The sequence below is a fragment of the Massilia sp. BGA-UO-ETr-WB1 genome (assembly GCF_059567845.1).
This window is the reverse complement of the sequence record NZ_JCAQOT010000026.1, coordinates 56,767-114,437: the sequence shown is the minus strand read 5'-3', so window position 1 is coordinate 114,437 and position 57,671 is coordinate 56,767. Positions and strand designations below refer to the sequence as shown.

General features: G+C 66.9%; 48 protein-coding genes and 1 tRNA gene (2 of these 49 only partly in view). 44 read left to right on the top strand and 5 right to left on the bottom strand.

All coding sequences use genetic code 11. From position 1 onward, the window contains the following. The 5 genes from AC56DV_RS22910 to AC56DV_RS22890 all read left to right on the top strand — a co-directional run. Nucleotides 1-791, top strand: partial view of a patatin-like phospholipase family protein gene (locus AC56DV_RS22910; RefSeq protein ID WP_496316533.1) — the 3' portion only. Its footprint begins 379 nt before the window's first position; the window shows 791 of its 1,170 coding nt (coding positions 380-1,170); its start codon lies beyond the left edge, outside the window; its stop codon occupies nucleotides 789-791. 39 nt (nucleotides 792-830) lie between these two features. Beyond that, entirely contained in the window at nucleotides 831-5,828 is a 4,998-nt protein-coding gene (locus tag AC56DV_RS22905) for a two-component regulator propeller domain-containing protein (RefSeq protein ID WP_496316532.1), read from the top strand. Between the two features lie 104 nt (nucleotides 5,829-5,932). After that, entirely contained in the window at nucleotides 5,933-6,655 is a 723-nt protein-coding gene (locus AC56DV_RS22900; RefSeq protein ID WP_496316531.1) for a response regulator, read from the top strand. Nucleotides 6,656-6,744: 89 nt separating this feature from the next. Then, on the top strand, nucleotides 6,745-8,430 hold the full coding sequence (locus tag AC56DV_RS22895) for an AMP-binding protein (RefSeq protein WP_496316530.1): 1,686 nt from the start codon (nucleotides 6,745-6,747) through the stop codon (nucleotides 8,428-8,430). A gap of 23 nt (nucleotides 8,431-8,453) precedes the next feature. Beyond that, nucleotides 8,454-8,951 (top strand): MarR family winged helix-turn-helix transcriptional regulator, encoded by a 498-nt coding sequence (locus AC56DV_RS22890; RefSeq protein ID WP_496316529.1) that lies wholly within the window; start codon nucleotides 8,454-8,456, stop codon nucleotides 8,949-8,951. Nucleotides 8,952-8,973: 22 nt separating this feature from the next. Here the strand turns inward: AC56DV_RS22890 and AC56DV_RS22885 are convergent, their stop codons facing one another. Beyond that, complete coding sequence (locus tag AC56DV_RS22885) at nucleotides 8,974-9,849, bottom strand: heparin lyase I family protein (RefSeq protein ID WP_496316528.1); 876 nt, start codon at nucleotides 9,847-9,849, stop codon at nucleotides 8,974-8,976. Nucleotides 9,850-9,957: 108 nt separating this feature from the next. Between AC56DV_RS22885 and AC56DV_RS22880 the strand changes: the two genes are divergently transcribed. Then, complete coding sequence (locus AC56DV_RS22880) at nucleotides 9,958-10,659, top strand: PEP_CTERM-anchored TLD domain-containing protein (protein ID WP_496316527.1); 702 nt, start codon at nucleotides 9,958-9,960, stop codon at nucleotides 10,657-10,659. Nucleotides 10,660-10,745: 86 nt separating this feature from the next. Further along, nucleotides 10,746-11,198: a hypothetical protein gene (locus tag AC56DV_RS22875; RefSeq protein WP_496316526.1), complete on the top strand. Its 453-nt coding sequence runs from the start codon at nucleotides 10,746-10,748 to the stop codon at nucleotides 11,196-11,198. Nucleotides 11,199-11,222: 24 nt separating this feature from the next. On the opposite strand, the gene AC56DV_RS22870 is transcribed toward AC56DV_RS22875, so the two are convergent. From AC56DV_RS22870 to AC56DV_RS22860, 3 genes are all read right to left on the bottom strand, one after another. Next, nucleotides 11,223-12,692: an aldehyde dehydrogenase family protein gene (locus tag AC56DV_RS22870; protein WP_496316525.1), complete on the bottom strand. Its 1,470-nt coding sequence runs from the start codon at nucleotides 12,690-12,692 to the stop codon at nucleotides 11,223-11,225. A gap of 92 nt (nucleotides 12,693-12,784) precedes the next feature. Beyond that, nucleotides 12,785-13,201, bottom strand: coding sequence for a hypothetical protein (locus AC56DV_RS22865; RefSeq protein WP_496316524.1), 417 nt, complete (start codon nucleotides 13,199-13,201; stop codon nucleotides 12,785-12,787). 107 nt (nucleotides 13,202-13,308) lie between these two features. After that, a tRNA-Arg gene (locus AC56DV_RS22860) sits at nucleotides 13,309-13,383 on the bottom strand. A 132-nt stretch (nucleotides 13,384-13,515) separates the two neighbouring features. Here AC56DV_RS22860 and AC56DV_RS22855 point away from each other — a divergent pair. From AC56DV_RS22855 to AC56DV_RS22790, 14 genes are all read left to right on the top strand, one after another. Then, complete coding sequence (locus tag AC56DV_RS22855; RefSeq protein WP_496316523.1) at nucleotides 13,516-15,429, top strand: ATP-binding cassette domain-containing protein; 1,914 nt, start codon at nucleotides 13,516-13,518, stop codon at nucleotides 15,427-15,429. Nucleotides 15,430-15,554: 125 nt separating this feature from the next. Further along, complete coding sequence (locus tag AC56DV_RS22850) at nucleotides 15,555-16,250, top strand: CAAX prenyl protease-related protein (RefSeq protein WP_496316522.1); 696 nt, start codon at nucleotides 15,555-15,557, stop codon at nucleotides 16,248-16,250. Between the two features lie 6 nt (nucleotides 16,251-16,256). Beyond that, a complete protein-coding gene (epsL, locus tag AC56DV_RS22845) occupies nucleotides 16,257-17,456 on the top strand; it encodes an XrtB/PEP-CTERM-associated polysaccharide biosynthesis outer membrane protein EpsL (protein ID WP_496316521.1) in 1,200 nt (399 codons plus the stop codon). A gap of 8 nt (nucleotides 17,457-17,464) precedes the next feature. Further along, on the top strand, nucleotides 17,465-18,847 hold the full coding sequence (locus tag AC56DV_RS22840; RefSeq protein ID WP_496316520.1) for an undecaprenyl-phosphate glucose phosphotransferase: 1,383 nt from the start codon (nucleotides 17,465-17,467) through the stop codon (nucleotides 18,845-18,847). A 124-nt stretch (nucleotides 18,848-18,971) separates the two neighbouring features. Beyond that, entirely contained in the window at nucleotides 18,972-19,982 is a 1,011-nt protein-coding gene (locus AC56DV_RS22835; protein WP_496316519.1) for an EpsD family peptidyl-prolyl cis-trans isomerase, read from the top strand. Between the two features lie 39 nt (nucleotides 19,983-20,021). Then, complete coding sequence (epsE, locus tag AC56DV_RS22830) at nucleotides 20,022-20,819, top strand: polysaccharide export protein EpsE (protein ID WP_496316518.1); 798 nt, start codon at nucleotides 20,022-20,024, stop codon at nucleotides 20,817-20,819. A 9-nt stretch (nucleotides 20,820-20,828) separates the two neighbouring features. Then, nucleotides 20,829-22,232 carry a chain length determinant protein EpsF gene (gene epsF, locus AC56DV_RS22825; RefSeq protein WP_496316517.1) on the top strand — a complete coding sequence of 468 codons (1,404 nt, stop codon included), beginning with the start codon at nucleotides 20,829-20,831 and terminating at the stop codon, nucleotides 22,230-22,232. A gap of 28 nt (nucleotides 22,233-22,260) precedes the next feature. Continuing rightward, nucleotides 22,261-23,142 carry a chain length determinant protein tyrosine kinase EpsG gene (gene epsG, locus AC56DV_RS22820; protein ID WP_496317273.1) on the top strand — a complete coding sequence of 294 codons (882 nt, stop codon included), beginning with the start codon at nucleotides 22,261-22,263 and terminating at the stop codon, nucleotides 23,140-23,142. After that, the gene (gene xrtB / locus AC56DV_RS22815; protein ID WP_496316516.1) at nucleotides 23,143-24,057 is read left to right on the top strand and encodes an exosortase B; all 915 of its coding nucleotides are present in this window, start codon (nucleotides 23,143-23,145) and stop codon (nucleotides 24,055-24,057) included. Further along, nucleotides 24,054-24,746, top strand: coding sequence for an exosortase-associated protein EpsI, B-type (gene epsI, locus AC56DV_RS22810; protein ID WP_496316515.1), 693 nt, complete (start codon nucleotides 24,054-24,056; stop codon nucleotides 24,744-24,746). Before xrtB ends, epsI begins: the two co-directional genes overlap by 4 nt. A gap of 9 nt (nucleotides 24,747-24,755) precedes the next feature. Continuing rightward, nucleotides 24,756-26,330: an oligosaccharide flippase family protein gene (locus AC56DV_RS22805; RefSeq protein WP_496316514.1), complete on the top strand. Its 1,575-nt coding sequence runs from the start codon at nucleotides 24,756-24,758 to the stop codon at nucleotides 26,328-26,330. A gap of 228 nt (nucleotides 26,331-26,558) precedes the next feature. Further along, on the top strand, nucleotides 26,559-27,359 hold the full coding sequence (locus tag AC56DV_RS22800; RefSeq protein WP_496316513.1) for a heparin lyase I family protein: 801 nt from the start codon (nucleotides 26,559-26,561) through the stop codon (nucleotides 27,357-27,359). Between the two features lie 20 nt (nucleotides 27,360-27,379). Next, the gene (locus AC56DV_RS22795) at nucleotides 27,380-28,255 is read left to right on the top strand and encodes a polysaccharide lyase family 20 protein (protein ID WP_496316512.1); all 876 of its coding nucleotides are present in this window, start codon (nucleotides 27,380-27,382) and stop codon (nucleotides 28,253-28,255) included. A 93-nt stretch (nucleotides 28,256-28,348) separates the two neighbouring features. Continuing rightward, nucleotides 28,349-29,941, top strand: coding sequence for a hypothetical protein (locus tag AC56DV_RS22790; RefSeq protein ID WP_496316511.1), 1,593 nt, complete (start codon nucleotides 28,349-28,351; stop codon nucleotides 29,939-29,941). 121 nt (nucleotides 29,942-30,062) lie between these two features. Here AC56DV_RS22790 and AC56DV_RS22785 read toward each other — a convergent pair whose 3' ends face one another. After that, on the bottom strand, nucleotides 30,063-30,986 hold the full coding sequence (locus AC56DV_RS22785) for a glycosyltransferase family 2 protein (RefSeq protein WP_496316510.1): 924 nt from the start codon (nucleotides 30,984-30,986) through the stop codon (nucleotides 30,063-30,065). A 136-nt stretch (nucleotides 30,987-31,122) separates the two neighbouring features. On the opposite strand from AC56DV_RS22785, the gene AC56DV_RS22780 reads away from it, so the two are divergent. The 23 genes from AC56DV_RS22780 to AC56DV_RS22670 all read left to right on the top strand — a co-directional run. Then, on the top strand, nucleotides 31,123-32,265 hold the full coding sequence (locus AC56DV_RS22780) for a glycosyltransferase family 4 protein (protein ID WP_496316509.1): 1,143 nt from the start codon (nucleotides 31,123-31,125) through the stop codon (nucleotides 32,263-32,265). A 76-nt stretch (nucleotides 32,266-32,341) separates the two neighbouring features. Further along, entirely contained in the window at nucleotides 32,342-33,460 is a 1,119-nt protein-coding gene (wecB, locus tag AC56DV_RS22775) for a non-hydrolyzing UDP-N-acetylglucosamine 2-epimerase (protein ID WP_496316508.1), read from the top strand. Continuing rightward, nucleotides 33,457-34,203: a WecB/TagA/CpsF family glycosyltransferase gene (locus AC56DV_RS22770; RefSeq protein WP_496316507.1), complete on the top strand. Its 747-nt coding sequence runs from the start codon at nucleotides 33,457-33,459 to the stop codon at nucleotides 34,201-34,203. Before wecB ends, AC56DV_RS22770 begins: the two co-directional genes overlap by 4 nt. A gap of 30 nt (nucleotides 34,204-34,233) precedes the next feature. Further along, on the top strand, nucleotides 34,234-35,514 hold the full coding sequence (locus AC56DV_RS22765; protein WP_496316506.1) for a nucleotide sugar dehydrogenase: 1,281 nt from the start codon (nucleotides 34,234-34,236) through the stop codon (nucleotides 35,512-35,514). A 49-nt stretch (nucleotides 35,515-35,563) separates the two neighbouring features. Continuing rightward, nucleotides 35,564-36,706, top strand: coding sequence for a nucleotidyltransferase family protein (locus tag AC56DV_RS22760; protein ID WP_496316505.1), 1,143 nt, complete (start codon nucleotides 35,564-35,566; stop codon nucleotides 36,704-36,706). A 28-nt stretch (nucleotides 36,707-36,734) separates the two neighbouring features. Further along, nucleotides 36,735-38,162 (top strand): mannose-1-phosphate guanylyltransferase/mannose-6-phosphate isomerase, encoded by a 1,428-nt coding sequence (locus AC56DV_RS22755; protein WP_496316504.1) that lies wholly within the window; start codon nucleotides 36,735-36,737, stop codon nucleotides 38,160-38,162. A gap of 415 nt (nucleotides 38,163-38,577) precedes the next feature. Beyond that, nucleotides 38,578-39,120: an FxDxF family PEP-CTERM protein gene (locus AC56DV_RS22750; protein ID WP_496316503.1), complete on the top strand. Its 543-nt coding sequence runs from the start codon at nucleotides 38,578-38,580 to the stop codon at nucleotides 39,118-39,120. A gap of 106 nt (nucleotides 39,121-39,226) precedes the next feature. Further along, nucleotides 39,227-40,228: a TIGR03790 family protein gene (locus AC56DV_RS22745; protein WP_496316502.1), complete on the top strand. Its 1,002-nt coding sequence runs from the start codon at nucleotides 39,227-39,229 to the stop codon at nucleotides 40,226-40,228. A 142-nt stretch (nucleotides 40,229-40,370) separates the two neighbouring features. Then, nucleotides 40,371-43,361, top strand: a complete 2,991-nt coding sequence (locus AC56DV_RS22740) for an ExeM/NucH family extracellular endonuclease (RefSeq protein ID WP_496316501.1) — start codon at nucleotides 40,371-40,373, stop codon at nucleotides 43,359-43,361. Between the two features lie 12 nt (nucleotides 43,362-43,373). Further along, nucleotides 43,374-44,018 (top strand): NF038129 family PEP-CTERM protein, encoded by a 645-nt coding sequence (locus AC56DV_RS22735; protein ID WP_496316500.1) that lies wholly within the window; start codon nucleotides 43,374-43,376, stop codon nucleotides 44,016-44,018. Between the two features lie 174 nt (nucleotides 44,019-44,192). Then, entirely contained in the window at nucleotides 44,193-45,044 is an 852-nt protein-coding gene (locus AC56DV_RS22730; protein WP_496316499.1) for a winged helix-turn-helix domain-containing protein, read from the top strand. A 17-nt stretch (nucleotides 45,045-45,061) separates the two neighbouring features. Beyond that, nucleotides 45,062-45,862 carry a LuxR C-terminal-related transcriptional regulator gene (locus tag AC56DV_RS22725; RefSeq protein WP_496316498.1) on the top strand — a complete coding sequence of 267 codons (801 nt, stop codon included), beginning with the start codon at nucleotides 45,062-45,064 and terminating at the stop codon, nucleotides 45,860-45,862. Between the two features lie 64 nt (nucleotides 45,863-45,926). After that, nucleotides 45,927-46,355, top strand: a complete 429-nt coding sequence (locus tag AC56DV_RS22720) for a hypothetical protein (protein WP_496316497.1) — start codon at nucleotides 45,927-45,929, stop codon at nucleotides 46,353-46,355. A 283-nt stretch (nucleotides 46,356-46,638) separates the two neighbouring features. Beyond that, nucleotides 46,639-47,340 (top strand): NF038120 family PEP-CTERM protein, encoded by a 702-nt coding sequence (locus tag AC56DV_RS22715; RefSeq protein ID WP_496316496.1) that lies wholly within the window; start codon nucleotides 46,639-46,641, stop codon nucleotides 47,338-47,340. A gap of 52 nt (nucleotides 47,341-47,392) precedes the next feature. After that, nucleotides 47,393-50,572: a S8 family serine peptidase gene (locus AC56DV_RS22710; RefSeq protein WP_496316495.1), complete on the top strand. Its 3,180-nt coding sequence runs from the start codon at nucleotides 47,393-47,395 to the stop codon at nucleotides 50,570-50,572. A gap of 144 nt (nucleotides 50,573-50,716) precedes the next feature. Then, nucleotides 50,717-51,160, top strand: a complete 444-nt coding sequence (gene gspG, locus AC56DV_RS22705; RefSeq protein ID WP_496316494.1) for a type II secretion system major pseudopilin GspG — start codon at nucleotides 50,717-50,719, stop codon at nucleotides 51,158-51,160. Between the two features lie 51 nt (nucleotides 51,161-51,211). Continuing rightward, complete coding sequence (locus AC56DV_RS22700) at nucleotides 51,212-52,408, top strand: type II secretion system F family protein (RefSeq protein ID WP_496316493.1); 1,197 nt, start codon at nucleotides 51,212-51,214, stop codon at nucleotides 52,406-52,408. 77 nt (nucleotides 52,409-52,485) lie between these two features. Next, entirely contained in the window at nucleotides 52,486-54,144 is a 1,659-nt protein-coding gene (locus AC56DV_RS22695) for a GspE/PulE family protein (protein WP_496317272.1), read from the top strand. Next, a complete protein-coding gene (locus tag AC56DV_RS22690) occupies nucleotides 54,137-54,985 on the top strand; it encodes a hypothetical protein (RefSeq protein ID WP_496316492.1) in 849 nt (282 codons plus the stop codon). Before AC56DV_RS22695 ends, AC56DV_RS22690 begins: the two co-directional genes overlap by 8 nt. Beyond that, nucleotides 54,982-55,584, top strand: coding sequence for a hypothetical protein (locus AC56DV_RS22685; protein ID WP_496316491.1), 603 nt, complete (start codon nucleotides 54,982-54,984; stop codon nucleotides 55,582-55,584). Before AC56DV_RS22690 ends, AC56DV_RS22685 begins: the two co-directional genes overlap by 4 nt. Further along, complete coding sequence (locus AC56DV_RS22680) at nucleotides 55,581-56,159, top strand: hypothetical protein (RefSeq protein ID WP_496316490.1); 579 nt, start codon at nucleotides 55,581-55,583, stop codon at nucleotides 56,157-56,159. The genes AC56DV_RS22685 and AC56DV_RS22680 overlap by 4 nt, the downstream gene beginning before the upstream one ends. Beyond that, nucleotides 56,156-56,698, top strand: a complete 543-nt coding sequence (locus AC56DV_RS22675) for a hypothetical protein (RefSeq protein ID WP_496316489.1) — start codon at nucleotides 56,156-56,158, stop codon at nucleotides 56,696-56,698. The genes AC56DV_RS22680 and AC56DV_RS22675 overlap by 4 nt, the downstream gene beginning before the upstream one ends. Then, nucleotides 56,698-57,671, top strand: the start of a protein-coding gene (locus tag AC56DV_RS22670; RefSeq protein WP_496316488.1) for a secretin GspD/PilQ domain-containing protein. Its footprint extends 1,099 nt past the window's final position; 974 of the gene's 2,073 nt are visible here — the first part of the coding sequence; it begins with the start codon at nucleotides 56,698-56,700; its stop codon lies beyond the right edge, outside the window. The genes AC56DV_RS22675 and AC56DV_RS22670 overlap by 1 nt, the downstream gene beginning before the upstream one ends.

Genomic DNA, 57,671 nt, shown 5'->3' with positions numbered 1-57,671 from the left:
CGCTGGTCAGCCTGCTGCACCGCATGCTGGACCTGCCGCGCCTGGACATGGTGCTGCAGGAAGGCCTGCTGCACGCGCTGGCCGTCACCGCCTCGTCCTACACCGGCGGCCAGCACGTCACCTTTTTCCAGACCGCCGCCGAGATCGCGCCGTGGGTGCGCACCCAGCGCGTGGCCATGCAGGACCAGATCGGCGTCGAGCACCTGCTGGCGTCGTCCGCCATCCCCTTCATCTTCCCGGCCACGCCGCTGTACCTGGGCGGCCAGCACGAATACTGCGGCGACGGCTCCATGCGCCAGCTGGCGCCGATTTCGCCGGCCATCCACCTCGGCGCCGACAAGGTGCTGGTGATCGGCGCCGGGCGCCTGCACGAGCCGCCCGCGCAAAGGACCGAAACCGCGCGCTACCCCAGCCTGGCGCAGATCGCCGGCCACGCGCTGTCCTCGATTTTCCTCGACAGCCTGGCGGTCGACATCGAGCGCCTGGAGCGCATCAACAAGACGCTCTCGCTGCTGCCGCAGGAGTACCTGGCGCAAACGCCGCTCAAGCCGGTGCAGCTGCTGGTGATCGCGCCGTCCGAGCGGCTGGACGATATCGCCAGCCGCCACATCGGCAGTTTGCCGGCGCCGATACGCACCATGCTGTCCGGCATAGGCGCCACCGAAACGCGCGGTTCCTCGCTCGCTTCCTATCTGCTGTTCGAATCCACGTATACTAGCGAATTAATCCGGCTAGGCCAGCGCGACACGCATGCGCGCAAGGCCGATGTGCTGGCCTTCTTCAATAGCTAGGTCTGGTCCGTGCTGTCTTTTCGCCGTCTTCTCCGCCGAGTGCTCTGCCGGGCACTGCTTCCTGCCGCCGTGCTGGCCGGCGGCGTGCTGCCGCCCGTGCCGGCCGACGCGGCCGCGCCGCCGCGCACCCTGCGCTTCGAGCAGCTGGACGTGGAGGACGGCCTGGCGCAGGAATCGGTGCTGGCGGTGGCGCAGGACCAGCAGGGCTTCATGTGGTTCGGCAGCCAGGGCGGCTTGAGCCGCTACGACGGCGCCCGCATCGTCACCTACCGCAATTCCGCGTCCGACCCGCGCAGCCTGGCCGACAACTGGGTGCGCGTGCTGCACGTGGACCGCAGCGGCCGCATGTGGATCGGCACGGACGGCGGCCTGGAGCGCTACGAGCCGCTGACGCAGAGCTTCACGCACTTCCCGCCCAACGAGCCGGCCAAGCGCGGCAACGGCAACCGCCACGTGCGCGCCATCGTCGACGACGGCAAGGGCGGCCTGTGGATAGGCACGTCGGACGGCCTGCAGCATTTCGATCCGGCCACCGGCCGCTACACCTACTGGCACCACGACGCGGCCCTGCCGGGCAGCCTGGGCAGCGACCAGGTGAACGCGCTGGCGCGCGACGCCGGCGGCCGCCTGTGGGTGGGCACGGCGGCCGGGCTGGACCTGCTGGAGCCGGGCGCGCAATCGTTCCTCCACTTCAAGGTGGAAGCGGCGCCTGACACGCGCTTCGAGGCGGTGCTGTCGCTGTTCGCGGACCAGGACCACACGCTGTGGATCGGCACCATGGCCGGCATCGAGCAATGGAAGCTGGCGGCGGGCGCCGAAACGCCGCAGCGCCGCCGCCTGGGCGAAAAGGATGGCCTGAAGCCGGGCGTGGTGACCGTCATCTACCAGGACCGCGACGGCACGCTGTGGGCCGGCAGCCAGACCGAGGGCCTGTTCCGCTGGCGCCCGGCCGAGCGCCGCTTCGTGCAGTACCGGCACCAGGTGACGGACCCGCACAGCCTGGCCGACAACTACGTGTCGGCGCTGTTCCGCGACCGCCTGGGCACCATGTGGGTGGGCACCTGGTACAGCGGCGTGAGCCGGGTGGACCTGGGCAGCGGCGGTTTCGCGCGGCTGGTGCACGACGCCGAGCGCCCCCGTTCGCTGAGCGACAACAAGGTGCGCGCCATCGTCGACGCCGGCGGCGGCAAGCTCTGGCTGGGCAACAACGACGGCCTGACCCTGTACGATCCGATCGGCGCCGAGGGCCAGGTGTTCCGCGACCCGGCGCCCGATTTCGCCGACGTGCGCGACCCGCAGGTGATCTCGCTGTGGAAGGACAAGAACGGCAGCGCGCTGTGGGTGGGCGGACGCAACGGCCTGCGCCGCTTCGACACCGGCACGCACCGCTACCAGCGGGTGCGCGCCTGGCCCAGCGATCCGGATGGCGACAACGTGCGCAACATCGTCGGCGACCGCAGCGGGGTGCTGTGGGTGGCCACGCGCGGCGGCCTGCATAGCTACGACCCGAAAACCGGCGCCGCCAGGACTTACCGCCACGACCCGGCCGACAGCAGCAGCCTGGCCGACAACGTGGTGCGGCCGATCCTGGAGGACCGGCGCGGCGCGCTGTGGGTGGGCACCTTCAACGGCCTGGACCTGCTGGACCGGAAAACCGGCCGCTTCCGCCATTTCCACCACGACCCGAAAGACCCGGCCTCGCTCAGCCATGACGAGGTGCACTACCTGTACGAGGACAAGCAGGGCGTGATCTGGGTCGGCACGGCGGGCGGCTTGAACCGCATGGAGCTGGCCGCCGACGGCACGGTGCGCTTCAAGCGCTACCAGCGCAAGGACGGCATGGCCGACGACGCCGTGGCCGCCATCCTGGACGACGAGCAGGGCAACCTGTGGCTGAGCACCAACACCGGCATCACGCGCCTGACGGTGCAGACCGGCCAGGTGCGCAACTACGCCGGCGCCGACGGCACCATCGAGGGCGCCTACTTCGACGGCGCCGCGCTGCGCGCGCCGGACGGCACCATGTACTTCGGCGGCTTCAACGGCGTGACGGCGTTCGCGCCTTCCGAGATCCGCGAGAACAGCGTGGCGCCCACGGTGGCCATCACCGACTTCCAGATCTTCAACAAGTCCGTCAAGGCCGGGCAGGACGGCGAGGCCAGCGTGCTGAAAAGCGCAATCGAGCACACCGCCGCGCTGACCCTGCGCGAGGAGGATTCGGTGTTCTCGCTGGAGTTCGCGGCGCTGCACTACGCCGCGCCGCAGCGCAACCGCTACGCCTACCAGCTGCTCGGTTTCGACCACGACTGGGTGGTGACCGACGCGGCAAAGCGCTTCGCCACCTACACCAACCTCGATCCGGGCCGCTACGTGTTCCGCGTGAAGGCCGCCAACAAGGACGGCATCTGGAACGACAACGCCGCCACGCTGGAAATCACCATCCTGCCGCCGCCGTGGAAAACCTGGTGGTTCCGCGGCGGCGTGGCGCTGCTGCTGCTGGGCAGCGCCTACGGCGTGTACCGCGTGCGCATGCGCCAGCTGCGCGGCCAGAAGACGCGCCTGGAGCAGCAGGTGGGCTTGCGCACGGCCGAGGTGGAGCTGAAGAACCAGCTGCTGCAGCAGCAGAAGACCGAGCTGGAGCGGCGCCGCGTGGAGGCGGAGGCGCAGCGCGCCGAGGCCGAGCAGCGCCGCATGGACGCCGAGCGCCAGAAGCAGGAAGTGGAGTTGCAGAAGGAGGCGGTGGAGCAGGCGCACCGCAACATCTCGGTGCTGAGCGAGATCGGGCGCGAGATGAGCGCCACGCTGGACATCGAGAAAGCCATGCGCACCCTGTACCGCCACGTGCGCCACCTGATGGACACGCATATGTTCGGTGTCGGCTTCTACCGCGAGGACCAGGGCATCCTGGAATTCCCGTTCTCGATGGAGCGCGGCGTGCGCAGCCTGCCTTACAGTCGCAGCGTGAAGGACCCGGACCAGCTGGCCGTGTGGTGCTTGTACCACCGCCACGATATCTTCATCAACGACTTCTTCGCCGAATACAGCCGCTACATGGGACCGGCCGGCCTGGAGAAGCTCAAGCCGGTGCCGCTGGCCGACGGTACCGAGCCCGATTTCGCGCAGTCCATGCTGTACACGCCGCTGATCGTGAACGACCGCGTGGTGGGCGTGCTGTCGGTGCAGAGCAAGGAAAAGAACGCCTACCGCCAGGTGCACCTGGACATGCTGCAAACGCTGGCCGCGCACGCCGCCGTCTCGCTGGACAACGCGCTGGCCTACCAGCGGCTGGAGGAAACGCTGCAGGAGCTGCGCGAAACGCAGGGCGAGCTGATGCAGCAGCAGGCCAAGGTGCGGCTGCACACCGAGGAGCTGGCGCTGGCCAACCGCGCCTTGCAGGACAACGAGGAACGGCTGCGCTACGCCAAGCAGAAGGCGGAAGACGCCACGCGCCAGAAGTCCGAGTTCCTGGCCAACATGAGCCACGAGATGCGCACCCCGCTGGCCGGCGTGATCGGCATGCAGGGCTTCGCGCTGCGCGACGCCACCTTGCAGGACGCCACCCGCGAGCAGATCGAACGGGCGCAGGTGAACGCGCAGGCGCTGCTGGGCATCATCAACGACCTGCTGGACTTCTCCAAGATCGAGGCGGGCAAACTCACCATCGAGAACATCGACTTCGCGCTGGGCGGCATGGTGCAGAACGTGGCCGCGCTGTTCGGCGAGCAGGCCGCCGCCTACAGCGTGGGCTTCGAGGTGGAGCTGGACCCGGAGCTGCCGCTGTACGTGCTGGGCGATCCGACCCGCTTGCGCCAGGTGCTGGTGAACCTGGTGGGCAACGCCTTCAAGTTCACCCAGCGCGGCGAGGTGCGGCTGCGGGTGGAGCTGCTGCCCCAAGGCCCGGCCTCGGCCGCCGCCGGCGCCAACCTGATCCGCTTCACGGTGGAGGACACCGGCATCGGCATCCCGGCCGACGCCATGCCGCGCCTGTTCCAGAAGTTCGAACAGGCCGACACCACCACCACGCGGCGCTACGGCGGCACCGGCCTGGGGCTGGCGATCTGCCGCCAGCTGGTGGAGCTGATGGGCGGCGAGATCCGCGTGGCCAGCACGCCGGGCGTGGGCAGCGTGTTCACCTTCGAGCTGCCGCTGGCCGACGGCGTGGCGCCGCCGGTGGTGGTGCACGTGCCGCGCGAGCCGCACAGCCACCAGCTCAAGGTGCTGTGCGCGGAGGACTTCCCCACCAACCAGATCATCATCCGCATGATGCTGGAGGAGCTGGGCCACAAGGTGGACATCGCCGCCAACGGCCTGCTGGCGGTGGCCGCCTGCGCGCGCACCCGCTACGACCTGATCCTGATGGACGGCCGCATGCCGGAGATGGACGGCCCCACCGCCACGCGCCTGATACGCGAGGGCGGCCCGGACGGCGCGCCGGTGCGCGACCAGGAACTGATGATCATCGCGCTCACCGCCAACGCCAGCGAGGAAGACCGCAGCCGCTACCTGGCGGCCGGCATGGACGATTTCCTGACCAAGCCGATCGACGAGGCGGCGCTGCACTACCAGCTGAGCCGCGCCATCGAACGCCAGCTGCAGCGCGGCATTGCGCTGCCGCGCATGGCGCCGCGCGCGCCCAGCGTGGATGAACTGGACGCCATGTTCGGCGTGCCGGCGGCGCCGTCGGTGGCGGCCCTGCCGCTGCAGGGCGCGCCGCGCGGGCATGACGACGATCCGCTGAAAGCGCGCCTGCGCGCCGCCTTCCTGGCCGACCTGCCGGCGCGCCTGGTGGACCTGGACGACGCCATCGCCGCCGGCGACGCCGATTGCGCGGCGCGGCTGTTCCACGGCATGAAGGGCAGCGCGGCCTACCTGGACGAACCGGAACTGCGCGACTTGTGCGGCGAACTGGAACAATGCGCCGACCGTGCCGCGTGGGACGACGTGGGCCAGCGCATGCCGGCTTTGCGCGCGCTGCTGGCGGACCTGGCGGGCGGCAGCGGCGTGGCCGGCGTCGCCGGGCTGGCGCAGCCGGACTGACAGGGGCGGCCTTATCGGGTATATTGACGATAGTGCCACAGAACGGCCACAACTGACTGAAAGTCCGCATCGACACGGATGCGGCGGGGGCACTGGAGAGTTACATGAAAGTTTTGGTAGTGGACGACGACGTGGTGTCGCGCATGGTGCTGATGCACCTGATCGACAGCTGCGGGAAATTCGATATCGTGGAAGCGGAGGACGGCGCGGACGCCTGGCAGCAGCTGGAAGACGGGCTGCGGCCAGCTATCGTCTTTTGCGACCTGCGCATGCCGCGCCTGTCCGGCATGGAATTGCTGCAGCGCGTCAAAGGCGACCACGCGCTGACTTCCATGCCGTTCGTGCTGGTGTCCTCGGCCACCGACAAGGAAACCGTGCAGCAGGCCACCAAGGCCGGCGCGGCCGGCTACATCGTCAAGCCCTTCCAGGCCGACCAGGTGCGCATCCACCTCACCGCCTTCCTCGACCAGGCCGCCAGCGGCTACGAGCACCAGGCCGAAGCGCCGTCCGCCACCCAGCTGCGCCTGGGCATCAACGCCGACCGCCTGCTGGTCTACCTGACCGGCTTCCAGAACCAGCTCACCGTGGCGAGCGGCGAACTGGACGCGCTGTTCGCGCGCGGCGAGCAGCAGGAAGCGCAAGCCCGCATCGACCGCCTGCACGCCGGCTGCGTCACGCTCGGCCTGAGCGGGGCGGCGGCGGCGCTGAAAAGTTTCGCCCCCGGCTTCCTGTCCAGCGACGCGGTGCAGGCCGTGCTGTCGGACGTGATCCGCGCCGTCATTCACCAGTCGGCGCTGGTGCGCAAGTCCATCGGCGGCGGCAACTGAATCCTTTTGAATCCCCTTGTTGCCGTGATAGTTTAGGTTTAAAGTAAGCCTGCAGGCTGACTTGAACCGACCATCCATCCGGGGCGACCATGAACAGACCCAATGCCGCAAAGAGTGCTGGCCCAACCCTGCCAGGGCTGAGCGCCAGCGCACACGAAGACCCCTTCGCGCGCAACCATCTGCCGGCGCGGGAGCTGTGGCCCGAGCTGCGCTTCGACCTGCCCGAACTGAACTACCCCGAACGCCTCAATTGCGTGGCCGAACTGCTGGACCGCGCCGTCGCGGCCGGGGAGGGCGGGCGCACCGCGATCCGCTTCGCCGGCGGCAGCTGGAGTTACGCCCATCTGCTGGAGCAGGTGGACCGCATCGCCCACGTGCTGCGCGGCCCGATGGGCCTGAAGACCGGCAACCGGGTGCTGCTGCGCGGCGCGAATAATCCGATGATGGCGGCCGCCGTGCTGGCGGTGCTGAAGGCCGGGCTGGTGGCCGTGCCCACCATGCCGCTGCTGCGCGCGCGCGAGCTCGGCGCCATCATGGCCAAGGCCGCCGTCAACGCCGTGCTGTGCGCCGCCGGCCTGCGCGCCGAGCTGGAAGCGGCCGAAGGCCTGCCCGCCAACGTGGTGTGGTTCAATGCGGCGGCCAGTGCCGATGCGGATGCCGGCGCGGATGCCGGGCCCCCGCTGGAAGCGCTGATGGCGCGCCAGCCGGCCCGCTTCGAGGCCTGCGACACGGCTGCCGACGACATCTGCCTGATCAGCTTCACCTCCGGCACCACCGGCGTCCCTAAGGGCACCATGCACTTCCACCGCGACGTGCTGGCCATCTGCGATTGCTTCCCGCGTTCGGTGCTGCGCTCGCAGCGCGACGACACCTTCATCGGCACGCCGCCGCTGGCCTTTACTTTCGGCCTGGGCGGCCTGCTGCTGTTCCCGCTGCGCGTGGGCGCGGCCACGGTGCTGCTGGAGAAGCTCACGCCGGAAACGCTGCTGCGGGCGATCCAGGAATATCGCGCCACCGTGTGCTTCACCGCGCCCACCTTCTACCGCCAGATGGCGCCGCTGGCCGACCGCTACGACATCTCCAGCCTGAAGAAGTCCGTCTCGGCCGGCGAAGCGCTGCCGCTGGCCACGCGCGAAGCCTGGCAGCAGGCTACCGGCCTGCGCATGATAGACGGCATAGGCGCCACCGAGATGCTGCACATCTTCATCTCGGCGGCGGACGGCGACATCCGCCCCGGCGCCACCGGCAAGCCGGTGCCGGGCTACCAGGCCTGCATCCTGGACCGCGACGGCAACCCGGTCGGGCCGGGCGTGACCGGGCGGCTGGCCGTGAAAGGCCCGACCGGCTGCCGCTACCTGGCCGACCAACGCCAGCGCGACTATGTCCACAACGGCTGGAACCTCACCGGCGACGCCTACGAAATGGATGCGGACGGCTATTTCTTCTACCGCTCCCGCACCGACGACATGATCATCTCGGCCGGCTACAACATCGCGGGGCCGGAAGTGGAGGACGCGCTGCTGCGCCATCCGGCGGTGGCCGAATGCGGCGTGGTCGGCAAGCCGGACGAGGAGCGCGGCCAGATCGTGGAAGCGCACGTGGTGCTCAAGCCGGGCCACGAAGCGTCGCCGCAGCTGGCGGCCGAACTGCAGGAATTCGTGAAGGGACAGATCGCGCCGTACAAATATCCGCGCGCGATCCAGTTCCTGGCCGCCTTGCCGCGCACCGAAACCGGCAAGCTGCAGCGCTTCAAGCTGCGCGCCCAAACCGCGTAAGCGAAGATTATGTAAGGACACCTATGCCATTGTCGGACAATCACAAAGTGGATCAGGAGCTGGACCTGGCCAGCCGCCTGACGCAGGACCATCACCAGTCGCTCAAGCTATGGCTGCGCATGCTTTCGTGCACGGTCCGGATCGAAAACGAAATCCGCAGCCGCCTGCGGGCCAGCTTCGGCATCACCTTGCCGCGCTTCGATTTGATGGCGCAGTTGGAGCGCCATCCTGACGGCCTGCGCATGGGTGAGCTGTCCAAGCGCATGATGGTCACCGGCGGCAATATCACCGGCATCACCGACCAGCTGGAGCAGGAGAAGCTGGTGGTGCGCGTGCCCGATCCGAAAGACGGCCGCGCCTACAGCGTCAAGCTCACGCCGGAAGGGCGCAGCGCCTTCGCCACCATGGCGGCGGTGCACGAAGGCTGGGTGGTCGAACTGCTGCAGCCGATGCCGGCCGACGACAAGGGCCAGCTGATTGAATTGCTGTCGCAGATGAAGCGCCACCTGAACGCCCCGTGATGCCCCTTGGCGCCTTGCCGCGCTAGCCGCCGCACGGCGTGCGCGCATGCAGCTCCTCCATGGTGCTGTCGGCCGCGCCGATGTGGACGAAGTCCGCGTACAGGTGGCGCGAGGCGACGTGCATGGTGCCCGGCTGGTAGATGCCGGTCTTGGGGAAGTTGCCCAGCTCGTTGGCGTAGTGGCTGCTCAGATTGGCGGTGGCGTAGGCCGGCTCGCCATTCATCCACAGCTGCAGCGAGCCGTTGCCCAGCCGGTGCTGCCAGTCCGCGCGCACCACGAAGCAGTACCACTGTCCCAGCCGCAGCCTGTCCAGCACCACGGTCTTGACGGCGGCGTTGGCCCGGGTGGGCGCGGTGGCGTCGGTGGCGTTGCGGTGGTTGGCCATGGTGTGCAGCCGCAGCAGGCCGTCGCTGGCTTCCACCGCCATCGGCGGCGGGCCGGCGAACACGCCTTTGGCGCTGTTCAGCTGGAACACCACCACCGGCCGCCCGGGCTCGGTTTCCGTCACCCAATCCGTTGGAAAATACACACTGGCCGCGTACCAGCGCACGCCCTCGCGCATATACTCGTAGGTGGGCGAGACCTCGGTGCGCTTGGCGCCGGCACTGTCGGGGTCGCTATTCCGCAGCACCATGTGGAACACGTTGCGGCGGCCATTGGCCGGGTCCGGCGCCAGGGTCACGTTGGATGGCTGGCCGGCGTTGAGGGTGTAGAAGCGGTCGAAGCGGCGCAGGCTGGCTGAGGCGTTGCGGTTGATTTCGTCCAGCACGCCGCCTTTGGGCGGCAGCGGCAGCGGGGTGGCTTCCATGGTGTCGATCTCCCCGCCCACGCCCGCTACAAGCTGGGCGGATGCGGGCAGGGCGGCGCTGAGCAGCAGCGCAACGGCTATAAAACGCATGCGTCGGTTCTCCGTTCGGATGGGCCCGGCATGATATGCCAATCGTGGCGACAGGCGCGCACCGTTGTGATAACGTTAAATCTTTTGCAATAGGCGATGGAGGCTGGAATGTTGAACGCTGTGAGGACCGCCGTTCTGGCGGGACTGCTCTGGAGTCTGGGGGCGGTGCCGGCGCACGCCACGCCCATCATGACCCCGGAATTGAAGACCCAGCTGCTGGGCTGGCTGGGCAAGCCGAATTCGCGATTGGACCAGTTGTTTGTGCGCAAGGACGGCGACACCGCCAAGGATTTCCATGCGGCGGCGGACGGCAAGGGCGCCACGTTCACGCTGCTGATGGCGCGCGACAGTGCCGGCAACAGCTGGCTGATCGGCGGCTACAATCCGCAGAGCTGGAGCTCGACCGACGGCGACCACGTGACGCTGCCCGAATCGGAGCGCACCGCCTTCATCTTCAACGCCACCGTGGGCCATATGTACCGCCAGGTGCCCACGCCGCCGGACCAGGGCGTGCCGGACTACGGCTCGCACCAGACCTACAACTGCGCGCAGTGCGGACCGTCCTTCGGCAGCGGCGCCGACCTGCTGGTGAACGACGACCTGACCACCGGCGGCAGTTCGTATCTGACCTCGTACTACAGCTTCGAGCCGGGCGCCGAACCGTTCGGCGGCAGCCTGGCGGGCACCGGCCAATTTACTTATTCGGCGATGGAAGTCTATTCGGTGCACGAAGTACCCGAGCCCGCTACGCTGGCGCTGCTGGTGGCAGGGCTGGGCGTGATGGCGTATGCCTGCAGGAAAACGCACTGAATGCACACCGAAGAAAATTCCCGCGCCACGCACAGACCAGATGATATACTGCAAGTGTCATTGTCATTTGGAAATATATATTTCCCATGGGTAATATAAATAAAGACGAGATCCTGCTGATGCTTGAGCGGATGGAGGACGAGCTGATGCTCGCCGAAGAGGAGCGCATGGCAGGCATGGCCGAGGCCGGCGCAGTGCGCCAGAGCCTGGCGCGCCGCGCCGACGCCGCGTTGCGCAGCTGTAACGCCGTGATCGCTCGCGCGTTCGGCGGCAGCCTGGTTTGCCGGGCCAGCCGCAAGCTGTTCGACACGCACGCCGGCATGACGCTGGAAGTGCGGCCGCGCGGCGCGCTGGACAGCCTGCTGACCGTGAGCCTGCGCATTCCGCGCGACGGCGACGCCTCGCTGGTGGCCGAGCGTTCCAGCGGCGGCCTGCGCTACTTCAGCGGCAAGCTGGCGCTGGCCAACGGCGCCGAGCCGCAGCTGGCCGCCACGCTGTCGCTGGTGCTGGAGCGGGCCCTGCAGCCGGTGCCGGCCTGAGGCAGCCAAGTACGGGCGGTTGAGCTACAGCATCGGCAGGCGCAGCGCATCGACTATCCTGCGCATCAGGTAGGTGCGCCGCCTGGTGTAGGGCGGGAAGAACAGCTTGATGAGCATGAGCGGCGAAGCGCGCAGTACCGCGCGCTCGTGCGAGAACGCCTTGAAGCCGTACACGCCGTGCGCGCTGCCCATGCCTGAATTATTGACCCCGCCGAAAGGCAGGTTGCCGTGCGCGAAGTGCGCCACGCAATGGTTGACGCAAGCGCCGCCCGAGCTGGTTTGCGCCAGCACTTGCCGCACAGCGCGCCGGTCCGTGCTCCACACGTACAGCGCCAGCGGCTTGGGCGCCGCGTTGATGGCGCCAATCACCGCGTCCAGCTTCGTGTACTCGATGAGCGGCAGCAGCGGACCGAAAATCTCTTCCGACAGTATCGCCGCGCCGGCCGGAATCTGGTCCAGCAGCGTGGGCGCGACATAGCAGCGCTCCTCATCCACTTCGCCGCCCGCCAGCACGCGCGCGCCGCGCTGCCGCGCGTCGGCCAGCAAGGCCGCCAGGCGCTGCGTGTGGCGCCGGTTCACCACCCGCGCCAGGTCGGCATTGGCCTGCTGCGCCGCGGCGCCGGCGCCGTAGCGCTGCTGCAGCACCGAGCGGCAGGCATCCACGAAGGCCTCCTTCACGGCGGCGTGCACATACACATGGTCGGGCGCCACGCAGGTCTGGCCGTTGTTCAGGAACTTGCCCCACATCAGCGTTTCCGCCGCCAGCCTGATGTCGGCGCTGGCGTCCACGATGGCGGGCGACTTGCCGCCCAGCTCCAACGTCACGCTGGCCAGGTGCCTGGCGGCGGCCGCCATCACCTGCTTGCCGACGGCGGGCGAACCGGTAAAGAAGATATGGTCGAAGGGCAGGTCCAGCAGCACGCGCGCGGTCGGCTGGCTGCCCTCGAACAGCGCCACCTCGTTGGCCGGGAACACGCTGGCGACGATGCGGCCCATCAGCGCCGACACGGCGGGCGTCATCTCGGACGGCTTGATGATGACGGTATTGCCCGCCGCCAGCGCCGACACCAGCGGCCCGAAGCACAAGCTGAGCGGGTAGTTCCACGGCGCCACGATCAGCACCCGCCCGCGCGGCTGCGCCTGCACCGAAGCGCGCGTGCCCAGCATGGTGGTGGTGGGCCACACGGAGCGCGGCTTCATCCAGCGCTTCAGGCGGCCCAGCGCGTGGCGCACTTCCTCCATCACCGGCAGGAATTCCGACGCTTCCACTTCGGCCGCCGGCTTGCGGTAGTCCTGCGCGAAGGCCGCGTAGAACGCCTCGCGCTGGGCCAGCATGGCGTCGCGCAGGCGGCGGATGCGGCGCAGCCGCTCCCCGGCAGTCGACGTGCGCCAGGCCAGCGCGGTGGCCAGCTGCGCATCGAAGGCGGCTTGGATATCGATGGGATCGGATTCGCCCGGGGGCAGGGTGGGGATGGCGTGCAGGGCTTCGCTCATGGCGGCAAACGGTGGATGACGAGGCGGCCAGCGTAGCACGGCTCCGTTGCCGTTTTTTACATGAATACTCTAATGGCCAGGCAGGAGATGCGTTACTGCAGCATGGCGAAGCCGCTCACGGTCAGCACGGTTACCAGCGCGGTTGATGCGCAAATGCCGATTGCCAGCAGCGGCATCCATTTCTGCCGCGCCAGGCCGAGGCTGGAGGCCAGCGCCGCCGACAGCGTGGCGCCCAGCAGGATGGGGCCGAGCAGGCCGATGGCCCATGGACCTTTGCTGGCCAGCCAGCCCGAGGTGCCTTTGCTGAGGTCTTTGCCGCGCGTCCGCCAGCTCAGCAGCTTGTGCACCGCGCCGCCGGCAAAGGTGGCCAGCGCCGCGCCGGCGAAGGCGCCGGCGATGGTCAGCGCACCGACCAGCACCGGACTGAGCTCCAGCTTGATGCCGAGCGGCACGGCGGCCCACAGTTCTATCATGGCCAGGGCGAACACACTGAGAGCTTTAGCGAACAAAGTGGGGCCCTCTTGAGGTTGAGAATTTTGCAAGAGTAGACTAGCTGCGCGTATGGCGCAAGGCGGCGGGCAGGGCGGGAGAAGGCAGGACGGGGCGGAGATGCTGTTGGTCCCCCCGACTGGAATCGAACCAGTATCCCACGCTTAGGAGGCATGTGCACTATCCATTGTGCTACGGGGAGGACGCTAAGCGAGCGCAATTATAGCCGAAGGGCGGGCAAAAAATAGTCCCGCCCCCGCGATGTCGGTACAATGCTGGCTTCATTCATCTTTTCAGCGGCTTTTTCAGCACGCCGCGCGCAGGCTTACTCACTATGGCAGTCATCTCTCTTTCTTCCGCGCAACTGGCGTTCGGCCACTTTGCGCTCCTTGACCATGCGGAATTTTCGCTGGAAACGGGCGAACGCGTCGGCCTGATCGGCCGCAACGGCACGGGCAAGTCGTCCCTGCTGAAAATTATTTCGGGCCGCTTCAAGCTGGACGACGGCTTGCTGGTGATGCAGCAGGGCCTGAAGATCGCCTACGTGGAGCAGGAGCCGGTGTTCGAGCCGGAGATGAGCGTGTACCAGGCGGTGGCCTCCGGCATGGGCGACCTGCAGGATCTGCTGCAGGAATACGATGCGCTGACCGGCCAGTTCGGCCAGGGCGACGACGATGCGCTGATGGAACGCATGCACGACATCCAGGTCAAGCTGGACGCGGCCGACGCGTGGAACCTGAAGAACAAGGTCGAAGCCACGCTGGACCGCCTGAACCTGGGCGCGGACGCGCTGATGAAGACGCTCTCCGGCGGCATGCAGAAGCGCGTGGCGCTGGCGCGCGCGCTGGTGTCGGCGCCGGACGTGCTGCTGCTCGACGAACCGACCAACCACCTGGACTTCACCTCCATCATGTGGCTGGAAGGCTTGCTGAAGGACTTCAAGGGCAGCGTGCTGTTCATCACCCACGACCGCTCCTTCCTGGACAACGTGGCCACCCGCATCATCGAGCTGGACCGCGGCCGTTTGCTGTCCTATCCGGGCAACTTCACCACCTACCAGGTGCGCAAGGCCGAACAGCTGGAGATCGAGGAAATCGAGAACGCCAAGTTCGACAAATTCCTGGCCCAGGAAGAAGTATGGATACGCAAGGGCGTGAAGGCGCGCCGCACCCGCGACGAGGGCCGCGTGCGCCGCCTGGAGCGCCTGCGCGAGCAGCGCGCCGTGCGCCGCGACCAGCAGGGCCAGGTCACCTTGCAGGTGTCGGCCGGCGACCGCTCCGGCAAGATCGTGGCGGAACTGGAGAACGTGTCCAAGTCCTACAACCGCCCCATCGTCAGCAATTTCAGCGCCACCATTTTGCGCGGCGACAAGGTCGGCCTGATCGGCGCCAACGGCGCCGGCAAGACCACCCTGCTGAAGCTGATCCTGGGCGAGGAAAAACCGGACAGCGGCACCGTCAAGCAGGGCACCAAGCTGCAGGTGGCGTACTTCGACCAGATGCGCACCCAGCTGAACGAGGAAGCCAGCCTGCTGGAAACCATCGCCCCGGGCAGCGACTGGGTGGAGGTGAACGGCCAGCGCAAGCACGCCATGAGCTACCTGAGCGACTTCCTGTTCGCGCCCGAGCGTGCCCGTTCGCCGGTCAAGACCCTGTCGGGCGGCGAGCGCAACCGCCTGCTGCTGGCGCGCCTGTTCGCCAAGCCGGCCAATGTGCTGGTGCTCGATGAACCGACCAACGACCTGGACATCGACACGCTGGAGCTGCTGGAGGAATTGCTGGAGGACTATCCGGGCACCGTATTCCTGGTCAGCCACGACCGCATGTTCCTGGACAATGTGGTGACCCAGGTGATCGTGGCCGAAGGGGAGGGCCACTGGCGCGAGTTCGTCGGCGGCTACACCGACTGGGAACGCGTGCGCGACACCACCGCCAGCGCCAGGGCCGCCGCTGCCAAGGCTGCGCCCAAGGTCGAGGCGGCGCCGGCCGCTGCCGCAGCGGCAGCGCCTGCTGCCGCCAAGAAAAAACTTTCCTACAAGGAACAGCGCGAACTGGACGAGCTGCCGAAAGTGATTGCCGCACTGGAAGATGAGCAGACCGCGCTCAATCTGCAGCTGTCCGATCCCGATTTTTACAAGAAAAATGCGGCCGAGGCGAAGCGCGTCAACGCACGTATTGAGCAAATCGAGGGCGAACTGTTGGAAGCACTGGAAAAATGGGAAGCGATCGAGTCCCGCGCTAAGGGCTAGCAGACGCTAGCGCAGCCGTGCGCTGCTGCTGAGCGGAAAATTGTAAGATCTGCAAAGTTGCCTGTGCGGCCCGATTGGGCTGCGGCAGCAATGCAGATCTTTCAATTTGGCCGAGGCGCACGACTGTGAAACCTTACATCTCTACCGCCGGACCCGCAGGTTCAGCCCCCGCCCTGGCACGGATCGTTCCGTTCGCCGTCTACCTCTTCTTTATTTTCATTGCCGACGTGCTGTCCCGCATGGGTTACAGCGCGCAAGACACGCGCTGGCTGTACGGCGTGAAAATCCTCGCCGTCATCGGCGCCCTGATGCTGTACTGGCGCCACTATGCCGAATTGACATGGCAGCCCATGCGCGCCGCGCCGGCCGCGGCCAGCGTTGCCATCGGCGTGGCCGTCTTCGTTCTGTGGATCAGCCTGGATGCCGGCTGGATGCAGATCGGCAGCGCCGCCGGCTTCGACCCGCGCGGCGCCGACGGCGCCATCAACTGGCCGCTGGTGGCGCTGCGCATCGCCGGCGCCGCCCTGGTGGTGCCCGTCATGGAGGAGCTGTTCTGGCGCTCCTTCCTGCTGCGCTGGCTCCATTCCCCCGATTTCCTCGCCGTCCGCGCCGCCGCGGTGTCCCTGAAGGCACTCGCCATCACCGTGGTGCTGTTCGGTTTCGAGCACAACTTGTGGCTGGCCGGCATGGTTGCCGGCTTGGCTTACGGCCTGCTGTATATGCGCAGCGGCAATCTCTGGACCGCCATCGTGGCGCACGGCGTCACCAATGGTGTGCTGGGCGTGTGGATCGTGGTCACAGGCAATTGGCACTACTGGTAAATTCCCATGCGACTTTCATTCAAACCCCAACGGCTGGCGCTGCTCATCGCTGCGATCGGCGCCGTGGCGTGCGTGCCGGCTGTCGCCGGCATCAGCGACACCATCCACCCCTATCTGGCGGTCACGCGCTCGTACGACGCCAACCTGTTCCGGCTGGACGACAACAGCAGCGGCCTGGCCGGCCCGCGCGGCGACACCCTGGTGCAAACCCAGTACGGCGTGCTGTTCAACCTGCCCATCAGCCGCCAGAAGCTGACCGGGCAGTTCAAGCAGTCGCGCGTGAAATTCGATCATTACAGCGAACTCGATTACAGCGGCAAGGATTACCTGGCCGATCTCGAGTGGCACATCGGCAACCACCTGGAAGGCCACATCGGCGGCCTGTACGCGCAAACGCTGACCTCGTTCAGCGACTTCCACACCAACCAGCGCAACCTGCGCAAGCAGCGCCGCGAATACATCGACGGCGCGTGGCGCTTCCACCCCAGCTACCGCGTGCGCGCGGCGGCCAGCAGCCAGAAGTTCACCTACGACTTGCCGCAGCAGCAGTTCAACAACCGCACCGAGGACCAGGTCGACCTCGGCTTCGACTACCTGCCGCCCAGCGGCAGCCGCTTCGGCTTGCAGCTCAGCCAGCTCAAGGGCAAGTACCCGAACCACCGCTTCCTGGGTGGCGCGTCGATCGACGACGGCTACACGCAGAACGAGCTGAAGGCCAATGTCTACTGGCTGTTTTCCGCCACCTCGCAATTCACCATGCTGGCCGGCTGGGCCGAGCGCAAGCACAGCTTCTTCGGCGAGCGCGACAGCAGCGGGCTGAACGGCCGCGCCAAGATGAACTGGTCGATGCTGCGCAAGCTGCGCATGGACGCTTCCGTGTGGCGCGAGTTCGCGCCGGTGGAAAGCAACTTCGTCAACAACAGTTTGAACAAGGGCGCCAGCTTCAGCACCACCTGGGATGTGAGCGCCAAGGTGAACGTGAATGCTGCGGTGCGTCGTGAAAAGCGGGATTTTAGTACGCTAGAGGGCCGGATCGCGCCGCCCAACCTGCATGACAAGAGCCGCAACGCGTCCCTGGGCGTGAACTACGCGCCGCTGCAGTCGGTACGGCTGTCCGCCAATGTGTTTCATGAAGTTCGTAGCGGAAACGCCTCCACCAACTACCGCACTCACGGCGCCGCCGTCAGTGCCAGCATACAGTTTTGAGAATGGCCATGACGGTTAACGATATACCCCTGATCTCCTTCTTCCAGCGCGTGCTGGATCCGCTCATCATCATGGGCACGCTGTACCTGTTTTCCATGCTGTTCGCCGAACCGTTCACCGGCTATTCGCTGGTGCTGATGATACTGGCCTTCTTCATTTCGTCCTCGGTGTACCAGTACGTCGATCCCTACCGCACCTGGCGCAGCGGCCGCATGATGGCCTATGCGCGCGACATCGTGGTGGGCTGGGTGGTCACCGCGCTGATCCTGGTGTTCCTCGGTTCGGTCAGCGGCCTGTCCTACCACTACGACGAACACGTGGTGCTGGTGTGGTTCGCCGCCACGCCGTTCGTCCTGTTGCTGAGCCACATGGCGGCGCGCAAGCTGGGCTCGGACCCGAACAAGGACAGCGAAGTGCGCTCGGTGCTCATCATCGGCGCCAACGACGTGGGCGTGAAATTCGCCAACACCATCGACCGCTTCCCCAACTTGTACATGAAGGTGTGCGGCTTCTTCGACGACCGCACCGACGAGCGCCAGCCGCGCAACATGCGGCACCCGGTGCTGGGCACGATGGACGACATCGCCGCCTACGTGCGGCAGCACCAGATCAAGATGATCTTCATCAGCCAGCCGATCTCGGCCCAGCCGCGCATCCGCCGCCTGCTCGACGAGCTGCAGGACACCACCGCCTCGGTCTATTTCCTGCCGGACATCTACGTGTTCGACCTGATGCAGGCCCGCTTCGACAACGTGGGCGGCATGCCGGTGATCGCCATCTGCGAAAGCCCGTTCACCGGCTTCAACAGCCTGGTCAAGCGCACCAGCGACATCGTGCTGGCCAGCCTGATCACGCTGGCGCTGTTGCCGGTGATGGCGGTGATCGCCGCCGCCGTGCGCATCAGCTCGCCCGGTCCGGTGATTTTCCGCCAGCGCCGCTACGGCTTGTACGGCGAGGAAATCATCGTCTACAAATTCCGCTCGATGACGGTGGCCGAGGACGGCGCGCAAGTGGTGCAGGCCAAGAAGAACGACCAGCGCGTGACCCGCATCGGCGCCTTCCTGCGCAAGTCCTCGCTGGATGAGTTGCCGCAGTTCATCAACGTGCTGCAAGGGCGCATGAGCATCGTCGGCCCGCGCCCGCACGCGGTCGCGCACAACGAGCAGTACCGCAAGTTGATCAAGGGCTACATGCTGCGCCACAAGGTCAAGCCCGGCATCACCGGCTGGGCCCAGGTCAACGGCTTGCGGGGCGAGACCGAAACGCTGGACAAGATGGAAGCGCGCATCCGCTATGACCTCGATTACCTGCGCAACTGGTCGCTGTGGATGGACCTGTGGATCGTGGTGCGCACCTTGAAAGTGGTGGCCGCCCGGGAAAATGCTCACTGAGCGCCGGTTCCCCCGCCTACCGACCCGCCTGCTCTGCCATTCGTGCGTCACGGTTGGCATTGTTTGGTTAAGATGTTTGTCTAATGACAATGTTGCACAGAAAAGTTTTCACAAAGGAACGATCATGAAAAATGCTTCCCCATCCAGTCGTTCGGTTGCCGCCGTGATGCTGCTGGCGGCGCTCTCCCTGTCCGCGTGCGGCGAGAAGGCCAAGAAAAACGGCCAGGCGCTGGCCAGCGTCAATGGCGAGGAAATCACCATGCTGCAGCTCAATGAAGAGATGCAGCGCTCCGGCGTGCAGGCGGCGCAGCAGGAAACGGCCCGCAAGCAATTGCTGGAAGGCTTGATCGACCGCCAGCTGCTGCAGAACGAGGCGGCCAAGGACAAGCTGGAGCGCGATCCGCAGGTGATGCAGGCCATCGAGCGCGCCAAGGCCATGATCGTGGCCCAGGCCTATATGCAGAAACGCATCGGCAGCCAGGCCCGCCCGACCAAGGCCGAGGTGGAGCAGTACTACGCGCAGCATCCGGAATTCTTCGCCAACCGCAAGCAGTTCGACATGCGCCAGCTGGTGCTGGCCACCAAGGACGTCAGCGAGCAGCTCAAGGCCCAGCTCGACAGCGTGAAGTCGCTGGAGGAGGCCGCTTCCTGGCTGGACCAGCGCCAGATCAAATACGTGCGCGCCGGCCTGACCCGCACCAGCACCGACCTGCCGCCGGAACTGGGCGCGCGCCTGGCGTCCATGCCCAAGGGCCAGCTGTTCATCATCCGCGAAGGCGAGCGCAGCATGCTGATCCAGATCGCCGAGATCAAGGACAGCCCGCTCAGCCTGGAGGCCGCCAACAGCCAGATCGAGCAGTTCCTGTTCAACAAGAAGAACAAGGAAGCGGCCGAGGCTGAAATCAAGCGCCTGCGTTCGACCGCCAAGATCGAGTACTTCAACAAGCCGGCCGACGGCGCCCCGGCCGTGCCCGGCGCCCCCGCCAGCCCGGCGGCCGCCACCGCCGCCGCGCCTGCAACGCCGGCCGCCGCGCCTGCCGCCGCCGCGCCGGCCGTGGTGCCGCCGGCCCAGGCCGTCGCACCGCAGGCCGTGGCCGACGATGCCGCCGCGCGCGGCGTGGCCGGCCTGAAATAGACATCCCCCCGCATCCACCTGAAAATAAGTGAGCTCATCATGAAAAAACTCATCCTGTGGCTGGCCATGGCAGTGGCCATGGTCATGGCGCTGGCCGTGCGCCCCGTCATGGCGGCAGATATCGTGCTCGGCTCGGGCGACGTGCTGAAGATCTCGGTCTACGGCAGTCCCGACCTGGCGCTGGAAACCCGCGTCAGCGACAGCGGCGGCATCACCTTCCCGCTGATCGGCCCGGTGGCCCTGGGCGGCCTGACGGTGCCGGCCGCGGAAAAGAAGATCGGCTCCATGCTGGAGAGCGGCGGCTATGTGAAGCGGGCCCAGGTCAACATCCTGGTGACGCAGATCCAGAGCCAGCAGGTGTCGGTGCTGGGCCAGGTGAACCGTCCGGGCCGCTACCCGGTGGACGGCAAGCGCAGCCTGATGGACATGCTGGCCCAGGCCGGCGGCATCGGCCCGGAAGGCGGCGACACCGTGTCGCTGATACGCACCCGCGACGGCAAGACCACGCGCGAAGTGATCGACGTGCTGCAGATGGTGCAGGCGGCCGACTTCGGCCGCGACTACCAGCTGCTGCCGAACGACATCATCTTCGTCGAACGCGCGCCGCGCTTCTACATCTACGGCGAAGTGCAGCATCCCGGCCCGGTGCGCCTGGAGCGCGGCATGACGGTGCTGCAGGCGCTGTCGGCCGGCGGCGGCCTGACCCCGCGCGGCACCGAGCGCGGCATGCGCATCAAGCGCAAGGACGCCAACGGCCAGCTGCAAGTCCTGAATGTGAAGCACGACGACCCGATCCAGGTTGACGACATCGTGTATGTCAAGGAAAGCCTGTTCTAAGGAAATGCCATGAATTTCGCCCAATTTTTACTGATACTGCAGGCACGCAAGAAGATCGTGCTCGGCACCCTGATCGCCACGGTGGCCATCACCGTGCTGGTCAGCCTGCTGCTGCCGGCCACCTACAAGGGCTCCTCCACGGTGCTGCTGAACACCAAGGGCGTCGACCCGGTGACCGGCATGACCATGCCGGGCCAGCTGATGCCGAGCTATGTGGCGACCCAGATCGACCTGATCTCGAGCAAGAACGTGGCGCTGCGCGTGGTGGACCAGCTCAAGCTGGCCACCAACCCGGCGGTGCAGCAGCAGTTCCGCGAGGACACCGGCGGCAAGGGCACGGTGCGCGACTGGCTGGCCGACCTGCTGCTGAAGAAGCTGGACGTGGTGCCCTCGCGCGAGAGCAGCGTCATCGAGATCAATTTCAAGGGCTCGGACCCGGCCTTCGTGGCGGCGGTGGCCAACGCCTTCGCCGATGAATACCAGAAGCTCAGCGTGCAGCTCAAGTCCGATCCGATGAAGAAGGCCACCGGCTACTTCACCGAACAGATCAAGGGCTTGCGCGACCAGCTGGAAGCGGCCCAGAGCCGGCTCTCGAAGTACCAGCAGGAAAACGGCATCGTCAGCCTGGACAACCGGCTGGACGTGGAATCGAACCGCCTGAACGACCTGTCGGCCCAGCTGGTGGTGGCGCAGGCGCAGCAGATGGAAGCCAGTTCGCGGCGCAGCGTGGCCAGCGGCCGCGCGCTCGATTCGCCGGACGTGGCGGCCAGCCCGCTGGTGCAGAACCTGCGCGCCCAGCTGAGCATGGCCGACACCAAGCTGGCCGAGGTCGGCCAGCGCCTGGGCCGCAACCACCCGCAATACCAGAGCGCCAAGGCGGAAGCGGACCAGCTGCGCGCCAGCCTGAACTCGGCCGTGGCGTCGACCTCCAACAGCGTCGGCAACAACGCCCAGATCCTGGGCGCGCGCGAGTCGGCGCTGCGCGAGGCGCTGGCCGAGCAGAAGACCAAGATCCTCGAGATCAACCGTTCGCGCGACGAACTCAATGTGCTGCAGCGCGACGTCGAAGCGGCCCAGCGCGCCATGGACGCGGCTTCGCTGCGCCTGTCGCAGACGCGCATGGAGGGCCAGTCCGACCAGTCCGACATCGCGCTGCTGAACCCGGCCGTGCCGCCGGTCGAGCCGTCCTCGCCGCGCCTGCTGCTCAACACCGTGCTGGCGCTGTTCATGGGCACCATGCTGGGCGTGGGCTTCGGCATGCTGGCCGAGATGCTGGACCGCCGCGTGCGTTCGCGCAGCGACCTGGCCGACCTGGTGCAGATTCCTGTGCTGGGCGAAATTCACTGGGGCCCGGCCCGTGCCCGCTCCAAGCTGGGCATGGCGCTGATGCCGCGCCGCGTGCGCCTGACCTGATATGGGAATGATTATGAACCACCCTGCCATGAACCCCGCCGCAACCCCAGTGGGGCTGCCCCCGGCGGCGCTGCCGCCCGCCATCGACTCGAGTATCGGGGGCCTGCTGCTGGCCTCCGGCAAGCTGAGCCCTGAAAACGCCGAGCGCGTGCTGCGCATGCAGCAGGAGCTGGGCATCCGCTTCGGCGAGGCGGCCCAGCGCCTGGGCCTGATCTCCGAGGCCGACATCCAGCAAGTGCTGGCGCGGCAGTTCGACTATCCCTACCTGGCGCCGGGCGACGGCGGCATGTCGCCGCTGCTGGTGGCGGCCTACCACCCGTTCTCGCCGCAGGTGGAAGTGCTGCGCGCGGTGCGCAGCCAGCTGATGCTGCGCTGGTTCGGGCGCGGCCGCAAGGCGCTGGCCGTGGCCGGCGTGGAGCCGGGCGACGGCGCCAGCCTGTTCGCCGCCAACCTGGCGGTGGTGTTCTCGCAGCTGGGCGAACAGACGCTGCTGGTGGACGCCAACCTGCGCACCCCGCGCCAGCAGGACATATTCGGCCTCAAGCAGCGCGCCGGCCTGTCCGACGTGCTGGCCGGGCGCGCCGAGCTGGAGGTGGTGGAAAAGATCGACGAGCTGGTCGACCTGTCGGTGCTGGTGTCGGGCACCTTGCCGCCCAACCCGCAGGAACTGCTGGCGCGCGCCGCGTTCGCCGGCCTGAACCTCAATTTCGAATCGCGCTACGACGTGGTGCTGTACGACGCGCCGGCCTGCGTGCTGGGCTCGGACACCCTGGCGCTGGCCTCGCGCGTGGGCGGGGTGCTGCTGGTGGCGCGCAAGAACCGCACCTCGCTGGCGGCCATCAGCGCCTGCGTCGACCAGCTGCAGCACGCCGGCATCGCCGTGGTCGGTTCCGTGATGGTGGAGCACTAAATGCTCTCCGCCAGCACTCCGATGCCGCCGGCGCGCCAGTCCGCCGCCGGCCGCTTGCCGCTCGCCTGGCTGTTGGCGCTGGCCGGCCTGCTGGCGCTGTACGTGCCCACCTTCTACGACGCGCTGCAGGAAGTGTGGGGCCGGGAAGAACAGGCGCACGGCCCCATCATCCTGGGCGTGTCGCTGTGGCTGCTGTACCGCAACTGGCCGGCCATGCTCGACGCCAGCGCCAAGGCCGCCAACCCTGCTTCGGCCTGGGGCTGGCCGGTGCTGGCGCTGGGCCTGCTGAGCTACCTGCTGGGACGGGTGCTCAACATCCAGGTCATCGAAATGTTTTCCTTCCCGTGCACGGTGGCGGCGGTGCTGCTGCTGCTGCAGGGGCCGACCGCGCTGAAGGTGCAGTGGTTCCCGCTGTTCTTCATGCTGTTCATGCTGCCCTTGCCGGGGCCGTTTGTGGACACGGTGACCATGCCGATGAAGATGGCGGTGTCCTGGTGCGCCGAGCACATCCTGTTCGCGATCGGCTACCCGATCGCGCGCAGCGGCGTGGTGCTGCAAGTGGGCCAGTATCAACTTTTGGTCGCTGACGCGTGCGCCGGCCTGCACACCTTGTTCACCCTGGAAGCGCTCGGCCTGCTGTACCTGAATATAGTCCGGCACGGCTCTTTCCTGCGCAATGTGGGCCTGGCAATACTTATTGTGCCGATCTCCTTTACCGCCAATATTATCCGCGTCATGACGCTGACTTTGATTACCTACCATTTTGGTGATGCCGCAGGGCAGGGTTTCCTGCACGGATTTGCCGGCATGGTGCTATTTATTAGTGCGCTATTGCTGATCATCGGCGTCGATACGCTGTTGCGCGGCGCCGTGCGCAGCCGCCACGGCAAGGCGCAGAACAGGAGTGCAAAATGAACCGCAGAACCGCCGCCGGCGCCTTGCTGGCCACTTTGATGGGCGGCACCAGCGCCGCCGCCGCCTTGCTCAAGCCGAAAAAGCACGACGCGCCGGAGATGGAAAAGCTGGGCCTGGAAACCCTTATTCCGGCCGAGTTCGCCGGCTGGCGCATCGACCGCAGCGTGGTGCCGGTGCAGCCGCCGCCCGAAGTGGAAGAGGTGATCGGCAAGCTGTACGACGAAACGCTGGCGCGCACCTATATCAACGGGCGCGGCCAGCGGGTGATGCTGTCGATCGCCTACGGCGGCGACCAGACCGGGCGGCTGCGCGTGCACCGCCCCGAGAAATGCTATTCGGCGCAGGGCTTCCGGGTCGACAAGGTGTCCCAGCAGCAGGAGCGGATCGGCGGCGCCAACGTCACCGTCAACCGCCTGTACGCGGTGCTGGGCGCGCGCCAGGAACCGATCAGCTACTGGGTGCGGGTGGGCGACGAAACGGTGGACGGCGCGCTGGCCCAGCGCCTGACCCAGCTGCGCTTCAGCCTGAACGGGCAGATTCCGGACGGGCTGCTGTTCCGCGTCTCCAACATCGGCGCCGACCGCGCCGCCGGCTACGCGCTGCAGGACAGCTTCATCGCCGACCTGGTGCGCAGCATGCCGCCGGCCGACGCCGCCAAGCTGGTGGGCGATCCCGCAAGGAAGTCATAAAAGAAGACCATGTCAGAAAATTATTCGGGCCGTGCTTTTAATAAAAGCATAGGCTATTACGTAGGCGGCCGTTTTTTAAATGCGTTGGCCGCTTTTTTTATTCTTATCTGGATTGCGCGCCAGCTTCCCGAGAATCAGTACATTAATTATGTGGCGGCCTATTCGATTATCGAAATGGGCATCGTTTTATCCGGTTTCGGCATGGAGTGGGTTACCGGCATCTATATTCCGCAGATCCGCATGCATGCCAGCGGCCGCGCGCTGTACCGCTTTGTATGGCAAAGCGTGGCGCTGCAGGCGCTGCTGCTGGCGGGCGGGGCCTTGATACTGTTTTTTACAGCGCCGCTGCTGACGCACTGGCTGGGCCTGCGCGACGCGGACGGCGTGCTGCGCCTGTACGCGGGCGTGATGCTGATCGAAGGCGTGAGCCGCGTGTTCCGCGACCAGTTGCTGTCCAGCCTGCTACTCCAGAAGGCCGGCCAGGCCAGCCAGCTGCTGCGCAACGTGGCGCTGGCCGGCTACGCGGTGCTGGCTTTTTCGCACGAGGAATGGCGCAACGCGCACGCGCTGGCGGTGGGCGAGCTGATCGCCAGCAGCTGCAGCCTGCTGGTGGCGGCCTGGTGCCTGCAGCGCCACCTGCTGCAGGTGCGCGGCGCCGCGCGCCAGTCCGCCCCCGGCGCCGTGGCCGGTGCGGCCGCCAAGCCCGAATGGACCATGCCGGCCTGGCGCGACATGCTGCGCGTGGGCCGCAACGCCTGGCTCAGCAATATTGCCAACCTGACCTGGAGCTGGCAGGCGGTGATCCTGCTGGCCACCCGCACCCTGGGGCCGGAGGCGGCCGCGCCGCTGGGCTTTGCCCGCAACCTGGCCGAGCAGGTGCGCAAATACCTGCCCAGCGAATTCCTGCTGGGCATCGTGCGCACCTTGCTGGTGGTGCGCTACGCGTCCGAGCAGGACAAGGGCAGGCTGGGCCTGCGCGCCGGCCTGATCTACAAGGCCAACCTGCTGTGCCTGATGCCGCTGCTGGTGCTGTGCGCCGTGCGGGGCGCCGAACTGAGCGCCTTCCTCAGCAATGGCCGCTACCCGGACGCGCACTGGCTGCTGACCGGCTGGCTGGCGGTGCTGGTGATCTTGGCGCACCGCCGCCTGACCGACCTGATGGCCCACACCCTGGGCCGCTCGTCGGCCACCACGCGCGCCAACTTCCTGCTGCTGGTGACGCCGCTGGCGCTGCTGCTGGCCGCGCCGCAGCAGCGCTGGAGCCTGTTGTTCGCGGTGCTGGTGCTGGCCGAGACCGTGTATTCCGCGCTGGTGCTGCGCCAGCTGCGCACGCCGGAGTGGCGCTACCGGCCGCACTGGGCCGGGCTGGCCAAGTTCGGCGTGGCGGGCGGGCTGGCGGCCATGGTGCTGGCCGGCTTGCCGGGCGGCAGCGACGCCTTCCACCTGGCGCTGGCGCTGGGCGCGGCCACCGGCGTGAGCTGGGGCGTGCTGCTGTTGCTGCGGCCGCTGTCCGCGGCCGAGCTGGCGCTGCTGCCGGCGCGCGCGCTGCGTCTGCTGCGCAGGAGGCCGGCTGTTTCAAGTTAATATAAATGAATCCGCTATTCTCAAACTGATATTAACGAAAATAAATAATCGTGATGGCTTTACCAATTGGCGATGTTTCATTCAAAAATTGCATGCGCAGATAATAAGAGAAATTAGTATATGGCTGTTGGCTTGCGGCAACGCTTAATTCGGCAGTTTTATGCTATCGTAATTAAATAACGAAACACGGAGGACGCCGTTATGCAATTACCGAAACTTGGTTTTATTATGTTGAGTGCAGTAGCCAGCGCTTCGGCCTGGAGCCAGATCGACCCCACAGTGGGCGGCGCGGTGCCGTATGCCGATTTCAGCAAGCGCTATGCGCTGTATTCCGCCTGGAGCGGCAACCTGACGTATGCGACGGACCCGGCCGGCAGCGGCCGCACGGTGCTGCGCAGCCGGGTGCGCAGCACCGACGCCAAGGTGGGCGGCTTGCTGCGCACCGACTTCCTGCCGCTGGGCGAGGCCAGCAAGACCGGCCCGCGCTGGTACGGCCTGAGCGTGTACTTCCCCACCACCTGGGTGGCGCACCCCAATCCGGCCGTGGTGGCCGAGGTCAACCAGCCGACGCCGGTGGCCGGCTTGCCCGCGCCGATGGCCATCGTGGTGCGCGGCACCTCCATCGAGCTGAACCTGGGCTTCAACCACCGTCCGCTGAGCGGCGCCACCGAAGTCGCCACGGCGGCCAATTCGGGTATCAAGGCGGTCAAGCTGGGCACGCTGCAGACCGGCAAATGGTACTGCTTCGCCGTGCGCTCCGAATGGTCGCCCACGCTGGGCAACGGCTCGCTGGTGATTTACCAGAACCGCGACAAGGTCTTCGATGCCCAGCGCGACATCAATTCCTATCCCGGCAGCGCCGGCAACGTGCCGCGCGTCGGCTTGTCCTTCCCCGGCTTGCTGGGCGTGGCCGAGCGGGTGCTGTTCACGGACTTCATCCGCCTGGGCGGCCCGGACACCACCCTGGAAAAACTATTGGCGGAAACGCCATGCAGGATCACCAGCGCGACCACGGCGCTGGTGAAATAAGTACCCGAGAGAGGTTGAGCATGCAATTGACGAATAAACTCATCGCGTTGGCGGCCCTGTGCGGCACCATGGCGGGCGCCCACGCCCAGATTGACCCGGCGCGCGGCGGCCCGGTCACCACCATGGCCACCAACCCCAAGACCTACCAGTATATTTCCTGGCTGCTGGCGGCCAACGCCACCGCCACCATCCGTTATTTCCCGGACTTCTACACGCTGAACAGCAGTTCGATCAACAACGTCACGCTGGTGGACGATCCGGCCGGCAGCGGCAAGAAAGTGTTCTACATGAAAGTGGCGAAGACCGACCCGCTGGTGCTGGGCGGCTCGCGCACCGAGATCTCGCCGCGCAACGAATACGTCAAGGAAGGCTTGCGCTGGTACACCTTCAGCATGTATTTCCCCGGCGACTGGGTGTTCCACAACACGCCCACCCTGGTGGCGCAGCTGCACACCAGCCAGAACACGGCGGTGGTGTCGCCGCCGGCCTCGCTGACCGTGACCGACCGCACCCTGGCGCTGGACTTCAACTACAACCACCGCAGCACCAGCGGCGGCACCGATCCGGCCACCCGCGCCAACTCGGTGGCCGAGTCGATCCGGCTCGGCACGGTGGAGCTGAGGAAGTGGTACTGCTTCGTGGTGCGCGCGGACTGGTCGTACAAGCCGGGCGTGGGCCAGATCCAGGTGTGGATGAACGGCACCGAGGTGTTCAGCGCCAAGAACACCTACAACAGCTACGAAACCTGGCTGGGCAACTACGCCAAGGTGGGGCTGTATCTGCCGGGCACGATGATGGTGCCGTCGCGCAGTCTGTACGCCGACTTCATCCACCTGGGCGGCCCCACCAGCACCTACGACCTGATGTACGCGCAAACCCCTTGCGCGCCCAGATAAGTGGCAAATCCGAACGCCGCTTGCGCAATCGCGTGGGCGGTTTTTTGACGATATGATAAGTTACCTGGACTACAGATTTCCACGGTAACCATCATGAAGTTCCCCACCGCGCCGCGCCTGCCTGGCAGGCTGCGCTCCAGCCTGTCTGCGCTGCCCCTGGTCCTGGTCGGCTTGCTCAGCGTGCTGCTGTTCGGCGGCCTGGTCGGCCTGGGCGCCGGCCTGTTCGCCCTGATGCTGATCGCACCCGTCCTGCTGTTCGGGCTGCTGCTGTTCACCAATTCCTTTTCCAGTTTCCGCTTCGGCGGCGAAGGCGTGTTCTGGCTGATGCTGGGCCTGACCCTGCTGACCGCGCTGGCCGACACCGTCTCGCCGGTGCGCACGCGCGGCGTCATGTCCATCGTGCTGATCCCGCTGGCCATTTACGCGCTGCGCGGCCTGTTCATCTTTGCCGGCAACTCCTGGCTGGGCAAGCTGATGGTGGTGGTGTTCGGCCTGTTCTTCGCGCTGGGCGCGGCCGGCTCCATCAGCGCCGGCCGCATCCACTGGTATCCCTTCTTCTACCAGATCGCCTACGACCTGAAGCTGCCCATCATGCTGCTGCTGGGCTTTAGCGTCACGCTGGGCGAGCGCAGCGAACAGCGCTTCTGGCTGGTGGTCAAGGTGGTGCTGGTGCTGTGCCTGGCCGCGTTGGCGCTGGAATTCGCCGCGCCGTCCGTGCACCACCTGATCGCGCGCAACGCCGGCGGCGGGCAGAACGGCAACCCGCTGCTGCCCGGCCTGCACCTGGCCACCGGCCCCTTCGTCCACCCGGGCGTGCTGGCCTCGGTGGCCGCCTTGTTCCTGTGCTGCGTGTTCGTGCGGCGCATGAGCGGGCAGGGCAGCACCACCGGCAACTATCTGCTGCTGTGCGGCTTCATGCTGGTGCTGCTGCTGGCCGGCGAGCGCCAGGAAATCTTCGATGCGCTGGCGGCCTGCGCCATCCTGCTGTTCGCGTCGAAAATGAAGCCGAGGATCAGCGCCGTGCTGCTGGCCCTGGCCGCCGTGGTGCTGCTGCTGGGCGCCTTGCTGCTGGTGCTGGGGCCGGAAAACCGCGCCGAGCTGGGCTTGCAGTGGGGCTTGCTGCCGTCGTACCAGGCATTGGGCAACCCGCGCACCGTGCTGTACCTGGATGGTTTCCACCTGGCGAACACGTATTTCCCGCTTGGCACCGGCTTCGGCAAATTCGGCGGCGACGCCGCGCGCATGTACGACCGCTCGGTATACGAGATGCTGGGCTACAGCACGCGCTACTGGTGGTACCGGCAGGACCTGTACCTGCTGGATACCTACTGGCCGAATCTGTTCGCCGAAACCGGCTGGATAGGCGGCGGCGTGGTGTTCCTGTTCGGCGCCCTGATGACCTTGTTCGCCCTGCAGCGCGCCTGGACCGTGCAGCACCCGCGCGAGCGCATGCTGTGGCGGCTGGCCTTCGTCGGCCACTTCCTGGCTTTCACCGGCTCGCTGACGGCGCCGATTTACGGCGACCCGAATGCGGTGGCGATACCGTTCATGTTCTTCGGCATGGCGTTCGCGTACTCGCTGCAGCTGCGCCGCGCCGAGGCGGCGGAACGGGCCAAGCGCAGCGGCGACCTGTCGGTCCACGCGCCGCATCCAGCGGGCGTACCGGCCACGCCCTGGGCCGCCTGAGCGCGGCGGACCGGCGCGCCCCCGTGAAGGCAGGCGTGCCGCGGCAGAGCTTGGCTTGTGGATTGTTTTGCGTTTTATTGGTCGCGGCAGTCAGCCGCGGCGGAGCGGAGGGGCGGCGGGTTCAGCGGTACCAGACCAGCTTTTCGTACTGGTGCACCAGCAGGATGCCCCAGCAGCGCGGGCTGGTCAGCAGCAGCCTGGCCAGCTCCAGCCAGCGCTTGCCGTGCACGGCGGGTTTCAGGCGCGCCTTGGCGTCCAGGCCGCCGATCAGCCAGCCGCGCAGGCGCGCGGCCAGGCGGGTGGCCAGCGGCCAGCGCGCGCCGTACTGCTGCACGATGTCGCGGTGCAGCTTGAGCGGCGACACCGTGTCCACCTTGGTCTGGCTGAAATTCTTTTCCGCCAGCCGCATCGTGTAGCGGTAGCCGGCGAAAGGCAGCAGCCCGGCGCGCGCGCCGGCCATCACCGCGTCCACCAGCAGGCGCCAGTCCTCGCCGAAACGCAGCGCCGGCTGGTAGCGCAGGCCGTGCTGGTTCAGCCAGGCGCGCCGGAACAGCGGCTTGGTCCAGCCCAGCGGCGCGCGCTGGCCCGGCAGGTCCCACAGCAGCAATTCCTGCATGCCCACGCGGCGCGGGCTGCGCACCCACGGCCAGCTGGCCGCCACCACCTTGTCCTGCGCCGCGTTGTACAGCGCCAGGCGGTCGCACAGCAGGTCGTGCCGGTCCGCCACCAGGTAGGGCATGAAGCTGGCCAGCCTGTCCTCGGCCCACGCGTCGTCCGCGTCCAGCAGCGCGATCCACTCGCCGCGCGCGGCGTCGAAGCCGGCATTGCGCGCCACCGCCGGGCCGCCGTTCTGCGGCTGCTCGATCAGGCGGATGCGGTCGTCGGCCAGCGCCCAGCGCCGCACCAGCGCGCGCGTATCGTCGCGCGAGCAGTCGTCCACCACCAGGACTTCCCAGTCGCGGTGGCTTTGTTGTTGCACGGACCGCAGCGCCGTTTCGATGCAGGCTGCGGCGTTGTAAGCGGGGATGACGATGCTGATTTTCATGCTCCTGATTCTAGCATGGCACTTTGTCAAACTTGTTCTAAACATATCTCGTATCGTGCGCACAGAGCACGATAGAATCGCCGTGCATTACTGCTATGATTGTCTCGCTTACTTTCATTTTAGTCATTGATCAGTCATGAGTTCAGCCAGCACAGCAGCTTTCTGCCCGCGCCGCATTTTGATGGTCGGCACCGGCCTTCAGGCCCACGGCGGCATCACCGCCGTGATCCGCTCCTATATGGACGTGGGCCTGTTCGAGCAATGGGGCGTGCGCTACATCTCGACCTATGAAGGCGCCGGCAAGCTGACCCAGCTGCGCACCATGGCGTGCGCGCTGTGGCGCATCGTGTGGCTGCTGGCCGCGCGCCGCGTCGACGTGGTGCACGTGCACAGCGCCTCGCGCGGCAGCTTCTGGCGCAAGTCGCTGGTGGCGGCGCTGGCCTTGGCGTTCCGCGTGCCGTATGTGTTCCACATCCATAGCGGCGAATTTCCCGAATTTTACGCGCGCGGCTGCGGCGCGCCGGCGCGCGCCTGGGTGCGCCTGGTGCTGCGCCGCGCGGCGCGCGTGGTGGTGGTGGCGCCGCGCTGGCGCGCCGACGTGCTGCATATCGAGCCGGTCGCGCGCGTGGCGGTGGTGGGCAACCCGGTGCGCGTGCCGCCGCTGCTGGCGCCGCTGCGCAGTCCGGCCGGGGGCGGCGCCACCGTGCTGTTCCTGGGCCGCCTGCACGAGAAGAAGGGCATCTTCGACCTGGTGCGCGCCATTCCGCCCGTATTGGCCGTGCTGCCCGGCACCACCTTCGTGTTCGCCGGCGACGGCGAAATCGAGGCGCTGCGCGCGCTGGCGACCGAGCTGGGCGTGGCGCACGCGGTGCGCCTGCCGGGCTGGGTCGACGGCGCCGCCAAGCAGCAGCACCTGGAGCAGGCCGACCTGTTCGTGCTGCCCACGTATTTCGAGGCGCTCGGCGTGGCGCTGCTGGAAGCCATGTCCTGCGGCGTGCCGGTGATCGCCACGCCGGTGGGCGGCATTCCCGATTTTATCGACCACGGCGTGGAAGCGCTGCTGGTGCCGCCCGGCCCGGGCACGGCGCTGGCCGCCGCCATCGTGGCCGCGCTGCAGGATCCGGCGCTGCGCGCCCGCCTGCGCGAGCAGGCCTTCGCCCGCGTCGGCCGCGACTATTCGTTCGACGCCGTGCTGGCGCAGCTGCGCGCGATCTATACCGAATTGGGCGTGCCGCTCAGCCCCGCCGTGGTGGCGCAGCGGGTGGCGCGCGCAGCCTGACTCAGCCGTGCGACAGGATTTGCTGCGCTGCGATTAAGATGTTGCCTCTTTGATCTTTTTTATGCTTAGGAATGTTATGGCTATGATTTATCTGGTCGCCGGTGCGCGTCCGAACTTCATGAAAATCGCCCCCATCGTGCGCGCGCTGCAAGCGCATGGCGGGCTGTCGTTCAAGATCATTCATACCGGCCAGCACTATGACCGCGAGATGAACGACGTCTTCTTCGAAGAACTCGGCATCCCCCAGCCCGACCTGTTCATGGCCGCCGGCGGCGGCAGCCACGCCCAGCAGACCGCCAAGATCATGCTGGCCTTCGAAGAATTGTGCGTTGCACAGCGCCCGGACGCGGTGCTGGTGGTGGGCGACGTCAATTCCACGCTGGCCTGCTCCATCGTGGCCAAGAAACTGACCATCCCGGTGGCCCACGTGGAAGCGGGACTGCGCAGCGGCGACATGAGCATGCCGGAAGAAATCAACCGCCTGGTCACCGACAGCATCAGCGACTGGTTCTTCGTCACCGAGCCGAGCGCGGTCGAGCACCTGCGCCGCGAAGGCAAGCCGGAGGCGGCCGTGCACTACGTCGGCCACGTGATGGTGGACAACGTGCTGTTCCAGGCCAACAAGCTGGCCGCGACCGGCGGCGCCGGTCTGGACAGCGCCGCCATCAAGGCTGGACTGGACGGCAAGCGCTACGGCGTGGTCACCTTGCACCGCCCCAGCAACGTCGACGACCCGGCCATGCTGGGCCAGCTGGCCGGCGCGCTGCGCGAGATCGCGCGCGAGGTGCCGCTGGTGTTCCCGGTGCACCCGCGCACCCGCGCCAACCTGGAGAAATTCGACATCAACCTGGGCCCGGACATCACCCTGGTCGGCCCGCAGGGCTACATGGCCTTCCTCGACCTGTGGAAGGATGCCGCGCTGGTGCTGACCGACAGCGGCGGGCTGCAGGAGGAAACCACGGCGCTGGGCGTGCCTTGCGTCACGCTGCGCGAGAACACCGAGCGCCCGGTGACGGTGGAAGAGGGCACCAACGTGCTGGCCGGCACCTCGCCGCAGGCGATCACGGCGGCGGCCGCGCAAATCCTGCGCGGCGAAGGCAAGCAGGGCCGCCGCCCGCACCTGTGGGACGGCAAGGCCGCCGAGCGCATCGTGGCCGTGCTCGACAACGAACTGAAAAAGGAGCGCACAGCATGAGCGAACGCATCACGATGATGGGCTGCCAGGTCGATAATCTGACGATGGAAGAGACCCTGCAAACGATCGACGGCTTTATCCAGAGCGGCAAGCCGCACCAGCACGTGGTGGTCAACGTGGACAAGCTGGTCAAGGCCGCGCACGACGCCGAGCTGCGCCGCATCATCAACGAATGCGCGCTGATCAACGTGGACGGCATGCCGGTGGTGTGGGCCTCGCGCCTGCTGGGCAAGCCGCTCAAGGAGCGCGTGGCCGGCGTCGACCTGTTCGAGGCGCTGATGCAGCGCTCGTCCAAGACCGGCTGGCGCGTGTTCCTGCTGGGCGCGCGCGAGGAAGTGGTGTCCGAAGTGAAGCGCCAGTACGAAATCAAATACCCCGGCCTGACCGTGTGCGGCTACCGCAACGGCTACTGGAAGCCGGAGGAAGAGGCCGGCGTGGTCGAGCAGGTGCGCGCCGCCAGGGCCGACCTGTTGTTTGTCGCCATCAGCTCTCCGAAGAAAGAGCATTTCCTGGGCCAGTACCAGGAGCATATGAAGATCCCGTTCGCCATGGGCGTGGGCGGCACCTTCGACGTGGCGGTCGGCCGCGTCAAGCGCGCCCCGCTGTGGATGCAAAAGTCCGGGCTGGAATGGTTCTACCGTTTTCTGCAGGAACCGCGCCGCATGTTCCGGCGCTATTTTATCGAGGACATGGCTTTTGTCTGGCTGTTCCTCAAGGAGGCGGCCGGCAGCCGCCCCCGCTGACACGCAATCCCCAACACTAGGATGAAGAATATGACGACAGTTGCAGTAATTGGCCTGGGCTACGTGGGCCTGCCCCTGGTGATCGAATTCGGCAAGCATGGCCGCACCATCGGTTTCGATATCTCGCAAGCGAAGGTGGACGCCTGCCGCCACGGCACCGACCCGTCGCGCGAACTGAGCGACGAGCAGATGGCCGCCTCCGAGCACGCCGAATACACGTCCGACCCGGCCATGCTGGCCGAGGCCGACATCATCGTGGTGGCCGTGCCGACCCCGGTCGACAACGCGCACAACCCCGACTTCACGCCGCTGGTGGGCGCCAGCAAGAGCGTGGGCAAGCACATGAAGGACGGCGCCATCGTCGTCTACGAATCGACCGTCTACCCGGGCGCCACCGAAGAGGTGTGCATCCCCGTGCTGGAACAGGCTTCCGGCAAGAAGTGGAAAGAGGGCTTCAACGTCGGCTACTCGCCCGAGCGCATCAACCCGGGCGACAAGCACCACACGCTGACCACCATCCTCAAAGTGGTGGCCGGCGACACCCCGGACACGCTGGAAAAAGTGGCCCAGCTGTACGAGCGCATCGTGGTGCCGGGCGTGCACCGCTGCACCAGCATCAAGGCGGCCGAAGCGTGCAAGGTGATCGAGAACACCCAGCGCGACCTGAACATCGCGCTGATGAATGAGCTGGCCATCATCTTCGACAAGATCGGCATCGACACCTCGGAAGTATTGCAGGCGGCCGGCACCAAGTGGAACTTCCTCAAGTTCAGCCCCGGCCTGGTGGGCGGCCACTGCATCGGCGTCGACCCCTACTACCTGACCCACAAGGCCGAGCAGCTGGGCTACAACCCGCAAGTGATCCTGGCCGGCCGCCGCATCAACGACGGCATGGGCAAATACATCGCCGAGCAGACCGTCAAGAACATGATCGCCGCCGGCAGCTACATCAAGGGCGCGCGCGTCAACGTGCTGGGCCTGACCTTCAAGGAAAACTGCGCCGACCTGCGCAACTCCAAGGTGGGCGACGTCATCAACGAGCTGCGCGACTTCGGCATCGAAGTGTTCGTGCACGACCCGTATGCCGACGCCGACGAAGCCATGCACGAATACGGCGTGCGCCTGCACAGCTGGGACCAGCTGCCGCGCGCCGACGCGGTGGTGGCGGCGGTGTCGCACGCCGAGCTGCTGGCGCGCCCGGTCGAGGACATCCAGAAAAAGCTCATCAAGGGCGGCTGCTTCATCGACGTCAAGGCGGCGTTCGATACGGCGGCACTGAAGGATGCCGGACTTTGCGTCTGGCGCCTGTAAGAACACAAGGGGCCGCTCGCGGCCCTTTTTTAATTCAAGGAGCAAACGCATGAAAGCGATGATTTTGGCGGCAGGCAAAGGGACGCGCGTGCGCCCGTTGACCTACGATTTACCGAAACCGATGATCCCCATCCTGGGCAAGCCCGTCATGGCCTACCTGGTGGAGCACCTGGCCCGCTACGGCGTCACGGAAATCATGGTCAACGTCAGCTATCTGCACGAGAAGATCGAGGAATACTTCGGCGAAGGCCACCAGTTCGGCGTGCAGATCGGCTATTCCTTCGAGGGTTACACCAATAACGAGGGCGAGGTCGTGCCCGAGCCGCTGGGCTCGGCCGGCGGCATCAAGAAAATCCAGGAGTTCGGCGGCTTCTTCGACGACACCACCATCGTGCTGTGCGGCGACGCCATCATCGACCTGGACATCAAGTCGGCGCTGTTCGAGCACCGCCGCAAGGGCGCGCTGGCGTCCGTCATCACGCGCGAAGTGCCGTGGGACAAGGTGCCCAGCTACGGCGTGGTGGTCACCGACGCCGACGGCCGCATCCGCGCCTTCCAGGAGAAACCCAAGCAGGAAGAGGCGCTGTCGAACTTCGCCAGCACCGGCATCTATATTTTCGAGCCGGAAGTGATCGACCTGATCCCCGCCGACCGTCCGTTCGACATCGGCTCCGAGCTGTTCCCGCTGCTGGCCGAGAAGGGCTTGCCTTTCTACGCGCAGCAGCGCAAATTCAACTGGATCGACATCGGCAGCGTCAAGGATTACTGGGAAGTGCTGCAAAGCGTGCTGCTGGGCGAGGTGGAAAACATGAAAGTGCCCGGCATCCAGGTCGACGAAGGCCTGTGGGTCGGCCTCAACACCAGCATCGACTGGAGCGGCGGCACCAAGATCGAGGGACCGGTGTATATCGGCTCCGGCGCCAGGGTGGAAGCGGGCGCGCGCATCGTCGGACCGACGTGGATAGGCCACGGAAGCCACGTTTGCAGCGGCGCGGAGGTGGTGCGAAGTGTGTTGTTCGAATATACTCGCGTGTTACCGGATGTTACCTTGGAAGAATTAATTGTCTTCAAGGATTATAGTGTCGACCGAGCAGGTGAAATGAAGCATGTTTCGGAGTACGAAACCGGCGAATGGGCCAACGCCCGCGACCGCCGTCGCCGCCGCAGGCAAGAAGAGCTACTCTATAAATAATTAATTGGATCAATCGGATCAATACCGCATGAAAATTTATCCCGTCATACTGTCCGGCGGCGCCGGCACCCGACTGTGGCCGCTGTCGCGCGCCGTCCTGCCGAAGCAGCTGCTGCCGCTGGTCGCCGACAAGACCATGCTGCAGGAAACCGCGCTGCGCGTGGCCGGCCGCGCAGTCACCAGCGTCGAGCTGACGGCGCCGCTGGTGGTGTGCGGCAACGAACACCGCTTCCTGGTGGCCGAACAGATGCGCGAAATCGGCATCAAGCCGCTGGGCATCCTGCTGGAGCCGGTCGGCCGCAACACCGCGCCGGCCGTGGCCGCCGCCGCCCACTACCTGAAGGCCATCGACGCCGACGCCATCATGCTGGTGCTGCCGGCCGACCACGTCATCGCCGACGAAGCCGCCTTCCACCAGGCCGTCGAGCGCGCGCTGGTGATGGTCAAGGACGGTGCGCTGGCGACCTTCGGCATCGTGCCGACCGCGCCGGAAACCGGCTACGGCTACATCCAGAGCGGCGCCGGCGCCGGCGCCGAGCACTGCTTCAAGGTGGACCGCTTCGTCGAGAAGCCGGACCGCGAAACCGCCGAAGGCTTTGTCGCCGCCGGCAATTACTTCTGGAACAGCGGCATGTTCCTGTTCCGCGCCGACGCCTACATCGCCGAACTGGCCAAGTTCCAGCCGGCCATCGCCGCCGCCGCCGAAGCGGCCGTGCAGAAGGACTACCGCGACCTGGACTTCTGCCGCCTGGACGAAGCCGCCTTCACCGCCTGCCCGTCGGACTCGATCGACTACGCCGTGATGGAAAAGACCCAGCACGCCGTGGTGGTGCCGGCCGATATCGGCTGGAACGACGTCGGCTCCTGGTCCGCGCTGCACGACGTGCTGCCGAAGGACGCGGCCGGCAACGTCACCCGCGGCGACGTCTACCTGGACGACGTGCAGGGCACCCTGGTGCGCGCCGAGAGCCGCATCGTGGCCGTGGTGGGCGTCAAGGACCTGGTGGTGGTGGAAACCAACGACGCGGTGCTGGTGGCCCACAAGGACCAGGTGCAGCGCGTCAAGCAGATCGTCGAGCACCTGAAGACCAAGGACCGCACCGAGCACCTGCACCACACCAAGGTCTACCGGCCATGGGGCTGCTATGAAGGCATCGACATCGGCGAGCGCTTCCAGGTCAAGCGCATCACCGTCAATCCGGGCGGCAAGCTGTCGCTGCAGATGCACCACCACCGCGCCGAGCACTGGATCGTGGTCAGCGGCACCGCCCGCGTCACCTGCGGCGAGAAGGTCACCCTGCTGACTGAAAACGAGTCGACCTACATTCCTATCGGCATGAACCACCGCCTGGAAAATCCGGGCAAACTGCCGCTGCACCTGATCGAGGTGCAATCCGGCAGCTACCTGGGCGAAGACGACATCGTACGTTTCGAGGACGTGTACCAGCGCACCTGAACTGCCGCGCGCGAACACGACAAGGGGCTGCGGCCCCTTTTTTTCATCCTGGGCGCAGGCCGCCGCGCAGCGCCGCCGGCGTGGCGGCCATCCTGGCGGCGGCGGGCATGGAAAGCGCGCCAATAATGTTGACCGGCAAGGCGGGGATGGGGATTTCAAGCCGGCAGCGGCTTCAAATATGGCTTGCATTATTGTAGGCCGATTCCTACTCGATTCGGCCGGGCGGCCGGAAGGCCCCTAACTGTCGGGCTTGCAAGCGACTTTGAGCCAAAAATTTACGTAATGCATTGTTTTTGAAGGGAAATTTTTTGATAATTCCTGGTTAATGTTTCGTTTTCGCCATGCTAGGATGGTTGTGCAGTCTTGTGCGCACTCGACAGCTTTTTGAGCCACCCAACTTTTAACGGGGTTACATATGACCAAAACCAAAACCATCCTGGCCGCTCTGGCCCTGGTTGGCGCCACCGCCGGCGGCAGCCTGGCGCACGCCGCCGACATCAGCCAGACCACTGCCGCTTCGTTGACCGGCAACACGGCGCACTTCGGCCGCGACCTGACCGCCTACAGCGTGGGCGACCTGTTCACCGACCGCTTCACCTTCACCAGCGGCAACCTCAGCAACTTCGTCGGCGGCGTCATCTCCGTCTCGCCAGGTGCCGGTCCGGCCAAGAACATCGACATCACCGACCTGAGCCTGTACAACTCGCTGGGCGTGGTCGTGGGCGGTGTCAGCCATGGCAACGGCGCGGCCGATGTCTGGACCATCAAATCGATGGGCCCGCTGTCCGCAGACAACTATTACCTGCAAGTGAGCGGCACCGTACTGGCCAGCAATGACGCCAGCTATGCTGGCCACCTGACCCTGGCACCGGTACCGGAGCCCGCCACCTACGGCATGATGCTGGGCGGCCTGGGCGTACTGGGCTTCCTGGCGCGCCGCCGCAAGAACCAGGCTTGATCGGCCGGGCTTGACGCAAGGCCAATGCTACGGCGCCTGACGGCGCTATAATCGAAACGGAAGCTGCGGCTTCCGTTTTTTTCGTCAGGAGACCCCCATTCGCTTATTGCACACCATCGCGGCAACAGCCGCCGCGCTCAGCCTTGCCGTTCCACCGGCGCAGGCCGCCATCTTGCCGGCCCAGCTGGCCGTGGTCGTCAACGACGCCGACCCCAACAGCGTGGAAGTGGCCGAGTTTTACCGCCAGCGGCGCGGCATCCCGGCCGAGAACATGGTGCACGTGCGCATCGCCGACAAGCCGCGCAAGCTCAGCGCCGCGCAGTTCCGCCAGCTCAAGGAAGACATCGACGCCAAGCTGGGCCCGGAAATCCAAGCCCTGCTGATGGTCTGGACCGCGCCCTATGCGGTCGAGTGCAACGGCATCACCGCCGCCTACACGCTGGGCCTGGACAGCGGGCTGTGCGCCAAGTCCTGCGGGCCCGGCAAGCCCAGCCCCTATTTCAACGCCACCGCGCCCTTGCCCTTCAACGCGCTCGGCATGCGCCTGGCCATGCTGCTGCCGGCCGATTCGGTGGAGGAGGCCAAGGCGCTGATCGGGCGCGGCGTGGCCAGCGGCTTCCGCGTGCCGGCCGCCGGCGCCTACTACCTGGCCACCAGCGAAGTGCAGCGCAACAGCCGCGTGCCTTTCTTCCCGCGCGCCGGCGTGCTGGCGCAGCGCAAGCTCACCATCCACAACCAGAAGGCGGACGCGCTGGAAGGCGTGCGCGACATCATGGTCTACCAGACCGGCATGGCCAGGGTGGACAAGCTCGACACGCTGGCCTTCCAGCCCGGCGCGCTGGCCGACCACCTGACCTCCTTCGGCGGCGACCTGTACGGCACCACGCAGATGAGCAGCCTGCGCTGGCTGGAGGCGGGCGCCACCGCCAGCTACGGCACCGTCAGCGAGCCGTGCAACTACTGGCAAAAGTTCCCCCATCCGGCCGTGCTGCTGCGCCACTACCTGAACGGCGACAGCGCGCTGGAGGCCTACTGGAAAAGCGTGTCCTGGCCGGCGCAGGGGGTCTTCATCGGCGAGCCGCTGGCGGCACCGTACCGGCGGCCATGAACGGTTTTAAGACATTTGTTGGGCGGTTACAACTTTAGTCCGTTCGGACTAATGACAAGTCATCAATTTGTCATGTGCTTATATTAATATGTGGATAGCAACTATAAAGTCATATTGTTAACATCCCACATCAGGACCGCACATGAAACCACCCGTCCCCGCCGTGCCAGGCCGTCTTACCGTCCTGGCCGCCTTACTGGCCAGCCTGTCCGCCCCAGCCCTGGCCGATTCGGCCGTCGTCATCAGCCAGGTTTACGGCGGGGGGGGCAACAGCGGCGCCCAGCTGAAGCACGACTTCATTGAACTGTACAACCGCAGCAGTTCGCCGGTGTCGTTGAACGGCTGGAGCGTGCAATATGCGTCGGCCACCGGCGGCAGCTGGCAGGTCACGCCGCTGACCGACGTCATGCTGCAGCCGGGTCAGTACTACATGGTGCAGCAGGCCGCTGGCACCGGCGGCACCGCCACCACCGTCGCCGCCGACAAGACCGCTTCCATCACCATGGCGGCAGGCGCCGGCAAGGTGGCGCTGAGCACTACCACCGCCGCCTTCAACGTGGCCAACCCGAGCGGCGCGGCGCTGGTCGACTTGGTCGGCTACGGCAACACCGCCAACTTTTCCGAGGGCGGCACGCCAACCGGCACGCTGGCCAACGCGACCGCCGCGCTGCGCAAGAACAACGGCTGCACCGACACCGACAACAACGGCGCCGACTTCGAAGTGCTGGCGCCGAATCCGCGCAACACTGCCGTGATCCAGGCTTGCGGCGCCACCATCGTCAAACCCATCGTCGCCACCTGCCCATCCACGCTGTCCGTGGCCCAGGGCTACAGCGGCAGCGTGCCGCTCACCGCCACCGATGCAGACAGCATCGTCAACGCCGCCACCATCACCTCCGGCCTGCTGACCGGCATCAGCCTGGACGGCTTTACCGCCGCCGGCGCCGTCGGCGGCACCGCCAGCGTCAACCTGAGCGCGGCGGCCAGCCTGGCCGTGGGCAACTACCCGGTCACCATCCAGTTCGCCAACGACGGCAACCAGTTCGCCACCTGCCCGGTCACCGTGAAAGTGACCGGCCTGGCCAACGTTTCCATGACCATTCCGCAGATCCAGGGCGCCAGCGCGGGCGACGCGCCCAGCCCGGTGGCCAACACCGTGCAGACCGCCGAAGGCGTGGTCACGCTGAAAGTGTCGAACGGCTTCTTCATGCAGGACGCCGCCGGCGACAACGACCCGACCAGCTCGGACGGCATCTTCGTCTACACCGTCACCGCGCCCACCGTGCAAGTGGGCCAGATCGCCCGCGTCACCGGCCTGGTGTTCGAATACACGCCGAGCGGCGCCAAGCGTTCCTACACCGAGTTCAAGGACGTGACCGCCGTGGTGCCCATGGGCGACGGTCCGGCCATCACGCCTGCCAATGTCGAACTGGGCGTCAACCTGTCGCACTATGAAGGCATGCTGGTGCGCTTCACCCGTCCGCTGACCATCAACCAGGCCGAATTCCTGGGCGACCGCGGTGAGCTGACGCTGGCCGACGGCCGCCTGGAAGTGCCGACCAACCGTCATCCGGCGCGCACCCCGGAAGCTTACGCGCTGGCGGCATCCAACGCGGCCGGCATGATCGTGCTGGACGACGGCCTGTTCGTCACCCCCGCCACCATTCCCTACATCGGCCAGGACGGCACCGTGCGCGTGGGCGACACGGTCACCGACCTGGTGGGCGTGATCGACTTCGGCGCCGTGGGCGGCAGCACCACCGCGTTCAAGCTGCAGCCGACCGCCGCCCCGGTGTTCTCGCGCACCAATCCGCGCGAAGACGCGCCCGTGCTGGCGGCCGGCAACGTGAAAGTGGCCAGCGCCAACGTGCTGAACTTCTTCACCACCTTCACCAACGGCCGCAACGTGGAAGGCCAGACCGGGCAGGGCTGCAAGGTCGGCAGCACCACCACGGCCGGCAACTGCCGCGGTGCCGACAACATGGAAGAGTTCGTGCGCCAGCGCGACAAGATCGTGGCCGAGCTGAAGGCCATCGACGCCGACGTCTACGGCCTGATGGAAATCCAGAACAACGGCGAGTACGCGGTCACCTACCTGACCAATGCGCTGAACGCCGCCGTCGGCTCCAACGCCTACGCCGTGGTGCCGGCTCCGGCCGCCACCGGCACCGACGCCATCCGCGTCGCCATGATCTACAAGCCTTCCAGGCTGACCCTGGTGGGCGGCGCGCTGTCCGACGCCGACGCCATCAACAACCGTCCGCCGATGGCGCAAACCTTCCAGGCCGTCAACGGCGAGAAGTTCTCGCTGGTGGTGAACCACCTGAAATCGAAAGGCAGCTGCCCGTCCGGCGGCGGCCTGGATGCCGACCAGGGCGACAGCCAGGGCTGCTGGAACAACACCCGCAAGCAGCAGGCCGTGCGCCTGGTGAACAGCTTCGTGCCGCAAGTGGCTGCCGCCGCCGGCGACCCGGACGTGCTGCTGATCGGCGACATGAACTCCTACGGCATGGAAGACCCGGTCTTCGTGATGACCAACGCCGGCTTCGTCAATGAGCTGGAGCGCTATGTGCGCCCGCACGGTTCGCCGTACTCCTACGTGTTCGGCAGCAACAGCGGCTACCTGGACCACGCGCTGGCCAGCAGCTCGCTGAGCCCGCAAGTGGCCGGCGCCGCCGAGTGGCACGTCAACGCCGACGAACCGACCGTGATCGACTACAACAAGGACGGCAAGCCGCAGGACCTGTACAACGCGCTGGCCTACCGCGCTTCCGACCATGACCCGGTGGTGGTCAGCCTGAACCTGCAGCCGAAGTTCGTCGACATGAGCGGCAGCATCAAGTTCGTGCAGCAGGGCACGGTGTACAACCGCTTCACGCAGAAATCGTCGGGCGTGCTGTACCTGACCAACAACGGCAGCACGCCGCTGAGCGGTCCGTTCCAGCTGCAGCTGAACGGCCTGGGCAACGGCCTGGTGCTGGACAACGCCAGCGGCACTTTCGGCGGCGCGCCTTACATCACCCTGGGCGGCACGCTGGCGCCGGGCGCCACCATGACGGTCTCGCTGACCTTCAGCAATCCGAATAAAGCGGTCGTGACCTACACGCCCAAGTTCTACACCGGTACCTTCTAAGGAAAACAAGCCATGAGCAACTTCTTCAACAAAACCCTGCGCCGCGCCGCGCTGACCCTGGTGCTGGCGGCCGTCAGCGGCCTGGCTTCGGCCGGCGTGCTGGTATCGATCGACACCCGCACTTTCGGCGTTCCCGGCGGCTACCTGGACTTCCAGTTCAGTTCGCCAGGCAACGGCGTGGAGGCGACCGCGCTGATGTCCGGCCTGGTGGGCTTCGACAACGCGGTAGTCGACCTGAACGACAACGTCACGCCGCAAGGCGGCGGCTACCTGTTCAGCAACCTGGCCTTCAACGAACTGGCGTTCGCGGTCGATTTCGACTCCGTGTTCTCCTTCGACTTGAGCTTTGCCGGCGCGGTCGATCCGGTGTCGGGCTACATCTCCAACTTCAGCATCACAGCCTATAACTCGCTCGGCGAGTGGGTCGGCAACTACGACCCGGTCACCGGCGCCATCGCCCAATACCTGTGGACCCCGCCCACCACGCCGGGCGGCGGCGGCACCATCGGCAACGGTCCAGGCGACCCGGGCGCCGTCACCACCGTGCCGGAGCCGTCCGACTGGCTGCTGAGCGGCACCGGCCTAGCGCTGATGGCGCTGGTGCTGCGCCGCCGCCGCGCCACCGGCGCTGTGCAGGCGCCTGCGCTGGCCGCCTGAGCTGCCTGCATGGCCTGAGCGGCTGTTGTTTCCGTACACAGGCCGCTGCACGCGCCGCCCCGCAAGGGCGGCGTTTTTTTTCATAGTGCGGGCGGAATTTAGTCGGAAAAGCTATCAATCGCGCAATTAAATTGTATTAGTGCGCATGAGCGGGGCTGATGCATAGTGAAGTTTATGCCGCCCCCTATCCTGATCATCGACTGCGACCCGCAGGTCCAGCAGCTGCTGGCGCTGAACCTGCGCCAGGCCGGCCACCAGCCGCTGTGCGCGCTGGACGCCGAGAGCGCCTTGCTGATGCTGGAATCGGCGGCGCCCGAATTGCTGCTGCTCGAATGGGACTTGCCGGGCCAGTCCGGGCTGGCGCTGCTGCGCCGCCTGCGCGCCTTGCCGCGCACCGCCGCCCTGCCCATCATCATGCTCACCGCGCGCGGCGCCGAGGCCGACAAGATCATGGCGTTGGAGAGCGGCGCCGACGACTACATCACCAAGCCCTTCAGTCCGCGCGAAACGCTGGCCCGCATGCACGCGGTGCTGCGCCGCCAGGCCCACGCCGCTGCCCGCGCCGCTGCGCATATGGCGGCCCACGCGGCGTCCTTCCCCGCGCAGGCAGGGGCGGGCGGCACGATACAGCTGGCCGCGCTGCGCCTGGAGGCGGCCACCCAGCGCGTCATGGCGGACGGGCGGCAGCTCAGCCTGGGGCGTGTGGATTTCCGCCTGCTGCATTTCCTGATGTCGCATCCCGAACGCGTCTACAGCCGCGCCCAGCTGCTGGACCTCGTGTGGGGCGCGGATGCCTGCGTCGACGAGCGCACCGTGGACGCCCATGTCGGCCGCCTGCGCAGCGCCTTGCAGCCCAGCGGCCACCACGACCACATCGAAACCGTGCGCGGCAGCGGCTACCGTTTCACCGCCGGCGCGGGCGGCGCTGCGGGGGCGGCTTTGCCGCCGCGCCCGCACCTTGGCCGGCAGCCAGGCCAGCCGCCACAGCCGCCACAGCCGCGCCGGCCGCGCGCCGTGGCCGCTTGATGCGCTGAGCGCAGCCCATGGAGCCGGCCGTCATTCTGAGCAAGCGCGAGCAGGAGTACCTGCTGGGCGCCATCGAGGCGTCGCTCACGGTACGCGAGCTGCGCAGCTATTTCCTGTGGGCCCAGGGCCAGCTGCAGGCGCTGCTGCCGCACCGTGTCATGGTCTGCATGCAGTTCGGTCCGGCAGGCGGCCCGGACGGCGGCAGCCTGCTGCGTATCGACTGCCTGCACTGCACCGTGCTCGACAGCACCGTGCTGGCGCAACTGTCCGATCCCGTCCTTGGCCTGGCGCCGCGCATGGCCCGTCACGCGCGGGTGCGTGCCAGCGCCCACGGCGTGCCGCCGCTGGCGCTGGAGGCCGCGCCGCGCGCCGCCGGCTCGGATCCATGGGCCGGCTTCGCGCCCGAACTGCTGCGGCTGGGCCTGGACAACGTGCTGCTGCATGGCAGCGGCGCGCTGCCCGGCGCAAGCACCTGCTTTGCGCTGTTCGGCATGCCGCAGCGGCCCTGTCCGCGCCTGGCCTACTTCATTGAACTGCTGTTGCCCCATCTGCACTTTGCGCTGCTGCGGCTGGACGCCGCGCCTGTCGCGGCAGCGGGCGCCGAACGCCCCGTCAGCCGGCGCGAAATGGAAATCCTGCACTGGGTGAGGGAAGGCAAGAGCAACACCGAAGTCGGCCAGATCCTCGGCATCAGCGGCCTCACCGTGAAAAACCATCTGCAGCGCATCTACAAGACGCTGGGCGTCAGCAATCGCACCCAGGCGGTGGCGCGCGGCATCGCGCTGCGCCTGCTGGACGGCGGCGCAGCGCGCGCTTGACGCCGCGGCGGCGGCGGCCCATCATGGCTCATTCCCATCCGTCCGGCACCCGCCGCCTGCTTCCATGCGACCGACCCCGCTTCTTGCACTTGCCGCCGCCAGCGCCTTGCTGGGCTGTACCGCGCTTGCCAGCAGCGGCAGCGGCGCCCCGGCCCAGCCGCCCGCAGCCACGGCCGGCGCGCCCGAACTGCTGCAGCGGCTGCGCGCCCTGGAAGCCGCTTCCACCTGCCGCACCGCAGCCGATTGCCGCGCCGTGCCGGTCGGCGCCCGGCTGTGCGGCGGTCCCTCGGCGTGGCTGGCGATGTCGGCAGCGCGCATGGCCGAAGCGGCGCCACTGGCCGAGCGCTACACCGCGCTGCGCAAAGTGGCCAATGAGGCGGCCGCGCAGGAGGGCAGGGTCTCCACCTGCCAGGTTATTCTGGAACCCGCTATCGGCTGCAACGGCGGTTACTGCCGCACCAATTCCAACGCGCCGTCCGGCCGCGCTGACTGATCCCCGCTTTTTATGCCGGCGTGAATTTGATTCGCGCCGGAAACATTTTTTGTCGGAAAATCTTACACTTTGACTGCCTTGCAATCATGATGTCTGGGCAACATCATGATTTTTTTGAAAATATTTCATGGGCACGTTTCATGCTTGTAAATGCGGACTCAACTAGGGGAGTGGTTGAGGCGGGCAAGTTGTCTATCCACAAGACAAGACAACTTTCTAAAAATCAAGAGACCATCTATATCCAGGGGATTCCGTGGCTAAATTTACGACAAAAAAAAGCGGTATGAGCAATCTGTTCAAGAAGGCGGCATGCGCCGCGGCGCTGGCGGCCGGCAGCGTTGCCCAGGCGGGTGTACTTAATTTTGAGAGCGCATTTGATACGCCCATCCTGTACGCGGGCGGCGTGGTGCAAACCAACGAGTTCTGGATCGAGACCTATGCCTACGGCAACCAGACCACCGGCGACCTGGCTGGCGTCATCATTGACGGTTCCACCAACGACCTGTGCATTTCCGGCGGCTGCCCGGTCAACAACCCCACCAATTACTACGCCGGCCTGAACGACGGCTACCTGTACTTCGGCCTGAACAGCGGCAACCGGTTCCGCCTCGGCTCGCTGCAAGCCAGCTATATCGGCGCCGATGGCACCACTTTCCCGAGCACCGCAGGCGCGTTGCTGATCCAGGGCTTTAACGCGCTGGGCCAGGCCGTGGGCGGCGCGCAGACCATCTTCCTGCCGGGTCCGACCGGCGGTGCGTTCAATTTCAACACCTACGATCTGTCGCCCCTGTCCGGGTACGAGTTCGATTTCGTGCGTATCTACGGCTACGGTTGCGACCTCTCAGGCAATTGCAGCCGCACCAGCGGCATCGGCAACATTGCGCTCGACAACATCACCACTATCCCGGAACCCACCAGCATGGCCCTGTTCGGCCTAGGTTTGATCGGCTTGGGCGCGCTGTCGCGCCGCCGCCGTTCGGCTTGAATTCGGCCTGAATCTGCAGTTGTTCCATTTTGAATCTATTCCGGGAAAAATCATGAACCTGAACCTGCGTCCTATTTCGCTGGCTGTGCTGGCATTGCTGTCCAGCCTGACCATTACCGCCACCGCGCAAGAACAGCGCCGTACCTACATCGTGCAGCTGCAAGACCAGCCGGCCGCCACCTACACCGGCGGCGTCAGCGGCCTGGCGGCCACCCAGCCGGCCCCCGGCCAGGTATTCGACTTCCGCGCGCCTAGCGTGCAGGAATACATCCGCTACCTGGGCGACCGCAAGACCGAAGTGCTGGCCAGTGTCGGCAACCCAACCGTGGTCGCCAATTACGACGTGGTGCTGAACGGATTTGCCGTCCAGCTGACCGACGCCGAAGTGCTGGCGCTGAAAAGCAATCCCGCCGTGGCCGACGTGCAAGCCGATACCGCGCGCCGTCTCGATACCATTTCCAGCGCACGCTTCCTGGGCCTGAGCACGGCCGGCGGCCTGTGGTCGAAATTCACCGGCGGCCAGCTGGTGAAGGGCGAAAACATGGTGATCGGCGTGGTCGACAGCGGCATCTGGCCGGAAAACCCAGCCTTCGCCGACCGCGTCGACGCCGACGGCAACCCGACCTTCGACGGTTCGGGCACCCTGGCCTACACCTCCGCGCCAGCCAGCTTCAAGGGCGGCTGCCAGAACGGCGAGGGCTTCGACGGCGCGCTGCATTGCAACAACAAGCTGATCGGCGCCAAGTTCTACAACGCCGGCTTCATCGCCTCGCCCAACGGTTCGAAAAAGAACTGGAGCGAATTCTATTCGCCGCGCGACTCCAACATCGGCAGCAACGGCGTGTCCACCGGCCACGGCGGCCACGGCAGCCACACCGCCTCCACCGCCGCCGGCAACTCGGGCGCCTTCGCCACCGTGAACGGCGTGCCGATGGGCGCCAGCACCGGCATGGCGCCGCGGGCCCGCATCGCGGCCTACAAAGTGTGCTGGACCTTTGACGATCCGGCCGCCGAAGACGGCACCAACGCCAGCAATACCTGCTACAACTCGGACTCGGTGCTGGCCATCGACGACGCGGTCAAGGACGGCGTGAACGTCATCAACTACTCGATCAGCGGTTCGCAGACCTCGGTCAACGACCCGGTCGAACAAGCCTTCTACCGCGCCTCGCTGGCCGGCGTGTTCGTTGCCGCTTCGGCCGGCAACAGCGGCCCTGCGCAGGCGGTGGCCCACGTCAGCCCATGGCTGACCACCGTGGCCGCCTCGACCCACGACCGCAGCACGCAAGCGGAAGTGACCCTGGGCAGCGGCGCCAAATACAGCGGCGCCTCGCTGAACGTCAATCCGCTGGGTTCGTCCGCGCTGATCCGCGGCGAAGACGCCGGCCTGGGCGGCGGTTCAGCCAGCCTGTGCTTCAGCGATGCCGGCGCTGCCGCCGGTTTCAACCAGGTCAAGCTGGACCCGGCCAAGGTCACCGGCAAGGTCGTCATCTGCACGCGCGGCGAAAACGCCCGCGTCGACAAGAGCCTGGCCGTGCAGCAAGCCGGCGGCGTGGGCATGGTCATGGCCGACAACGGCGGCGGCCTGGTATCGGAAGCCCATTCGGTGCCGTCGGTGCACGTGTCGGCAGCCGATGGCGCCGCCATCAAGAACTACGCGGTTGCGCAAGCGGCCAACGCCAGCGCCGCCATCAGCGCCTTCGCCATCAAGTCGGTGCCGGCGCCCATCATGGCGGGTTTCTCCTCGCGCGGTCCGAACGCCGGCGACAACAACATGCTGAAGCCCGACCTGACCGCGCCCGGCGTGGACGTCATCGCCAGCGTCACCGCCGCGTTGACCCCGGCCGAGCACGCGCTGGTCGCTGCCGGCACCATGGTGCCGCCGCCGGCCTACGCGTCCTACCAGGGCACGTCGATGTCCAGCCCGCACGTGGCCGGCCTCGGCCTGCTGCTGCGCCAGCTGCATCCTGACTGGTCGCCGGCCGCCATCAAGTCGGCGCTGATGACCACCGCCTACACCACCCTGAACGACAACCTGGCAGGCGCGCAGAACGGCCTGCTGCCATGGGCGCAGGGCGCCGGCCACGTCGACCCGAACAAGGCCGCCGATCCGGGCTTGGTGTACGACGCCAAGAAGGCCGACTATGTGGCCTACCAGTGCAAGGTGAACAAGCCCGCGGTGCAGCCGCAAAGCGATTGCACCGTGTACGGCACGCTGGACGAGACCTACAACCTGAACCTGCCGTCGATCACCGTCGGCGGCGTGCAGAACAGCGTCACGGTACGCCGCTCGGTGACCAATGTGGGCGGCGCCAGCGCCACCTACAACGCCACCGCGTCGGTGCCTGGCTTCACCACCGTGGTCACCCCGTCCAGCCTGACGCTGGCGCCGGGCGAAACCGCCGCCTTCACCGTCAAGCTGACCACCGCCGGCGCCGCCAACGGCGTATGGAACTTCGGCAGCCTGAGCTGGACCGACGGCACCCACGTGGTGCGCAGCCCGATCCAGGCCCGCACCGGCAAGTCGATCGCCTCGCCCCCGCTGCTGACCGGCGACAAGCCGTCCGGCACCCGCATCTTCCCGGTTAAAGCCACCTTCAACGGCCGCATGACGGCCATCAAGGGCGGCCTGAAAGCGCCGACGCTGGGCGAGCAAGTGACGCTGGCGCCGGCTTCCATGAGCTCGGCCAACCTGAAACTGGCCTGCGCCGCCGGCGCCGACCTGCCGAACGTGAAGGTGTACAACGTGGCGGTTCCTGCCGGCACCGTGGCAGCCCGCTTCGCGCTGCGCGATCTCGACACCGGCACCTCGGACGACGACAACGACCTGGGCGTGCTGACGCCGTCCGGCGCCTGGGGCTACTCCGGCAACGCCACCAGCAACGAATCGGTGCAGATCGCCGGTCCGGAAGCGGGCAACTACAAGGTCTGCGTGCTGGCCTACGGCGGTGGCGAGACCATGTCGCACAAGCTGCAATCGACCGTGGTGACCACCGCCGACGTGGGCGGCAAGTTCACCGTGGCGCTGCCCGGCAAAGTGGTGGCCAACGTGGCCGCCAGCGTCGCGACCACCTGGTCCGGCCTGGCGAACGACACCTCCTACCTGGGCGGCATCCAGTTCCTGGACCTGAGCGGCAACGTGCAGACTACCACCGTCATCAACGTCAACACCGGCTCGGCCACGATTCCTGTGGCGGAAACGGAACGCACCCGCTCCAAGCTGATCGACTAATTGTCGTTCGGTAAGAGCTGTAACCGCAGCCGCACAGGCCTGGCCTGTGCGGCTGTTTTTATTGCGGAAAACGTTGTCGAAAGCTTAAACAGCGTGGTAGGCTAGGCGGTTTCAGCCTTCCGCAGCAGAAAAGGAGTCGTTCGGATGCACGCAGCACAGCTACAAGGCAACAAAGCGCCACGCCGCGCCCCCGGTTTCACTTTGCTGGAACTGCTGGTGGTGATTGTCATCATCGGCCTGCTGGCGGCCTATGTCGGTCCCAAGTATTTCTCCCAGCTGGGCAAGTCGGAGGTGACGATCGCCAAGGCGCAAATCGAAGCGTTTGAAAAGTCGCTCGACACCTACCGCCTGGACGTGGGCCGCTACCCGAGCGCCGAGGAAGGCCTGGCCGCGCTGCTGGCCGCGCCGGCCTCGGCCGGCGCCAAGTGGAACGGTCCCTACCTGAAAAAAGGCGTGCCGCCCGATCCATGGGGCAAGCCCTACCAGTACCGCGCGCCCGGCACCAAGGGCGAATACGAGATCCTGTCCCTGGGCAAGGACGGCCAGCCCGGCGGCGCCGGCGAAGACGCCGACATCACGTCCCAGTAACGTCCCGCCCAGTTCAGCAACCCGCAAACCCTCAGCAGACCGGCTCCTCCCATGCAGTTCGAAGTACGTACCTTGTCGCCGGAAATGGTGATCGGCCGCCAGGTGGTCGACGGCCGCGACGAAGCGGACGCGCGCCGCCAGGTGGAGGCGCGCGGCCTGTTCGTCAGCGCCATCGCGCCGGTGCGCGGCGGCCTGGGCCTGCCGATCGGGCGCGGCAAGGGCAAGTCGCTCTCGCTGGTGCTGTTCAGCCAGGAATTGCTGGCGCTGCTCACCGCCGGCCTGGGCGTGGTCGAGGCGCTGGAAGCGCTGCTGGAAAAGGAAGCCGCCCCCGCCACGCGCGGCGTGCTGGAGCGCCTGCTGGGCGGCCTGCGCGAAGGCCAGCGCTTTTCGGCCGTGCTGGCCGAGCAGCCTGAACTGTTTCCGCCGCTGTACGTGGGCATCGTCAAGGCGGCCGAAGGCACCAGCGACCTGCCGCGCGCGCTGTCCCGCTTCATCGACTACCAGCAGCGCATCGACACGGTGCGCGCCAAGATCGTCAGCGCCGCCATCTACCCCTCCATCCTGCTGCTGGTGGGCGGCGGCGTGAGCCTGTTCCTGATCACCTACGTGGTGCCGCGCTTCGCCGAGGTCTACCAGGGGGCAGGGCGCAACCTGCCGTGGATGTCGCAGCTGATGCTGAGCTGGGGCCAGTTCGCCGCCGCCCACACCACCGCCTTGCTGGCCGGCGTGGGGCTGCTGCTGGGCAGCCTGGTGTTCGGCCTGCGCCGCCTGATGGCCAACGGCGGCCTGCTGCGGCTGCTGTCGCGCCTGCCGGGCATCGGCGAGCGCGTGCGCATCTACGAATTGTCGCGCCTGTATCTCACGCTGGGCATGCTGAGCGAAGGCGGCATCACCATCCTGCACGCCATCGACACCGTGCAGGGCATGGTCTCGCCGTCGGTGCGGCAAGGCTTGCAGGCCGCGCGCGCCCACGTCGAATCGGGCTTGCCGCTGTCGTCCGCCTTCGAAGCGAACGGCCTGACCACGCCGATCTCGCTGCGCATGCTGCGCGTGGGCGAGCGCACCGGCGACATGGGCCCCATGCTGACCCAGTCGGCCGCGTTCTACGACGGCGAAATCAGCCGCTGGATCGACCGCTTCACACGCACCTTCGAGCCGCTGCTGATGGCCTGCATCGGCCTGGTGGTGGGCGCCATCGTGGTGTTACTCTACATGCCTATTTTCGACCTCGCTGGAGACATGTCATGATGCCAACCCCGGCCGCCGGCGCAGCCAGCAACAGCAGCGCCGCCGCCAGCCCGGCGGCGCCGGCGCTCGACCACGCCATGCTGGTGCGGGCCCGCGCGCGCGCCGCGCAGAGCAAGCGCAGCCTGGTCGAGGAGCTGGAAGCGCTGACCGGCATCGAGCCGCGCCTGGCGGTGCACGCGCTGGCCCAGCCCTTCGGCCTGGCCGTGCTGGAAACGGTGGACATGCTGGGCTTCACGCCGGCCTTCGACCTGTTGCCGCTGTCGCAGGCCATGGCGCGCCGCTGCGTGCTGCTGCGCGCGCATGACGGCCTGCTGGTGGGCGTGATCGCCGACCCCTTCGACCTCGACCTGCAAACCTGGCTCGGCGCGCAGGCGCGCGCCACGCCGCACGCGCCGCTGCAAACCCGGCTGGCGCTGCAGGCCGACATCCAGGCCTACCTGTCCAAGCAGGAGGAATCGGCGCGCGCGGTGGACAGCCTGCTGCCCGGCGCCAGCGAAGGCCGGCGCGACGGCAAGACCGCCGCCGTGCTGTCGTTCGCCTCGGTGTCGGAAGCGGCCAGCCCGGCCGTGCGCCTGGTGAACTCCACCCTGTACGACGCGCTCAAGGCCGGCGCCTCCGACATCCACCTGGAAAGCACCGCCGGCGGCCTGGCCGTCAAGTACCGGGTGGACGGCGTGCTCGATCACGCCACCGCCGTCAACGGCATCGAAGTGGCCGAGCAGATCATCTCGCGCCTGAAAGTGCTGGCGGAACTGGACATCTCCGAGCGCCGCATTCCGCAGGACGGCAGCTTCCGCGTGGAGTCGGGCGGGCGCGAGATCGACCTGCGCGTTTCCATCATGCCCAGCATCCACGGCGAGGACGCGGTCATCCGTATCCTCGACAAGCGCGCCATGATCGAAGCCTACGGCTCGCTCACGCTGGAAGCGCTGGGTTTCGACGCGCCTTCGCTGGCCACCTTGCGCGTGCTGGCGCAGGAAGCCTACGGCATGCTGCTGGTGACCGGGCCCACCGGCTCGGGCAAGACCACCACCTTGTACGCCGCGCTCACCGAGATCCACAACGGGCGCGAGAAGATCATCACCATCGAGGACCCGGTCGAGTACCAGCTGCCCGGCATCCTGCAGATCCCGGTCAACGAAAAGAAGGGGCTGACCTTCGCCAAGGGCTTGCGCTCTATCCTGCGCCACGACCCGGACAAGATCATGGTGGGCGAGATCCGCGACCGCGAAACCGCCGAAATCGCCGTGCAGTCCGCGCTCACCGGCCACCTGGTGCTCACCACCGTGCACGCCAACAATGTGTTCGACGTGTTCGGCCGCTTCACCCACATGGGCATCGACCCGTACGCCTTCGTGTCGGCGCTGAACGGCATCTGGGCGCAGCGCCTGGTGCGCATCAATTGCCCGCACTGCGCGGCCGAATACACGCCGTCGGACCAGGAGCTGGCCAGCGTCAACCTGTCCCGGGCCGACGTGTTCGACTACCGCTTCATGGAAGGCAAGGGCTGCGGCGACTGCCGCGGCACCGGCTACAAGGGCCGCCGCTCGATCGCCGAGATCCTGACCCTGAACGACGAAATACGGGAGCTGATCGTGGACAAACGGCCGATCCGCCAGATCAAGGCGGCCGCCTACAAGAACGGCACGCGCAGCCTGCGCCTGGCCGCGCTGGAGCTGGTCAAGCGCGGCGGCACCACGCTGTCCGAAATCAAGCGGGTGACTTTGCATGCCTAGACTGTTGAACAGATTGCCGGGCCAGGCGCTGCGCATCGGCGTATCGGGCTTCGCCGTGAGCCTGCTGAAGGTCAGCCGCTGGTTCGGCCCCAAGGCCGAACTGCTGGCCGAGCAGCCGTTTTCGCCCGAAGGCGTGAGCGCGCTGCACGCCCACCACGCCATCGGCCTGGCGCTGCGCGAGCTGCTGGCCGGGCAGGAGGTGCATGGCTGGCCGGCCGGCTTCGTGCTGGCCGACGACCTGGCGCGCATGTGGCAGGTGACGCCGCCGGCCCAGGCGGCGCGCCTGGCCGACCTGGAGGCGGCCGCCGCGCTGCGCTTCCACAGCCTGTACGGCGAACCGCCCTCCGGCTGGAAAATCGTTGCCGACTGGGATACGCAGCAGCCTTTCTTCGCCTGCGCCATGCCGCAGCCATTGCTGGCCACGCTGGAGCAGGCCGCCGCCGACCACGGCATGGCGGTGGTGGAAGTGCTGCCGCACTTCGTCACCGCGTGGAACCGCTGGCAGGGCGCGCTCAAGCCGCAAGCCTGGTTCGGCCAGGTGCACGACGGCCTGCTGACCCTGGCCATTATCGACAACCAGCGCCTGCACGCCATCCGCGCGCTGCCGCTGCCGCGCGGCGCCGACCAGTACTGGCTGGCGCAAACGCTGCAGCGCGAAGCGCTGCTGGCCGGCCTGGAAGCGCCGCAGCTGCTGCAGCTGTGCGGCCAGGTGCCGCCGCTGCTGGCCAAGCCGGCCGCCAACGCCGGGCAGATTTCCTGCACCACGCTGGGCGCGGCCCTGCCGGGCGAGCACGCATGGTCGCTGGCCAGCGTGCTGGCGCGGGGAGGGCTGGCGGCATGAGGAAGATGCGCATCGATTTCGCCGCGCCGGGCTGGCGCCGCGCGCTGTACCGCCTGGGCCGGGAACACCCCGCTGCGCTGGCCGGCTGCGTGCTGGGACTGGCCCTGTGCGCAGGGGCCGGCCTGTACGGCTACCAGATGGTGCAGCAGCAGCGCGTCCGCGCGGCCCAGCTGCGCGACCTGGAACGCCAGCAGCGGCGCGCTTTGCAGCAGCAACAGCAGCAACTGGCGCAGCAGCGGCTGGGCGCGCAGGGCGCCGCCGCCATGCAGGCGGCCAAGGTGCAGATCCCGGACGCGCAGGCGAAAGCCATCAACGCCGCCGTGCTGCAGCTGAACCTGCCGTGGCGCGACATGCAGGAAGCCGTGGGCGAGGCCACGCCGGCCAGCATCGCCTTGCTGGCGCTGGAACCGGACCCCAACAAGCAGCTGCTGAAGATCAGCGCCGAAGCCAAGAACGCGGACGACATGATCGCCTACATCGAACAGCTCAAGCAGCAGGAGTTTTTCATCGGCGCCGCCCTGTCGCGGCACGAAATCAACGACACCGACCCGAACCGGCCGGTGCGCTTCCAGGTTGAAGCGCAGTGGGGTGCGCGATGAAGGCGCAGCGCTTGCAGCAGCTGTCCGTGCCGGCCTTGCTGCTGCGCGCGCGCCTGGCAGCCGCGCGCGCCGGTGCCGGCGTCTGCGTGGCCGCCGTGCTGTGCGTGGCCGGCGCCGCCGCGTGGGCCTGGCTGATCCCCCAGCGCGCCGAGCAGCGCGTGGCGCTGGCCCGTCCGCTGCCGGCGCCGGGCGCGCTGGTGGTGGCCGCGCCGCCGCCGTCGGCCAATGAAAACCTGGCCCTGTTCCAGGAAACGCTGGGTGAAAAACACTACGCCGAGCAGCACGTCAAAGTCCTGTTCGGGTTGGCCGCGAAAGCGGGCCTGGGCCTGCACCGGGGCGAGTACAAGTTCGGCTACGACAAGGCCGGCCGCGTCACCACCTACCAGATCACGCTGCCGGTGAAAGGCAGCTACCAGGCCATCTGGCAGTTCGCGCTGGCAGCCTTGCGCGAACTGCCCTTCGCCGCGTTGGACGACATCGGCTTCCGCCGCGAGAACATCGGCGACGCGCAAGTGGAAGCCCGCGTGCGCTTCACGCTCTACCTGAAGGACGGCGCCATGCCGGTGCAGCCATGACGCCGCGCCACTTGCTGATGGCCGCCGCGCTGGTCGCCGCCGCCGCTCTCGTGCTCTTTGGCGACAAGTCGCCGGCGGACGGCGAGGTTGCCGAAGCGGTGGAGCGCCGCGCGCCTGCCGCCGCGCCCGCCGTGGCGTCGAACGGCGCCAAGCCAGCTCCGCCGGAAGTGCTGATCCTGCGCCTGCTGCCGCGCGCCGAACTGATAGGCGAACTCGGCGAGGGCAGCTTCGGCGGAGGCGGAGCGGTGTTCGGCAGCCAGAACTGGACCCCGCCGCCGCCGCCGCCCCCGCAGCAGGCGCCGCAGCCACCGCCGCCGCCGCCGCAAGCGCCGCCGCTGCCGTTCACCTATATCGGCAAGGCCGCCAGCGACGGCGCCTGGGAAGTCTTCCTGGCCCGCGCCGACAAGACCTACGTGGTGCGCGCGCAGACGGTGATCGACGGCGTCTACCGCGTCGACGCCATCGCGCCGCCCATGCTGAAGCTTACCTATCTGCCGCTGAATCAATCCCAGCAGCTCAATATTGGAGTTCCCGACTAATGGCCCGCACCCCATACCGCATGTTCAAAACCACGGCCATGGCCACGCTGGTGGCGCTGGCCCTGGCCGGCTGCGCCGGCGAGATGGCGTTCCGTGAGGGCCGGACCCTGGTCGAGCAGAGCAACCCGGAGGCGGGCCTGGCCAAGTTCCAGGAAGCCATCGCCAAGGACCCGCAGAACGCGCAGTTCCGTTCCGCCTACCTGCTGACGCGCGACCGCACCGCCGTGCAGTACCTGGAGCAGGCCGACCGCGAGCTGGCCGGCGGCCGCCGCGCCCCCGCCCTGCAAGGCTACCAGCGCGTGCTGGCGCTGGACCCGATGAACGAGCGCGCCCGCGCCGGCCTGCGTGCGGTGGAAGCGTCCGAGCGGCTGGAGAAAATGGTGGCTTCGGCCGGCGAGCTGGCGGCGAAAAAGGACTACGACGGCGCGCGGCAGAAACTCAACGCCGTGCTGGCCGAAAAGCCGTCCTACGAGGAAGCGCGCCTGATGCTGCGCGAGGTGAACGACAAGGGCGCCCAGCCGACCGCCGAAGCGGGCCTGTCGAAAGCCTTCAAGCAGCCCATCAGCATCGAGTTCCGCGACGCGCCGCTGAAGCAGGTGTTCGAGATCATCGCGCGCCGCTCCGGCCTGAACTTCGTGTTCGACAAGGACGTGAAGACCGACCAGAAGGCCTCCATCTTCCTGAAGAACAGCACCGTGGAAGCGGCGGTCTACTACCTGCTGATGACCAACCAGCTGGAGCAGCAGGTCCTGGACGGCAACACCATCCTGATCTACCCCAACGTGGCGGCCAAGCTGAAGGAATACCAGGAGATGGTGGTCAAGACCTTCTTCCTGGCCAACGCCGAGGCCAAGTCGGTGGCCAACACGCTGAAGACCATCCTCAAATCGCGCGACGTGGTGGTGGATGAAAAACTGAACCTGCTGATCGTGCGCGACAACGCCGAAGCGATCCGCCTGGCCGAGCGCCTAGT

Bases quoted from the DNA above. Each gene is read 5' to 3' on its own strand.
- AC56DV_RS22900 (WP_496316531.1), top strand. From the start codon at position 5,933: ATGAAAGTTTTGGTAGTGGACGACGACGTGGTGTCGCGCATGGTGCTG.
- AC56DV_RS22895 (WP_496316530.1), top strand. From the start codon at position 6,745: ATGAACAGACCCAATGCCGCAAAGAGTGCTGGCCCAACCCTGCCAGGG.
- AC56DV_RS22890 (WP_496316529.1), top strand. From the start codon at position 8,454: ATGCCATTGTCGGACAATCACAAAGTGGATCAGGAGCTGGACCTGGCC.
- AC56DV_RS22885 (WP_496316528.1), bottom strand. From the start codon at position 9,849: ATGCGTTTTATAGCCGTTGCGCTGCTGCTCAGCGCCGCCCTGCCCGCA.
- AC56DV_RS22880 (WP_496316527.1), top strand. From the start codon at position 9,958: ATGTTGAACGCTGTGAGGACCGCCGTTCTGGCGGGACTGCTCTGGAGT.
- AC56DV_RS22875 (WP_496316526.1), top strand. From the start codon at position 10,746: ATGGGTAATATAAATAAAGACGAGATCCTGCTGATGCTTGAGCGGATG.
- AC56DV_RS22870 (WP_496316525.1), bottom strand. From the start codon at position 12,692: ATGAGCGAAGCCCTGCACGCCATCCCCACCCTGCCCCCGGGCGAATCC.
- AC56DV_RS22855 (WP_496316523.1), top strand. From the start codon at position 13,516: ATGGCAGTCATCTCTCTTTCTTCCGCGCAACTGGCGTTCGGCCACTTT.
- epsL (WP_496316521.1), top strand. From the start codon at position 16,257: ATGCGACTTTCATTCAAACCCCAACGGCTGGCGCTGCTCATCGCTGCG.
- AC56DV_RS22840 (WP_496316520.1), top strand. From the start codon at position 17,465: ATGACGGTTAACGATATACCCCTGATCTCCTTCTTCCAGCGCGTGCTG.
- AC56DV_RS22835 (WP_496316519.1), top strand. From the start codon at position 18,972: ATGAAAAATGCTTCCCCATCCAGTCGTTCGGTTGCCGCCGTGATGCTG.
- epsE (WP_496316518.1), top strand. From the start codon at position 20,022: ATGAAAAAACTCATCCTGTGGCTGGCCATGGCAGTGGCCATGGTCATG.
- epsF (WP_496316517.1), top strand. From the start codon at position 20,829: ATGAATTTCGCCCAATTTTTACTGATACTGCAGGCACGCAAGAAGATC.
- epsG (WP_496317273.1), top strand. From the start codon at position 22,261: ATGAACCCCGCCGCAACCCCAGTGGGGCTGCCCCCGGCGGCGCTGCCG.
- xrtB (WP_496316516.1), top strand. From the start codon at position 23,143: ATGCTCTCCGCCAGCACTCCGATGCCGCCGGCGCGCCAGTCCGCCGCC.
- epsI (WP_496316515.1), top strand. From the start codon at position 24,054: ATGAACCGCAGAACCGCCGCCGGCGCCTTGCTGGCCACTTTGATGGGC.
- AC56DV_RS22805 (WP_496316514.1), top strand. From the start codon at position 24,756: ATGTCAGAAAATTATTCGGGCCGTGCTTTTAATAAAAGCATAGGCTAT.
- AC56DV_RS22800 (WP_496316513.1), top strand. From the start codon at position 26,559: ATGTTGAGTGCAGTAGCCAGCGCTTCGGCCTGGAGCCAGATCGACCCC.
- AC56DV_RS22795 (WP_496316512.1), top strand. From the start codon at position 27,380: ATGCAATTGACGAATAAACTCATCGCGTTGGCGGCCCTGTGCGGCACC.
- AC56DV_RS22790 (WP_496316511.1), top strand. From the start codon at position 28,349: ATGAAGTTCCCCACCGCGCCGCGCCTGCCTGGCAGGCTGCGCTCCAGC.
- AC56DV_RS22785 (WP_496316510.1), bottom strand. From the start codon at position 30,986: ATGAAAATCAGCATCGTCATCCCCGCTTACAACGCCGCAGCCTGCATC.
- AC56DV_RS22780 (WP_496316509.1), top strand. From the start codon at position 31,123: ATGAGTTCAGCCAGCACAGCAGCTTTCTGCCCGCGCCGCATTTTGATG.
- wecB (WP_496316508.1), top strand. From the start codon at position 32,342: ATGGCTATGATTTATCTGGTCGCCGGTGCGCGTCCGAACTTCATGAAA.
- AC56DV_RS22770 (WP_496316507.1), top strand. From the start codon at position 33,457: ATGAGCGAACGCATCACGATGATGGGCTGCCAGGTCGATAATCTGACG.
- AC56DV_RS22765 (WP_496316506.1), top strand. From the start codon at position 34,234: ATGACGACAGTTGCAGTAATTGGCCTGGGCTACGTGGGCCTGCCCCTG.
- AC56DV_RS22760 (WP_496316505.1), top strand. From the start codon at position 35,564: ATGAAAGCGATGATTTTGGCGGCAGGCAAAGGGACGCGCGTGCGCCCG.
- AC56DV_RS22755 (WP_496316504.1), top strand. From the start codon at position 36,735: ATGAAAATTTATCCCGTCATACTGTCCGGCGGCGCCGGCACCCGACTG.
- AC56DV_RS22750 (WP_496316503.1), top strand. From the start codon at position 38,578: ATGACCAAAACCAAAACCATCCTGGCCGCTCTGGCCCTGGTTGGCGCC.
- AC56DV_RS22740 (WP_496316501.1), top strand. From the start codon at position 40,371: ATGAAACCACCCGTCCCCGCCGTGCCAGGCCGTCTTACCGTCCTGGCC.
- AC56DV_RS22735 (WP_496316500.1), top strand. From the start codon at position 43,374: ATGAGCAACTTCTTCAACAAAACCCTGCGCCGCGCCGCGCTGACCCTG.
- AC56DV_RS22730 (WP_496316499.1), top strand. From the start codon at position 44,193: ATGCCGCCCCCTATCCTGATCATCGACTGCGACCCGCAGGTCCAGCAG.
- AC56DV_RS22725 (WP_496316498.1), top strand. From the start codon at position 45,062: ATGGAGCCGGCCGTCATTCTGAGCAAGCGCGAGCAGGAGTACCTGCTG.
- AC56DV_RS22720 (WP_496316497.1), top strand. From the start codon at position 45,927: ATGCGACCGACCCCGCTTCTTGCACTTGCCGCCGCCAGCGCCTTGCTG.
- AC56DV_RS22715 (WP_496316496.1), top strand. From the start codon at position 46,639: ATGAGCAATCTGTTCAAGAAGGCGGCATGCGCCGCGGCGCTGGCGGCC.
- AC56DV_RS22710 (WP_496316495.1), top strand. From the start codon at position 47,393: ATGAACCTGAACCTGCGTCCTATTTCGCTGGCTGTGCTGGCATTGCTG.
- gspG (WP_496316494.1), top strand. From the start codon at position 50,717: ATGCACGCAGCACAGCTACAAGGCAACAAAGCGCCACGCCGCGCCCCC.
- AC56DV_RS22700 (WP_496316493.1), top strand. From the start codon at position 51,212: ATGCAGTTCGAAGTACGTACCTTGTCGCCGGAAATGGTGATCGGCCGC.
- AC56DV_RS22695 (WP_496317272.1), top strand. From the start codon at position 52,486: ATGCTGGTGCGGGCCCGCGCGCGCGCCGCGCAGAGCAAGCGCAGCCTG.
- AC56DV_RS22690 (WP_496316492.1), top strand. From the start codon at position 54,137: ATGCCTAGACTGTTGAACAGATTGCCGGGCCAGGCGCTGCGCATCGGC.
- AC56DV_RS22685 (WP_496316491.1), top strand. From the start codon at position 54,982: ATGAGGAAGATGCGCATCGATTTCGCCGCGCCGGGCTGGCGCCGCGCG.
- AC56DV_RS22680 (WP_496316490.1), top strand. From the start codon at position 55,581: ATGAAGGCGCAGCGCTTGCAGCAGCTGTCCGTGCCGGCCTTGCTGCTG.
- AC56DV_RS22675 (WP_496316489.1), top strand. From the start codon at position 56,156: ATGACGCCGCGCCACTTGCTGATGGCCGCCGCGCTGGTCGCCGCCGCC.